Here is a 57,671-nt window from a genome sequence, read left to right as displayed (position 1 = left end):
ACAGCGACAGATTAAAGGCAAAAAAAATCACTACAACAGCATTCAAGCCTTCTCGCAAGTGCGATCGAATACCCGTATGCCGGCGCTTGAACTTGCGCGCAACGCGAAAGCGCCCCGGCAGCATAATTAGTAAGGGATTTAAGATTTTGACTGCTAAAAAGTGACAAACAAAAAACACAGGCAACTGAATCAGCCAAGCCGCCAGCAGTAGAGTCAGAAAGCCGATATCGTCGCTGACAAAAGGAATGCCCCTGCGAAGGACAAAACTAAAACTCTGAGCGAGAGCAAATGCCCTTAACCACGAAATCGGATAGGGGAACCAAGCTGGCCACTTGAGAGTTTTCATGCTGAGAAAACGAAAGTTTAAGGGCGAATAGTAAAACTATTAAGATTTTGCCAGATTTGGCGATCGGAAAACTGGCAATTCCCCTGCGGTTTGTACTGATGGGACTTGCGCGCTGATGCCCAGAAACCGGGTTTTTTAACCAAAAACTTGCCTAAAACCCTCAATCTCGGTAAAAAAACCCGGTTTCTTTGTTCGCTACCTGGGACTAAAGAAACCGGGTTTTTTACCTTTGCTGCTGGCTGCAACGGCTATTTTCGTGAAAAAACCCGGTTTCTGGGCACCCAAGCGATGCTAATTCAATCAAATCACACTGGCAAACAACTCCTCAAAACTCTTTTGCGGAGCCTCCGGCTTAGCCACAATTTCCACAACCTTGTTGCGAGAAGTCGGCTGAAACAGCGCCTCCACGCACACTTGGGCTACCTTGGTGCGGGGAATGCTGCTCTCAAACATTTTGTCCGCACCAGTCATGACGATCGCATCTGAATTATCCTCATTTTTGAGACCGCCCGGACGGACGATCGTATAAGTTAGGCCGCTTTTTTGCAAATACTCCTCGGCTTGCTTCTTCCAAACCAGAATCAGCCAGAACAAATTCAGCGGGTGAAAAAACTGAGAGACGCACAGAGAAGTCACGAGCACAAAATGCTCAATGCCCTTAGCCTTAGCTGCATCCACCAAATTTTGAGTACCTTCAAAATCCACCTTGTAAGGGGCTGTGGGGTCAAAACCAGGGGCCGCCCCTGTCGCGCACAGCAATACCGTACTATCGCCGATGGCATCGCGCAGGGAAGTCGCATTTAATACATCCCCTGTCACTAACTCAGCCTCCGGTGGTAAAATTTGTCTAGCTGTGTCTAGATTTCGGACTAAAGCGCGCACGGGAATACCTCGCTTGACTAATTCTGCGACGATTCGGCGACCAGTCTGACCTGTGGCTCCTGCTACAAATGCTTTCATAAGTCGAGTTATGCTGAACTAGGGTAAGTTTTGTTACTATCAATTTCTCAATTGTAGGGAGGAAACTTCCTTAACACATCCCCAACCAGATTGATTGGCGTGTATAACAGGAGAGCATAATATGAAGCACGATTCCGCTGAATATCAAACTGTTGAAGCTTCTGACGAAAATTACTACCCAGATGCGAGTGTCCAACAGCCCGAAAGTGGAAGCGCGGAGGCACCAGAGGAAGTTGAGCCGATTTGGTTTCACACGCATTTTGAAGACAGCATGGAGATGTACGCCGATGCGGAGACGGTGGGAAACCATTTGAACAACCACAAGAGTTGGTTTTGCCACTGCGCTTCGCCGATGAAGGCCCAGCCGATCGGCGAAAACGGCTATGATTTATTAATCGGGCGTTTTGGGGCTTTCGGCTACCGTGTTGAAGCAAGAATTGGTTTAGAGTTGCTGCCGCCTGACGCTGAAGGGTGCTATTTGATTAAGACAATCCCGGTTCCCGATTATACATCCCCTGGGTATGAAGTGGATTTTCGATCGGCAATGAAGCTAGTGGAGATACCGTCTCAGGAGTTTGCCGCCGATTGGCCGAGCTCGGAACGTGCTAAGCTGCCGCCTGCGATTACCATTACTACTTGGAAGCTGGATTTGGCTGTGGGGGTTTGCTTTCCCAAGTTTATTCGATCGATGTCTCAACCTTTAATAGAAAAAACCGGCGATGCGCTTTTGGAAAAAATCATCAAACAAGTTAACCGGCGCTTGACTTATAAAACTCAGGTTGTTTTTCACGAAAGTTTGGGCATTCCTTTTCCGAAAAATCCTAAGAAACATTAACGAGACTTGCGCCCTAAGCTGTTGTGCATTTAAATTGAGAGGTTGCACCATTCTCAAAAACAGGCTGTCGGGCCTGTTCCACAAAAGATAAATTTTCTTCTTGTGGAACAGGCCGGAAAGCCTGTTGCTGAAAAGGCTAATTGACAAGGGTGCAAGATGTGAGTTTAAATTGTATGTTATATCAAATCCGGTAGCATCGGAATTATTCATCTCTGTATTCTCTCCCTCTGCGTTCTCTGCGCCCTCTGCGGTTAAATCATTCCGATACAACCGGAAACGATATTAAGTGCGGGAGTTCCTGCCCAAACCCCTACTCCCCATAAGAGTAAAGATTTATTTTACTCTGCAATTTAAATGCGGATTAGCTTAACTCACATTTGTAGGGTGTGCACTGCACACCTTACTCAGAAGTGCGATCGTCATAACTCATACCATTTTAGATTTTAGACTTCGGCGTGAGCGCTCAGTCGCACAATTTTAGATTAAATTATTGGGAATAACTGATTGTGTATGGGTTGGGTTCACGAGCATACATTGGCTTTTTTGAAACTGATATCACTGTCTCCGGGTGATCCGTGCGCGCCTTATGCCTATGTTTTTGAATCCAACACTTGCTTGAGCAGTTAATCCAAATAACCAAGTTATTGCTAATAAAATTTAAGGGTAAGGTCATGATTGCATTTGGCATATAGCAGTCCTTGCAGGAGTCGTAAAATTTTTCCCCACCCGAACCCGCTGGGAGTCCGTAGGAAATTCACAAATTATTTAGGATTGCTATATGCTGATTTCTTATCACGGGAATTAGTTTTTATTATGGGTCAATTTAGCACAGGGTTGGACACAATAGTTTCAAGTCAGATGCCATCAACTTCGACAGCATTGTTATTAAAAAATTCTGCTTCTGTCATAATGCTTTCCCTCCTTATTGCCTCATGATTAAGCAATGTAGCCGACGCAGTTCAAAGCGGGTTCCGATCGCCCTCCGAAACTAGCAAGTGTCTCAGATCACAAGGCAGATCGATCGCCCTCACTGCCCAAAAACGTAAAATTATGTAACATTAAGTAAAGAGTTATCAAAGAACTCTTGCCATATCCGTAGAAAGTTATGACAACAAAACTAAGAGCTACACACACAGAGAAAATGGAGAGAGACTTGCACCAGTTGAGGGCAGACCAAGAACTGATTCTCAATCAAGTAGACAATGCGATCGCTCTGTTCGACTCGTCTGACTGCTTAGTTTTGTTTAACAAAAAATTGGCCGGAATCTGGCAACTGTCCCCAGAATGGCTGGAAACAAAGCCGAAGTGCCACTTGCTGTTTGCGGAAATTGTCGATCGGGGTTACTTGTCTGTTCAGCAGTGGCAAGAGTTTCAGCAAGCACTCGAAAAATCTCAGGATGAAAGTTTATCATTTTATTTCGAGCAATCCAATGGGGTTTGTTTGGAGGTGTGCGCCACGATTACCAACAGCGGCGGACGGCTGTTTACCTTTAGAGACGTTACGGTATACCGAAACTCCCAAGCTAGCTTGAACGCAGAAGTAAGGCGTCTGAGCTTTCTTTTAGGTTTAACCGAACGCCTGCAAAAATCTGACAGTTTGCAAGAAATAGGTCAGTTTGCCCTCACCTATTTAGTAGAGGCAATGAATGCAGCTTTCGGAGATGTCAAGGTGATTAACGGCAAGGGAAACGATCGCCAAGCGTCGGGGATTTGCAACCAAGTTTCTAGTCAATTTTTGGCTACTTACGGGGAACCCGTAGTCGCAGGAATGCAAGAATTGCTCGATCAAGGCATTCCCTACGGCATCGGTTTGCTGTGGGAAGTGGTGAAAACTGGTAAACCTGTGTTTGTCGAGGATTATGGCAAACATCCCAATGCCGTGCCGGAATTTCGGCATCCGGGAATCGGACAACTGGGCATTTTTCCGATCGCAGCTACCAACGGCACAATCATTGGAGTGCTGACGCTGGAGTCCCGCAACATCAAAAAACTGCAAGCCGCCGTCCACCAAGAAGTGCTGGAGGCTGCTTGCCGGACTCTGGGGGCGGCGATCGAGCGGGCTCAGACACAAGAGAACCTGCGCCAAGTTAACGAAGAATTAGAGTATTCTTCTCAGTTGAAATCCGAGTTTTTAGCCTCAATGTCCCACGAATTGCGGACGCCTCTCAACAGCATTCTCGGCTTTTCTGACTTGCTGCTGCGGCAAACGGCCGGACAGTTGAGCGATCGACAAATCAACTATGTAGACCTGATCGAAAAAAGCGGCCAGCACTTGTTGCAGCTAATCAACGATATTCTCGATCTTTCTAAAATTGAAGCCGGGAAAGTAGAACTAAACTTACAGCCTGTTCGCGTTCAAGAACTCGCGACAGACTGTCTGAAAATGATGCAGCCGCGGGCAGACAAAAAGCGAATCGGTTTGTCTTTAGAACTCGACAACCGTATTACTAAAGTTTGGCTCGACGAACGGCGAGTGCGACAAATTGTGATTAATTTACTTTCCAATGCCATCAAATTTACCCCCGAACAGGGACAAGTTAAACTCAGCGGGCGTCTGGCCTATGGCAGCGAAATAGACGGCGACTACCGACCGGATTGTTCTCCTATAAATGCCAGCACTCCTTATTTTTGTTTTGAGGTGAAAGACTCCGGCATCGGCATTCCTCAAGACCGCTGGCACTTGCTATTTCGACCTTTTCAACAGGTGGATTCTTCCCTGACTCGGCGCCACGAAGGTACAGGTTTGGGTTTGGCTTTGACTAAGCGATTGGCAGAATTGCACGGGGGAACTGTTTCTTTTCAATCTGTTTGCGATCGGGGAAGTCTTTTCCGCGTTTGGCTGCCTTTGACGGAGATGCGTCAACAGTTGGGAAACTTTGCTTCTTGTGCTTTGGATACCAAGTTAGTTCCTGCTTCTGCGATTGCTTTACCAATTGCCAGGAAGCGGATTTTGGTTGTCGAAGACCAGCCTTTTAACCAAATGTTAATTTCTGAGGTGATGGAATTGGAGGGGTACGGGGTAGAGATACTCGCCGATGGGAAGGCGATGGCCGATCGTATTCTCGCCGCCTCTGGTTCCCCGGAGTTGCTGCCGGATTTGATTTTGATGGACATTCAGTTGCCGGATGTTGACGGCTTTGAGTTGATGCGCCGAGTTAAAGCAGATCCTGTCTGGGATTCGGTACCGATGATTGCGGTGACGGCGATGGCGATGCCCGGTGACAGCGATCGATGTTTGGAAGCTGGCGCTTCTGCTTATTTGAGCAAGCCACTGGATTTGAATTTGGCGATCGCTACTGTCCGTTCTTTTCTCGGCTAACAATAATTATTTGCAGTTCCAGCACTGCAATTTATGATAATTGATCACAACAAAGGTTAAACTCAAGAGTAGATAAATATCTATATGACTTGCCCGCACTTGCCTCCGAAAGCCTGTTCCTACGAAAAAATATCGAGTTTAGTAAGGAGAAATATACCAATCAACCAGTTTTCGAGCTTCCTCACGCGCAACTTCCGAGCTAAATTCGATATATTATATCATATTCCATGTCAAACAAGTCGCCCTGCATCATGTTGGTTGATGACGAGCCAGCTAATCTGACTTTACTGGAAGAGTTATTGCACCTGAAAGGATACGCTACAGTATCAGCGCTATCTGGCCATGAAGCGCTCTCGCTTGCCCGCGCCTCTCGACCCGATTTAATTTTACTAGATATTATGATGCCGGAGATGGACGGTTTTGATGTGTGCGAGATCCTGCGGAAGGATACGGCATTGCAAACTGTACCGGTGATTTTTTTAACTGCCCTCAATGACGATATGTCTCGCATCAAAGGGTTAGAAATGATGGCCGATGATTATTTGACAAAGCCTTTTAACAGTCGTTTGTTGCTGGCAAAAGTTGAAAATATTTTGCAGTTGAGTCAAATGCGATCGCAAGCTGTATCTTCCCAATTCAACCAGCAGGTAAAAGAGCAAAGCAAACGCCAAATCGCCGCAGCTTGGGAAGCCAACGAATATCTTTCAGAAAAATTTCAGCTATTTGTGCCAGAGCAAATTCTGGAGCGAATTGCGCCACAAGGAATAGAATCTATTCAGTTGGGCAATGCCACAGAAGAAGAGCTGACTGTTTTATTTTGTGACATTCGCGGGTTTACTGCGATCGCCGAATCTCAACAAGCTCGCGAGACTTTTGAATGGTTGAACGCTTTTTTTACTAAAATGAACGACTGCATAACGTCTCACGGCGGGTTTATTGACAAATACCTAGGCGATGCAATCATGGCAGTATTTGACCAGCCAAATTCTCACGCGATGAATGCGATCGAAGCCGCAGTAGCAATGCAAGAAACTTTGCAAGAATTTAATGCCAGTCGCCACCAATACAATTTAGAATCTCCCGTCAATATTGGTACGGGAATTAACACAGGTATCGGCATGATCGGCACTTTAGGTTCCGATCGCCGCATGGACTCTACAGTCATCGGCGATGTGGTAAATACAGCTTCTCGGTTAGAAAATTTAACTAAAATATACGGCTGCCAAATTATTGTTAGCGAAAATGCCATTGTTCATGCGAGAGAATTTCTAAATGGCATAAGTCTCAACTCAAACTCAAAAGAAAGTCTATTATTAAAGTGCGACTTAGAAGTGGAAACACAGGAGAGTATTATTTCTACTTCTGGGGCGACTGCTGCTGACAGCCATTTGCCCAGCAACAATTATTACTATCGCTGGATCGATCGAGTAACCCCGCGCGGCAAGCAGGAAGCTATTGAAATCTACGAAATCTGGAGCGCTTCCTGTCCCGACTCTGAGGCAAAGCAGCTTACCCAGGGCTTATTTGACAAAGGAATTCAAGGATGGCAATCCGAAAGATTTGTCGCCGCCTTGGGATATTTTCAGCAACTCATCGAACAAAATCCTGCTGATACAGTCGTCCGTTTTTATATCACCCGCTGCCAGGAAAAACTAGGTTTTATACCTGTAAGTAACCGCTCAGAAATCAACTAAATAGAACCAGTTCGTACTGAGGATTTCAGTCCTCTTTTTTACCGCAAATAAGGACTAAAGTCCTGGCTACCAACCTATACCAATTCTGAAAAGTAGGCTAGCATCTGTAGGGGCACGGCAATGCCGTGTCCGGCGCCGGGAGTAGGACACGACATTGCCGTTTAGTATCAACTTAACGTACAACTAATAGTCCGGCAGGGGTTGAAACAAGAACCTCAAAGCTAAAGTCCTCTTGCATAGGACTAATGAGTTCTTCAGTCCTCTTTGAGAGGACTTTAGCTATAAGCCCCGTGGAATTCATTCCCTGGCGAACTGACGGGCGGACGGAAGGACTGGGCGGACTGACAGCTTAAGTGGACGCCAATGGGCAATGCCGTTTCCCTACTTATCTACGAACCAATCAAAGCACTCTAATTTTAGACCATCAAACAGTCGTCAAAACTTGCTCTCTCAACTTCCCGATCAACTCATTCACCCCCCCCGCATTCAAACGGTAACTCAGAGGATGACCGATTAAATAAGCCGAACTTTCAAACAAAACATCAATTTCCACCAAACCATTTTCCCGCAAAGTTTTGCCAGTCGAAACCAAATCCACAATGGCCTCCGACATACCCGTAATCGGCCCCAATTCCACAGAACCGTAAAGCGGCACAATTTCCACCGGCAAATTCAAATTGTGAAAATATTCTCTTGCACAGTGTACGAACTTAGAAGCAACTCTACCGTGAGGAGGCAAATCCACAGTTCGTCGATAAGAACTAGATTCCTTCACCGCCACCGACAGCCGACACTTGCCAAATTTTAAATCAATTAAATTGGCAACTTTCGGCTTTTTTTCCCGCAAAACATCATAGCCAGCAATCCCCAAATCCGCTTGACCGTATTCCACATAAACCGGCACGTCGTGCGTCCTTACTAGCAAAGCTTTGGCAGTGCCGGTCGGGTCATAAATTTGAAGTTGTCGGTTGGAGGAATCGAGAAAAGCACTGAAGTCTAATCCAACCGATTTAAACAGCCGAATGCTATCTCCTAACAATCCGCCTTTTGGAAGTGCAACAGTAATCATGTCAATTTTTAGAGTGTAAATTTCTAAATTTTAGAAGGGGGCGAGCGCGGCCTAAGCAGGAACAGCTTTTACCAAACTCAGAATAACACATAGAGTTCATAGCGAGAAATAAATTTCGGGTATTGCTAGATCATTTGTTTGGGTATATATTATATTTAGTAAGTTTTTATTTCGTCACGTTTTTCAAGGGCGGTCGGTATGGAAAACAATCAAGAATTTGACGGAAATTTTCACAGTGTAGACCCGGATTCCCTGAAAAAAATTACAGTAGATGAAATCCTCTCATACCAATTTTTTATGAGCCTGCATAGAATCCGATCCCCCCTAGCCAAGAGGGCGGGCACTCTTGGCGCCGCCCCTACTAAGGGGGGGACAAGATTCCGCTCAAAGTCAACCCCTACTCCCCAACAACCTGGGGGATTTAGGGGGATCGAGATATGTGCAACTTCACATTAAATTGGTATCAGGCGGTGGTGTAGAGAGGGAGCTAGTCCCTAGGTAGCGAATAAATAGACAAAATGATACACTTATAGACAAATATGCGGTGTACCATTGTGTTTAAGCTCGCGCGTTTTCGCAAAAAAGCTGGGATTGTCAGTAAAAACACTCCAACGTTGGGACGTTTCAGGGAAGTTGCAAGCCTTGCGCACCCTGTCAGGTCATCGGTTCTACACCGAAGATGATCTCTTGATAGCCAACGGATTGAAGCCCATAGAAGCCAACCGAAAAACGGTCGTTTACCGCCCTTGTTTCATCCAGCGGGCAAAAGCCGGAACTCAAAAATCAGATGCTGGCAATGGAAGCTTTCTGCCCTTGTCGAGGATTAACAGTTGATGATTGGGTGTCAGAAATTGGGGGCGGACTAAATTTTAAAAGGAAAAAGTTTCTAGCAATCATGCTGTCAATGCTCAAAGGTGAAATATCAATAATTGTAATTGCACACAAAGACAGAATGTGTCGCTTTGCTTTTGAATTCATCCAAGAGCTTGCCACGTCGGTTGGATGCGAAATTGTAGTCGCCAATCAATTATCGTTGTCCCCCCAGCATGAATTAGTAGAAGATTTGATGGCGATAATCCACTGCTTCTCTTGCCGTCTATACGGTCTACGAAATTACTCCAAAGAGCTCAAAGAAAACCTAAAAGATGCTATTGACAAGCCCGTACAAGACCTGGCAAAATTGAGCAATCAAGAAATACAGTGTTGAGGTCGAACAATGCTTTTATCCATCAAAACAAAGTTAAAGTTAAACAAGAGCCAAGCAACAGTTATGAGTAAACACGCTGGAATAGCAAGGTTTACTTATAATTGGGGCTTGGCTACTTGGAGTAATCTTTATCAAGATGGACTGAAGCCAAATAAATACCTCCTCAAGAAATTCTTTAACAACCACGTAAAACCTGAGTTTACGTGGATTAAAGAGGCAGGTATTTGCCAAAAAATTACCCAATATGCGTTTGATAACCTTGGGGATTCTTTCTCTAGATTCTTCTCAAAAAAAGGTGGCTATCCCAAATTCAAGAAGAAGGGGCATCACGATTCTTTCACTATTGATGCGAGTGGCAAGCCTATCCCTGTGGGCGGTACATCTATAAAGTTGCCGACAATCGGCTGGGTAAAAACTCACGAGGGATTGCCTCACACAACTTGCAAGTCAATTACCATTTCGCGCACTGCCGATAGTTGGTTTATCGCATTTGCCTACGAACAAGAGCATGAACCTACAATCAAAAGTCATGATGTTGTAGGAGTTGATTTGGGAGTCAAAGAGTTAGCTACACTTTCAACTGGCGTAGTATTTCCTCACCCAAAGCACTACAAAGCACATCTCGCAAAACTCAAGAGGTTGTCAAAAGTTCTTGCCAGAAAAGTCAAAGGCTCTGAGAATAGATATAAAGCCAAAATTCAATTAGCAAAACATCACGCTAAGGTAGCAAATCTTAGAAAAAATACTCTGCATCAAATCACTACTTACTTATGCAAAAACCACGCAAAAATAGTAGTAGAAAATTTGAACGTTTCCGGGATGTTGGCCAATCATAAACTAGCTCAAGTAATAGCTGATTGTGGATTCCATGAATTCAAACGCCAGTTAGAGTACAAGGCTAAAAAGTTTGGTTGTGAAATAATCGTTGCTGACCGATGGTTCCCGTCGAGCAAGACCTGTTCAAACTGTGGACACATCCAAGATATGCCACTCAAAGAAAGGACTTATAACTGCGGAAGTTGTGGTCATTCGATGGACAGAGATTTAAACGCAGCAATTATGTTATCGCGGTTGGCTAAACCGTGAAAGCTTACTGAGGGATAACCGCTCCCATGCTCCCGATGAAGTAAGAAGCAAATGTCTAGACTTGTCTAGTATTTGTGTAGCAGGAAATGGACTATACAGTAGCTGTACCTAGCGCTAACCAGGCTAGGGTTCCCAGGGACAGAGGCTTCTCATCTCATGTGGAATCAAGCGTGTTCGATCGCGCCCCCCGATCGAAGTTTGCAGAAAAACGCGGAACCCTGGGAGGCTGTTAATGTAAAATGCTTGCAGAGGCTGGTGCAGACAACGCGGCGATCCTCTTCGTTGGCGTAGCCCCCGTAGGGGCGGGCTTCGCTAACGCGCGATAGCCATTGTGTGTCACGCTTTTGTGTATTCAATCAACTCTAAAACTTAAACTTTAACGGGCGATCGCCAATAGCTGACAGCTAAACTATGACCGAATTGACACTTGTTATTGGCAACAAAAATTATTCCTCTTGGTCGCTGCGTCCTTGGCTGGCGATGAAACAAGCGGGACTTGAATTTGCCGAGGTGAGAATCCCCTTAGACTGGCCTACAACCCATGAGGAAATTCGGCGCTATTCTCCATCGGGAAAAGTACCAGTTTTAATCGACGGCGACCTGAAAGTGTGGGAATCTTTAGCAATTTGCGAATACGTTGCAGAACGCTTTGCTAATGATTTGTGGCCGGCCGATGTAGCGGAACGGGCGATCGCCCGTTCCATCTGTGCGGAAATGCACGCAGGGTTCCTAAATTTGCGCGCAAATATGCCGATGGACTGCCGCAACCGCTATCCGGGAGAAGGAAGGACTCCCGGTGTAGAAGCAGAGATCGATCGCATCTTTGCCATTTGGCGCGAATGCCGGCCAAAATTCGGCACAGGCGGCGATATGCTGTTCGGGAAATTCACAATTGTTGACGCTATGTTTGCCCCAGTAGTGATGCGTTTTATCACCTACGGAGTCAAATTAGATTCAGTAGCAAAAGCTTATGCGGATGCGATTTTGGCCTTGCCTGCCATCCAGGAATGGGTAGCAGCAGCTTGCAGCGAATCGGAAAGTATTGCCCACTTGAAAAATTAGCAAAAATCAGTTTACTTAACTTAAAATATCAAATTTTAAGTCTCAAATATGAAATCAGGATGCGGATTCTTTTAGTTGATGATGAAGTTGAGTTGACTGACCCTTTGAGTCGAGTTTTAAGCCGCGAAGGTTATACAGTTGATGTGGCATTTGACGGAGCAAGTGGCAGCAATTTAGCCATGCAGGGCAATTACGATTTACTAATTTTGGATTGGATGCTGCCGAGACAAACCGGACTCGCAATTTGCCAGAAGTTGCGATCGCAAGGACGGAATACGCCAGTGCTATTTCTCACCGCCAAAGATACCGTAGACGATCGCGTACAAGGACTCGACGCGGGTGCAGACGACTATTTAGTCAAACCTTTTGAACTGCGAGAACTGCTAGCCAGAGTCCGCGCATTACTGCGGCGGCCTCCTACTTTTGATGCCGAGGTTGCTGTCGGGCGGCTGCAAGTTGCAGATTTACAGCTAGACTACGACAATCAATTAGCTTATCGGGGCGATCGTACAATTGACTTATCAGAAAAAGAATGTCAGTTATTAGAATACTTAATGCGCCATACCGGTCAATTGCTAACACACGAACAAATCCACCAGTATTTGTGGAGTGAAGCAGAAAAACCCAGCAGCAATGTATTAGCCGCTCAAATTCGCCTGCTGCGCCGCAAAATAGAAGCCCCAGGCGAATCGGTGCTAATTCACACAGTTTACGGCAGAGGCTATCGCTTTGGAGAAGCAAATTAAAAATAATATAAATTGTACAACAATCATTTTTACTTCTTCCCTCTTCTTTCTTCCTTCTTCCCTCTTCCTTCTTCCTTCTTCCGACGGACATCCGTTACATCCGTTACATCCGTTACATAATCCGTTGCCGAACTTCCATCTTCCTGACATCCGTTACATCCGTTACATCCGTTACATAATCCGTTGCCGAACTTCCTTTTTCCTTCGGCTATATTATCTATTATCGGGAAAGCGTACACCCTAAACCAGCCTTTACGTCTCTTGACAAACCAAAGTAATTACTGTCACCTCCGGCGGACAAAATAGCCTTCCCGGCGCATAAGTCCCCAAACCGCGATTCACGTACAGCAAATTACTCCCCACCTGATGCAAACCGCTAGCCCATTCCCAGTGAGTAACTACTCGATCCCAAGCCGACAGAAAAGGAATGAACTTTCGGATTCGTTTAGGAATAAAATAGCCAATTTTTCTGACCCAAGCGTACAAAGGGCCGATACCGGGAATAACGATTTGACCGCCGTGAGTGTGTCCAGAGAACTGCAAATCAATTCGCCAATTTTGCAGCTTTTCAGCAGTATCAGGATTGTGAGACAAGACAATGCGAGGAATCGCGGGATTTATGGATGCCATTACAGGTTTAGGCGCAAAATCCCCCGACCAAAAATCAGCCAGCCCAACTAAAGCCAATTCAGACCCCAAAGGATAGATTGCTTCGTTGTACAAAACCCGAATTCCGACGCTATTTAAAGCATTAGCAACCTCTGTTTTTGCCCCCGGTAAATAGTGGTCGTGATTGCCCAAAACCGCGTAAATTCCCACTCGACTTTGCAAGTTTTTCAATCGCTGCACTAAGCCGTAAATAGGTGCGGGATCGTAGCTAATAAAGTCACCAGTTAAAAAAATCATGTCGGGTTCAGCTTCGTTGGCCGCAGCAATCGCCTCTGCTAGCAACCATTCCGACAGCCGCACCCCGTCATAGTGAAAGTCCGTAAGCTGTACAATTTTAGTACCGGATAGATTTGCTGGAAGATTAGCGATCGGTATTGTTAAATACTCTATTCGCAGTTTCCCAGTTAATAACCTGTGCATAAATCTAAAGTTTATTGATGAGAGAGCGCCACCTCTAGCTTAGCAAATAAACAAGCAAGACTGCAAAACTAGATATTCTTCCCTTTTTCTTCTGTCATCTGACTAATGACTACAGTCCCGGACGCAAAAACTGGGATTACTCAAAAAAATTGAAACATAAATGCCCAATCTTTATTTAGGCTTTATTGCAAAATTGTTTGGGTCTTACGCGCCCAACTGCTACAGCATTTTTATAAAATCATGACTTGCGTAACAAGCTGTTTAAAACGCGATCGATCTTCTTCAGAGTGGCATTCCCCGCCTCGCATCTATATTCTTTTAGCAATTGTCTAAGCTAAGATTTGTGTCGCATCCCCATATAATCGGGCTAGCACGGGGGAATTGCCCCTACCAAACACTATCTTATGACTAATGATTTATTACTGAGTAGGTGGAAATAAACATGGCGTGGGGGAGGCAGGGTGTTGCATTAATCATCAACTGTGGCTAGTATATATTATTGCGTTACCCGCCCCTAAGATATTTTATTTTTTTGTCGCATCTGCCTACTTTTTAACTAATAACTTTTGACGACTGCCGCTTCTTCTCAATATATTGCTGGTGGTAATCCTCTGCCATATAAAATTCCCCAGCAGGTTTGATTTCGGTGGCAATATCTTTGTCGTATTTACCGGAAAGTTGTAATTTTTGTTTGGATGCGCGAGCGGCTTTTTCTTGTTCGGAATTGTGATAAAAAATCACCGACCTGTACTGTTCGCCTCTGTCGGGGCCTTGGCGATTGACTTGGGTAGGATCGTGACAGTTCCAGAATACATCTAGCAGTGCTTCGTAACTCACCTGCGATCGATCGTACTCTAGCAGCACGGCTTCAGCGTGACCGGTGACTCTGGCGCAAACGTCGAGGTAGCAGGGATTCGGCCAGTGGCCTCCTGTGTAGCCCGCAGCAGTCGAGACGACACCCGCAACCGCGCGAAACTTGTGTTCAACTCCCCAAAAACAACCGGCGGCAAATGTGGCTTTTTCCATCGTGTTACTCATCGTATTGGGTTCAAACTTGGCAATAAATTATCCTTGACATATTCCCATTAGTGTGCATTCCCAAACTAATCGCGGCTGTACGTAGTTTAGCAAATATTGTCGCGCTTTTTCCAAGGGCTCTAAGGGCGATCGACTAATTCCCCCTGCCAAAAATTGCTGCCAGTAACAGTGCTGTAAATAATCGATTAACCACAACTGAGATTCAGTATCTAAAGTTTTATCAATTTCCTTGGCCAATTCCAAAGCAGACCGCAGATTTTGAGGCAACTGCTTCACCTTTTGCAGCAAATCATCGGGTATTGATTGCAGTTGCTGCCAAATAGAAATCGCCTCCCCAGGACTGCCCTGAGCCATCCCCAGTACCTCGGAATGCTCCAAAATCTGTGCGAATCCAGCTTGCTGCAAAACTTGTGCCATTGCTTCGGGATTCAGCCGTGAAAACTGGACTTTTTGACAACGGGAAATCAAAGTTGGTAGCAAAAGTTCCACTGTCGGAGCAATTAAAACGAGGGCTGCTTTTCCCGGTTCTTCCAAAGTCTTCAACAAGCCGTTAGCGGCTCCCTCACCCATTGTTTCTGCCTGTTCCAAAACTACGACTGAACGCGCAGCTTCTAGCGGCGGTCTGCTGAGAAAATCACCGATTTCTCGAACTTGTTCTAAGCGAATTTGTGGTGGTGCTTTTCGCTTTAAACCGGCTTCCTCTGCTTCCTTTGGCGTAAGCCGTTTGCCTTGGTTCATGTAAGTTGGTTCTACCCAGAGTAAGTCTGGATGATTTCGCTGCCTCACGCGATTTTGCACGGAGGCTATTAGTCGGGTTTCGGGAATATTTGCTGAGAATAAAAGCTCGATGAAACACTGAGCTGCTAAACTTTTGCCGATGCCGTTAGAGCCGACAAATAAATAACCAGGAGCAATTCGGTTTCGCTCGACTGCTTGAGTTAGCAATTCTACTGCTCGCTCTTGTCCGATTAATGATGTAAAATAATTCATGTTTGCTTAGGAAGAAGGAAGTTCGGCAACGGATTCTGTAACGGATGTAACGGATGTAACGGATGTAACGGATATCAGGATGAAGGATGAAGGATGAAAATCTAGGGTGTCAGCAATTAATAACATCTTAAGCGTTGGGGGTGGTTGCTATAATACCAAAAGGTTATTGTGGTTTAATGGACTGCTAAATAATTGTTTTGAGTTAAGAAGGTTAAATTGTAAGTGGCCGGAGCCGGACAGGGCATTGCCGTGTCTCTACACATTATCTAGCGCTATTTTTCAGAATTGGTATTATTTAAATATCCCCAAGCTTCTAAACTGCGAGTTACAAGAGCTTGAATTTCCTGAGCGACTTCATATTCAGGGCGATCGGCATTTATCCGGACAATTCGAGATTTATTTTCCTCGGCTAAGTCCGCAAAACCTTGCTGCACAAGGCGGTGAAACTTCAAATCCGCTTGCTCGATCCGATCGCACCCTCCCCGAGCCCTTACCCTCGCCAAACCCTCCTCCACATTAATATCCAGCCACAAAGTCAGATCGCTTTCCAAGCCGCCGGTGGCAATTTCATTCAACTGCTTAATTAAATTTAAATTAAGACCGCGGCCGTAGCCCTGATAAGCAATCGTAGAGTCAGTAAAGCGATCGCATAAAACAATCGTTCCCTTAGATAACTGGGGTTTAAGAAAAGTTTCGACGTGTTGAGCGCGATCGGCCGCATACATGAGTAATTCTGCTCGGTCGGATACAGATTCGCCCCCATCTTGTTTCAGCAGCAAATGTCGCAGTCCCCTTCCCAGCTCAGTACCCCCCGGTTCGCGAGTAGCCACCAACGGGACTGTGAGAAAGCAACTTGCTTGCAGGAACTGTATCAGGCGCTGCATTTGCGTAGTTTTACCGGCACCTTCAACCCCCTCAAACACGATAAGTTTGCCCTTCATTGCCCTAACTTCCCATTTGAATAAAATAAATCCATATTGTTCTGTACATCGGTTCTAGGTTCGGTATGATAATAAAGTCTAAATGCCTCACGGCTGGAGTTTTCTATGGCTCGCTATACTGGTTTTTTTATCGTTGCCGTTCCGATCGACCGTCTACGTCAATCCCTGATTGAAATTTTAGAGTCATGCAATCTTGATATTATCTACAATACAGGAGATTCCGTCATGGCTCGCGAACTTCCTGGTCAAGTTTCGATCGCCAAACTTGTCACCGCAGAAGTCCTAATTGAGAAAAACACGGCCAGCGACTCAGAGGTTCGCATGAACTTCGTGATTAAAAACGAAGAACTGCCCCTGCAAACCAACAACCACTGCCGTCAAATGTTCGAGCTAGTGAGTCGTTCCGTTATGAACAACAATAATTGGCGACTCTTGGAAAGTATGGCACTGTAGCCATCAGTCAGTCGATTTTACATTTTAGATTTTAGAGTGACTCCACAGATAAATCTGGGGCCTCGAACTAACGTCGAAACTTCTTTGGTTTCGACTCCTGGTGTGGGGGGCTTGTATCCGTCTTGGGATGAGGTCATTAGTCATTAGTTTCTAGCTAATGACCGATGGCCTCCGACTTTTATATGCAATCCCTAAATTTAAGCTCGAAATCCCCGGCGCAAAAACAAAGAATTTGTAACCACGCTAACAGAACTAAAGGCCATAAATGCTCCGGCCGCCGCAGGACTGAGTAGAATTCCGGTTGCAGGCAGCAAGAGACCCGCAGCCACCGGAATTCCCAGAGTATTGTAACCAAAAGCCCAAAATAAATTTTGGCGAATCTTATTAAAAGTAGCGCGCCCCAGCTCGATCGACTCAACAACATCCATCAAAGCATTTCGCATCAGCACAATTTGAGCAGTTTCAACTGCTACATCAGTGCCGCAGTGCAAACCGATACCGACATCAGCTTGAGCCAAAGCCGGCGCATCATTGATACCATCCCCCACCACAGCCACTTTACAGCCTTGGGCTTGCAAAGTCGCGATCGCCCTCGCCTTCCCCTCCGGCCGCACCCCGGCCAAAACATCAGCCGCCCTCAAATCTAGCTGCTGCGCCGTCGCCGCCGCCGCAGACGGCGTATCCCCCGTCAGCATCATCACCCGCAATCCCATGCCCCGCAAACGTTCCACCGCAGCCTTAGCATCCGGCCTCAGAGTATCTTTTAGCCCGATTACCCCCAGCAAAACGCCCTCAGAAGCCACGTAAACCGCCGTTTTGCCTTCCAAAGACCCCGACAATTGCGTCGCCACAGCGACCCCCTGCTCCTTCATCCACTCAGCATTCCCCGCGAACACCCGTCTGCCCTCCACCAAAGCAGAAACCCCCAAGCCCGGTTCCGTGCAGAAATCCTCAGCAGCTAGCAGCGGCAAACCTTGCTGTTGAGCTTCCAGCAAAATCGCTGCGGCGATGGGATGACAAGCGCCCCTTTCCACCGCCGCCGCAATTTGCAGCAGTTTTGAGTCAACCCTGCCAGCAACCCCATCAATTGTGGAACAGGCATCTTGCCTGTTGCCAGAAACTCCATCAATTGTGGAACAGGCATCTTGCCTGTTGCCAGAAACTCCATCAATTGTGGAACAGGCATCTTGCCTGTTTCCAACATTAATATCTGAGTTCAAATCCCACTCCGAATTCTGGAAAATCGGCAAATAATCTGTGAGTGTGAGATTTCCGGTTGTCAGAGTACCAGTCTTGTCAAAAACCACCGTATCTAATTGATGCACCCGTTCTAAAACATCACCACCGCGAATTAAAAGCCCGCGCTCCGCCCCGATGCCAGAACCGACTAAAATTGCAGTTGGGGTAGCCAGTCCCAAAGCGCAAGGACAAGCGATGACTAAAACTGCGATCGCCAATTTCAAACTTAACAGCAAAGGCGATTGATAATGGATAATTGGCAATTCATTTCCCATGCCCAATGCCCGATGCCCGATGCCCGATGCCCCATGCCCGATGCCCATTGCCCCGTGTCCCATATCCATTGCCCCCTGTCCTAAAAGCACAGAAGGCCAAATATGAGTGCCGGCAAAATACCAAAATAGGAAAGTTAAAACCGATATCGCCATTACCCCATACACAAAATATCCCGCGACAGTATCAGCTAAATTTTGAATCGGCGCTTTGCGAGTTTGGGCTGCCTGCACCAAAGCCACCATTTGAGCTACAGTTGTTTCCTTACCGGTGCGAGTTGCGCGCATCACAACTGCCCCGGATTTATTGATAGTTCCCGCCGCAACTGTATCTCCTGGTTGCTTCAAAACCGGCATTGATTCGCCAGTCAGCATCGACTCATCTATCGTTGTTTTGCCTTCGCAGACTTCGCCGTCTACCGGTATTTTTTCCCCTGGCAAAACTTGCAGCCATTCTCCGACTCGGACGCGATCGGCTGGAATTTCAATGTATTGTGGATCGTAGACATCTGATGTCGAGTTTAAAGGCAATTCTTGCGATCGCAAATCTAAACTCGCGAGTTTAAAATCAACTAAGCGGGCTTTCGCCGGTTGCAATGCGATTAAAGCTTGTAAAGCCGATGCAGCGCGCCGTCTGGCTTGCTGTTCGAGAGTTTTGCCCAACAAAATAAAGCCCAGCAGCATCACCGGTTCATCAAAAAAGCACTCCCATCCCATCCGTGGAAACAGCAGCGCCGCGTTGCTAGCGGTGTAAGCTGTAACAGCGCCTAAAGCTACCAAAGTATTCATGTTCGGTGCATTTCGCCACAAACTGCGGCACCCATCAACGATAATTGGGCGGCCCGGTAGCAGCAAAGCTAGGGTGGCGAGTCCCCAGTGAAACCAAATATTGCTGAGAATTGGGGCTTTTGTGCCGAGTACGTGACCTAAACCGGATAAAATAATTAGGATAAGGGCGATCGTCAATTGCTTGATTTGCTGTCGAATTTCTTGCCCCCGCCGTTCAATTGTTGCCGCTTCTGCTTCCCGCTGATTTTCACCAGAACGAGACTGAGAGGGAAATCCATTATCAGTCAACTTTTTCGCTAAAGCCTCTGCATCGACAGCCCCCGGTTGACACTCAACAGTCGCGACTTCTACGGCCAAGTTAACGCAAGCTGAAATTACGCCTGAATACTGCATGAGTTGGCGTTCCACAGCTTTAGCGCAGCCGGCACATTTCATCCCGCCGACATCGAAAGTAACAAGTTCTGGCGGTGATTCTTTAACTGGTATGATTTCTGGTTGAATTTCGGGGATTGTTTTCGGTAGAAATTGCATGGTTTTTTTGGTATTGATTAGAATATTTCGCCACTTATGAAAGGGCTTTATGCACTGTTTAGACAAATGTCTATATTTTGATAATAGATAAATATTGTGGCATCATCCGAAAGTGTTAGTTTTTTTTAATTCTTATTAATTCCATGCGGTTAAATCCGCAGTCCGGCAGGGGTTGAAACCAATGTCGGACTGCGGGTTTAATGCTAAGACACGTCTTGGCCACGGTAGTGCTGTTTCCCTATTTGATATAATGAGCCAATTGCCTAGTTAGTATCCAGCTTTTATTTGACGAATTTAGCTATGACAGAAACACCCAAATTTTATATTATCAAACGTCCTGCCGGTAATTGCGAAATTTTGCCGCTCGCGCAACTCGAAGAACAAAACCCCAGTATTATTGAAAAGTGGGGCCCTTACGATTCGCCCGAAGATGCCATCGCCCGCCGCATCGGATTAATTCGCGCCGGCAAATGCCAGCCGCAATGACGAATTACTATTACTTTCCTCCGCATCGCGAAAGCTAAGGTGATATCGTTTCCGGTAGCATCGGAATTATTAGCCAAAATTAGGACACGGCAGTGCCGTGTCCCTACAATATTATTTTCGGTAGGGACACGGCAATGCCGTGTCCTCTATATCATAAGGAGTGCAACCAGAATTGATATGACCGAAAGCATCCAGGATACAAGCCCCCAAATTTATCCGTGGGGTCAATGCTTCAATCTAAAATCTAAAATCTAAAATCTAAAATCGATTGACTCGCATTGACGGATTGCCAAAAATAGCGAAGCATTCGAGTTGAAAATCTTGGCTTTTAGCCGTAAATCTTCCCCCGAATGCTTTTTTTTTACTGAAACCCTACACAGGTTTTCTATTTAGATTTAGAAGGGGCTGCACTCGGTTTTGCCTGCGCCGCATTCGGTTTAGGTGGCGCAGCATTCGGTTTCGCCTCCGCCTTATTGTTCCCGGTTTTACCAGTAACTTGCTTTGTCAAAACTTCCATAGCTTTGGCGTACTGCGGATCGGCCGTCGTAGCAATTTTATCGCGATCGCGCCTCAATTCCTGTTTTTGAGCGTCGGTGAGTTCTACCTTAAAATCTGGTTCAATCCCGGCCTTGTTAATATCAGTGCCCTTGGGAGTAAAATACTTGGCAATTGTCACCGCCAAACCGGCACCATTTCCCACGCCGCGTACTGACTGAACTAAACCTTTACCAAAGGTCTTTGTTCCCACCAAAACCGCGCGTTTGTTGTCTTGCAAAGCACCGGATAGAATCTCGCTAGCACTTGCTGAACCGCCGTCTACCAGTACAACTAACGGTTTGTCTGTGAGCTCTGCCTTATTTGCAGTTTGTTTATCGGCCTCACCGATTCGATCGACCGTGGAGACGATCGTACCTTCTTTGAGCCACATCCGAGCAATTTCAATACTTCCGTACAGCAACCCGCCGGGATTGGAACGCAAGTCTAAAATATAGCCCGTTACCTTTTTCTGTTCCAAATCCTTAATTGCCGATCGCATTTCCGATGCAGCATTCGCACTGAACTGATTTAAGCGAATATAGCCGACTTCTCCGATCGGGGTTTTCTGCACAGACTTCCGCACTGGATGAATTTCAATTTTAGCGCGTTTCAGCTTAAATTCTAATTCCTTGTTTCCCCGCAAAATCGTCAGCGTCACCTCTGTATTCACCTGGCCGCGAATCAAACTTACCGCTTGATTCGTATCCATGCCTTCTGTGCTCTTGCCGTCAATCTTAATAATGATATCTTTTGCCAGAATACCAGCACTAAAAGCAGGGGTATCTTCGATCGGCGAAATCACTGTCAACTTCTTAGTTTCTTCATCTTGAGTCAACTGAATCCCAACTCCTGTCAGTTCCCCAGAAGTTTCAACCTGCATATTCTTGAACTCTTGAGGGTCCATAAACCGCGTATAAGGATCATCCAGCTTCTTCAGCATTTCCCGAATTGCTTTGTAAGCTTCGTCGTCGCTGGTATAAGTCCGGTTCAAATAATCATTCCGCACCGCTTTCCAGTCAACCTGGTTAAAAGTGCCATCTACATAACTTTTGTCAATAATTTGCCAAACTTCATCAACCAACTCTTTAGGGCTTCCCCGAAAAGAAGCCAGAGATTTAGAACTGCAACCAGTGTTCGCAAGAGTTACAGCAGTGAGTACCACTGCTGCTGCACTTAGAACAAGCCCTCGTTTTGTTATAACCATTTGTCTGACGCGCGGGACGAAAAGAGTTCAGAATAATTACGCTCAATCTAACACAGGCAAGGCCCGGTCGTAGTTGGCGTACATATATTATTCAACTTTGCCGAGTTCTGCGGTGTCAACTTAAGACTGAAACCCTCTATCTCTTTCGTTTGTATCAAAGTCTCGATCCCCCTAAATCCCCCTTAAGAAGGGGAGTAGGGGTTGACTTTGAGCGTTATTGTCCCCCCTTAACCAGGACTTTGAGCGCTCTTGTCCCCCCCTTACTAAGGGGGGTTAGGGGGGATCTCCGGGTTAAAAACACTCCCTAGGGACGATCGACAGCAATTAAGGATCAACCCAGCGATCGTCCGATTTAATCAAATCAATCAATTCTGCCACGCCTCGGTCTTCCGGTACCTTCTTAATTTCTTCCCGGCCCCGATACAGCGAAATATAACCCGGTTGCTTCCCGACGTAGCCGTAATCAGCATCAGCCATTTCTCCCGGGCCATTGACAATACAGCCCATTACTGCAATATCCAAACCGGTGAGATGCTTCGTCGCCTCTCTCACTTGGTGTAACACTTCCTCTAAATTAAACAAAGTGCGACCGCAGGAAGGACAAGCGACATACTCAACCATCGTTTTCCGCAGTCCCAAGGCTTGCAGAATGCTGTAGCAGACGGGAATCTCCTTTTCTGGGGCCTCTGTCAGCGAGACGCGGATAGTGTCGCCAATGCCGTCAGTCAGCAGCGGTGCGAGGCCTGCGGTGGATTTGATGCGGCCGTATTCGCCGTCTCCTGCTTCCGTGACGCCCAAATGCAGCGGGTAATCCATGCCGAGTTCGTCCATCCGGTGAACCATCAAGCGGTAAGCAGCAACCATCACGGGTGCACGGGACGCTTTCAGGGAAAGTACGATATTTCGGAAGTCGAGGGATTCGCAAATTTTGATGAATTCCAGGGCCGATTCTACCATCCCTTCGGGCGTGTCGCCGTAGGTAAAAAGCATCCGTTCGGCGAGGGAACCGTGATTAACGCCGATTCGCAAAGCTTTGCCTTGGTCGCGCAGGGAAATTACCAGAGGTTCCAGGGTTTCGCGGATTTTTTCGCCAATTTCGGCGAATTCGCTGGCGGTGTATTCGCTTCTGTCGGCTTTCGGCTTCTCGAACACGTAAAGTCCGGGATTGATTCTCACTTTGTCTACGTGTTTGGCCACTTCCAGGGCAATTTTCATGCCGTTGTGGTGGACATCGGCGACGAGGGGCACGGGTTGGTAGGTGGCGTGCAGTTTTTGCTTGATTTCGGCTAAAGCTTTGGCGTGGGCCATGCTGGGCACGGTGACGCGGACGATTTCGCAGCCAATCTCGTGCAAGCGCCGAATTCCGGCGACTGAACCGTCGATGTCGAGGGTGTCTTCGTTAATCATCGATTGTACGACGACGGGGTAGCCACCGCCGATGGTGACGCTACCGACTTGGACTGGACGGGTTTTGCGGCGTTTGATGGTGGTGTCGAAGGTTGGTTCGGTGGTGAGGGTTTTAGTGGGGTTCGGCAGAGTTTGCATAACTGGTTGCGAGTGTTCTGTAATTAGAGTTTATAAAATTGTGTCTGCTGTTTTTTAGGTTGCCATAGAAAGGGCCTGTTTGGGCAATGAGGTTTTGGGATTTAGGGTTTTTGATAAAAGTACGATGGCTACGCCCCGGCTTACGCCTACGAACTTGTAAGTCATATTATGTAGTTTTGGGCGATCGGGCGATCGATTTTTTAGTATTAAAATTTAACATTTAGGGCGGGCAAGATACCCATTCCACAGATGAATCCGGGGGCTTGTTTAACAGTTGATAAATTTTAGGTAGAATATAAAGTTATTGTGGGCGATCGCCGACAAGCCCAATTATCTAGATAGTTTGGAGTATTAAACACTTATGCCAGATGAAACAATTTGGATTGTGACAAATGATGTTGCTACAATGAAACTTGATGCTATTAATGCGGAACTTAACAAAAATCTTGAACTGGCAGAACAGTTGTGGATTCGCGTATTAGCTGCATCTCCTGGTGACGATATGGATGCTATTGAGGGAATTCAAAGAATTGCCCTGTCAAAGCAAGAACATCCAAAATCGGCGACTCCTGAACCAGATCCAGCCAATACCCGCAATGACTATGCAACCCCGAAATTGACTTTTGATACAGTCACAGTTGATGCACAAGGTAAAGAAAATTATCGCTATCAGGGACACGCTGAGTTTTTTAGTGAATATTTGGGGAATGGTGTAAATCTAGTGATGGTGGCGATTCCGAAAGGGAGGTTCCGCATGGGTTCCCCCGAAACTGAGAAGATGCGATTTAACTGTGAAGGGCCGCAGCACGAAGTCGCTATTGCTCCCTTTTTTTTGGGGCAGTTCCCGGTTACTCAGGCACAGTGGAAGAGAGTAGCAACTTTGCCTCGGATCGATCGAGATTTAGACTCTGACTTCTCCAATTTTCAGTCTAGCCCATTCTATTCTAAAGGGGAAGATCGACCTCTAGAATGGGTTGATTGGGAAGATGCGGTGGAGTTTTGTCGCCGACTTTCTCAAGCAACGAAACGGAATTATCGGCTGCCGAGTGAGGCAGAGTGGGAATATGCTTGTCGTGCAGGCACAACTGGGCCGTTTCATTTTGGGGAGACGATTAATACTGATTTCGCTAACTATAATGGCCACTACTTGGATGGTTCTGCCGTCAAAGGAACGTTTCGAGAGGAAACAACTCCTGTCGGAAGTTTTGGGGTTGCCAATGCTTTTGGACTCTGCGATATGCACGGGAATGTCTTCGAGTGGTGTCAAGATGTGTGGCACGACAATTATCGGGGTGCGCCCGCTGATGGCACTGCTTGGGAGTCTGGCGGAGATAATTCATACCGTGTGCTGCGTGGCGGTTCCTGGAAACTCAATCCGTTCTATTGCCGTAGTGCCTATCGCGACTCGACCTCGGAGGACGATGGGTGGAGGGACAGGGGTTTTCGCGTTGCGGTATCGTCGGTTTCTCCCTCGTCCTAGTTTTCCTGCGAGGGCTCTTCTCTCCCCTTTTGCACTTTATTACTCGGCGATTGAAATCGATCCTACACAAACTTTCGTCCCAGCAGAGGGGGACTAAGAATAAGGGGAATATTTAAGCCTGATTTAGTCTCTTCTCTCGCGCCGAGACTTGTAAAGTGTAACATCTAAGCGTTTCAGATTTTTATGAGAAATTGTGAACTCGACTTTTTCCACGAAACCACGCCAGTTCTATGTTTGCGATACCGGGAACTGACCGGACTGGGCTAAAATGTTACCAGCGACTTGCGGGTTGTAACAGTTAACAAAGATCGAGTTTAATATTTGATGTGGAATGAACTTTGAAATTATCGGAAATATTAATAATATAGTCGTGGACGCATGGGTGGTCAGAAACCGGGTTTTTTGCGAGAATACTTCGTTACAGCCCGCAGATTCGGTAAAAAACCCGGTTTCTAGGCCTCGGAGTATGTCCTATTTTATAGGAGGATGCATGAATCCGCATAACTTAGAAACACAATTTGTAGTTTGCATTAACAATCAAGACTATCAAGCATCATTGGAAGTGCGAAAAATTTATCGAATCATACCCGATAATCGCGCTGCGGAACATCAATTTATCCGAGTTATTGATGAATCCGGCGAAGATTATTTGTATCCAGTTACATATTTTGTTCCCATCGCATTGCCGAAAGCCGTAGAAGCCGTATTTGCCTAGGATAAATTAACAATGCTATCTGTAGAAAAATGCCCAATTTGCGGCGGTGAAATAGTTATCAAAGAAGTCGATAAACTTTTACGGGGCGGCAAGCATACTGCTATATTAAAAGTATCCGCTGAAGTTTGCCTAAGCTGTGGAGAACGGTTGTACTCTGTGGAAACAGTTAGGAAATTTGCAAAAATTAGACAGCAGCTACAGCGAGAAGAGACTCAAGAATTTCAAGCGATGGGGCAATCTTTTCGAGTTGGATAAGTTATACAATAAAGAGAATGAAAAACCTAACTCAATTAACCCAGCTTGAATTAGTGCTGCTAGAATTAGTAGCTAAAGGTCAAGGAAAGTGGAGTTGGTACGAACTCGCGAAAGCACTTTCCCGTCGAGATGTACCGCGAGAACCTGACATGATGGTTGTCTTAAAAAAACTGGCTGCTGATGGCTTGGTTCAGCGATATATAGAAACAGGTTCGCCTCGCGATAGATGGGAATTGACAACTGAGGGGACGATTTTGTTGACAGAGTTAACTGCTTCTGAACCGACTACTTTATGCAAATATGTTGAAGTTTAACTTAGAAACCAGATTTGTAGTTTGCATTAACAATCAAGACTATCAAGCATCCTTGGAAGTACGAAAAATCTACCAAATAATACCGGATAATCGCGCTGCGGAACATCAATTGATCCGAGTTATTGATGAATCAGGTGAAGATTATTTGTATCCAGTCGCGTATTTCGTGCCGATCACATTGCCGAAAGCCGTAGAAGCAGTATTTGCATAGACAAAGGTTATGTAAGGGCGGGTTCACCAACCTCTATGTTTATAAACAGCAATCTCAATAAACCCGCCCCGCCCAATATTGTGTTACAATAAATAAACCTGAGTGTTAAAATCGCAAATGTATGACAGCAAAAATACACATCAGCAAATTAGGTAATTCCTTGGCTTTGCCAATACCAGACTACATAGTAAAGTTTCTCAACCTTAAAGCCGAAGATTCAGTAATTTGCAGCATAGAAAATGGGAAACTGGTCATAGAGCCTGTAAATAATAAAATATCAAAGTATACCCTAGATGAATTATTGGCCGGCGAAATAGAATCTAGCGAAGAAGTCTCTTGGGGAAAACCAGAAGGAGAGGAAGTTTGGTAAACTATATCCCCGAACGAGGTCATTTTATTCGCCTCAATTTTGACCCTCAATCAGGACACGAACAAATGGGGACTAGACCTGCACTGGTTGTGAGTCAAACTAAATTTAACCGAAAAATGGGGTTTGTGTTCGTCTGTCCCATTAGCAACACACAACGCAAAAATCCGTTTTATGTTCCCATTCCAGAAGGTGAAGCGATAACAGGTGTAATTATGGCGGATCAACTCCGTTATGCAAGATTATCGCGCAAGGCAAGCAAGTTTTCTTAGTGAATGTCGATCAGATATAATTGAGGAAGTTTTGAGGCGAATTCAACCTATTTTGTTTGAGAATATGACTGTTGATGAATAGTTAATCAAATTATAAACTAGATTTGTAGTTGGCATTAAGCATCAAGAGTATCCCGAAATCTCTCTCGCGGATGATGCGATCGCCCCTCCTCCCCAGCAAAACTAAAAAATGTACTGGCAAATCCCTTCACCGACCCAGACTCAGCAGTTAAATAATCTGAGGTTTTCCATTGGACGATCGCACAAACTCACCCGCCACCGCTGTTAACAACCGCCGACCTCTAATTATCGCAGGAATTCTCCTCGGTATCGGTCAATCCGGCTTTTTTGACGGCATTGTGCTGCACCAACTCCTCCAGTGGCACCATATGTTTAGCAGCGTTAAAACCGATGCTACCGTTGCCGGTTTAGAATTAAATACCCTCGGAGATGGATTGTTTCACGCTGCGGATTGGTTGGTAACAGTGGCGGGAATCTTCTGTTTGTGGAGTGCTGTGAAGCGCAAAGATGTTCCTTTGTCAACTCCAACTTTTTTCGGTTCAATATTAATTGGTGCTGGATTGTTTGACTTTGTTGAAGGCATTGTTGACCATCAAATTTTGGGAATCCACCACGTCAAACCCGGTATCAACGAGTTAGCTTGGGATTTAGGATTTCTCGGTCTTGGAGTTAGTTTAGCGCTGTTAGGTTGGATGCTGGTACAGAGGGAAGTTCCCGCAGATACTAAAGTTTAAATGAATGCAGAGATTGAGAATTATACCAAATCCGCGTTAAAAATCCCCGATGAGGCTCGACCGTTTCAACCGTTGAGTCTCTTTTTAGCTCATCAGTTCATCCAGCAGCCGACTCCAACCACGCAATCAAATCCTCTTGACTCCTAAAATCCAACAAAGCTTCTCCCAAATCATCTAACTGTTCGGCAGATAATCCCTGGATGCGAGTTTGAACTTCCGGTGTAACCTCACCCACCCGCCGCACGAGGAGACGCATAATTAGTCCTATTTCCCCTTCAATTTTACCCCTTTCGATTCCTTGTTCGATTCCTTGTTCGATTCCTTGTTGTATTCCCTGTTCAATCCCCTGTTGTATACCAATTTCTATCCCTTTCATCACAGACCCGATTTGGTCTTGGATAAACATTTCTCGCTTGTCTACATCATTCAATTCGTCTAGTGTCAAATTTGCTCGGTTGGCAATTCCCAGCGCGGTATTAATCTCTTCAACAGACCCCAATGTATCTGGTACTGCTTCCAAAGAGGGCGCGTTTTTCATAAAGTAAATCCATTTTTCCGGCAGAGTTTCGAGTTGGTTCAATTCTTTTTTAAATTTCGGCAACTCGACAAACACTAACTTTAACTCGCAGTTGGGATAGACGAATTTTTCTTCGGTTTCTGTGAATTCAAAGTTAGAGATTAGTCTTTCGGTGTTTTCAAATAAGATAAAGTCCGTAATGGTTAAAGCAATGACTGGATTTAACTTTAAATAACCTTCTCCAGCTTTGAGTTGAGTAGAATAGGTTTTGGCTGCATTGTACACTACCCGTTTTTCAAAGGCGGCGACGTTGAGTACCTGCATTTCCACAATCACGGTTTTGTTGCCGGTAATCTTGGCTTTGACATCCAGGTAAGTGTCTTTCAATCCTGTAACGCTTCCTGCTGAATAAGGGTCAATTATTTCTAATTCTTGGATGGTTGGTTCTCCGTTATACAGCATTGCATTTAGGAAGCTGATGAGAATTTCTGGATGTTCGGAAGAAGCGAAGATTTTTTTGAAGGCAAAGTCTGTTTTGGGGCTGATGAAACGCATATTAGAGAAGGAAGAGGGAAGAGGGAAGAAGGAAGAAGGAAAATGCAATATTTTAGGGATTTTTAGGTTGGTAGTTGCGCTTTACCACCCTTAGCGCAACTACGAAGTTTTTCAATTATCAGCCTGTGGCTTGAGTAGTAGCTGCAGCGGACATCACTAGCTTTCCAGTTATATCCATCGTCGCAAGCTTCAGCACTTCATTAAAAGCTAAACCCCGAATTTTGAGTTCCCACCGAATGCCTTTTGCTTTCATGCGCTTGGCTTTCCGCATATCGACATCAGCAGCTTTTTGATGCAATAGCAAATACTTCATTGCTGCTGTAGCTTCTACTTTTGTGGGAAATGCAATATAGGTGATAAATCCGCCGTCCCAGTGATTGGCGTTGCGGACGCTGCTGATAGTCGCAACTCTCGGACTAAAGCGGTTCCAGTAAAAGTCGCTGTAGCCGATCGACTGTGTATTAACTTGGAGTTTGTTTGCCATTTGACTTAACTCCTATAACCTTGTGTGTGGGGTTAGCAGCAGGGCTTTGATTCTGCTATTTATATTATAGCATTGGGAAGTGGGAATTGGGAGCGAATGCTGGCTCTTGTTTTACTTCTCTGACTGCTTCTGTGAAGTCGGGAAAGTAAAATATCCCCAATACCTTTAGTTCTTTTTTGTCTCGAATACAACGGCATCAAAAAGCTCTCCAAGCTTTAAGTCTGAATAAACCGATAAATACAAATACTTTTCCAGTTTCTGCTGATTTCTAGGTAAAAATAATCCTAAGCCTGATAAGTTTTTATACTTATGCCTAATTCTTGAGTCAAGTAATTCACCATGCTGTTGCACTCTCTGAATGAGAAAATTATTTAAAAATAAGAGTAAATCGTTACAAGCTGACGGACTCGCACCTGATAATTGAGTAAGTTTTTGTAAAAAATCTGCGAAATCAACAAAGGTTTCTCCAAAGTTACGATAAACTACTACAGTATTGTTACTGATAAAATTGACTTCCGACCCTAAAATTGAGGATATAAAAACTTTCACAGGCGCAATATCTGCTTGCAAAATAGAATCAATCACAACATTAACTTTTTCAGGCAAGTAGCGGAAATAATGATTGTTAGTTAATGTCAAACTATGGTACATATTAGGCGGTTCATAATCCATAATCTTTTTAGCTAGCTGATAACCATCAATGTCGGGATAATCGCTTAAATAACTTAACGATTGCTCATAATAGTAATTGGGCGCTCCCAGTTGGAGTTGAGATGAAAGCGTATACTTAGCAGTATTTTGGAAGGTATGGTGTACTTCAATATTTCCTTTGTTACAATTTTGGAAAAATAATAATTCTAGATTTCCCTTTACAGATTGGTTGAAATTAAATATAAGTTGATTTATTTTTTGAAGATTCATCCATCTAATTTCTAAAATTGAAGGGGAGGTAGGATGTTCGTCGGGGCTTATTTCCATAAGCGTTCCACTATGACCTAAAAACACAATAGCCCAGCGTCTGGCTTGAAATTGAGATTGTGCCCAAGTCAGATACTCACTCAAGACTTCTGCACTACTACTATCTGCTGTTTCTAAGTATTGCGTATCAACTTTACCTGGGCTAATGATGCTTCTAGAAACTTGTGCTGAGCCACTAAAGTCTGATTGTACTACGACCAAAACCTTGTCATTTTTTACACCTTTACTTAGCATTTGAATAATTGGTTGTCCGAATATTGAGAGATTATTGTCATAGGGCATCCAGTATAGTAATATCCAGTCATAATGATTTTTGACCGTACTTCCAAGCATATATTTGCCTTCCGAGTAATATATTGTCTCTATTAAAGAACTAATACTTACTGTTATCAATTTGATGGCTTTTCTTCTTTTCACGTTCTCTGCTCGTGGTTGAGGATCGTCAGCTTTTTGTAGACTGTATTTTTTGCTAACTAAAACCTCAATTCATATTCAGCAGTGACGCGATTGTCTCCTTGAAAATTACTGGAACTTCTGAGTAAAAGTTTATCGCTCAATCGATAGCGCACAGTAAATTCAGTCGGTTGATTTGCTGACAAAACTCGAATGATTGATGCTGAAATATTGCGCGTGATGTCAAACCCAACTTCTAAACCTAAACCGAGAGAACCCGCACCAGAACTGGAACTAGCTGTTTGTGCTTCGTTACCTCTAATCCGAGTGGGAAATAAGCGAAATTCGCTCAATCCTGTGGCGTTAGTAATTGCAGATTGAAGGTTGTTCAATAAACCCGCACCGGCTAAATTTGCGATCGCCAGCGTACTGTCTCCCTGTCCCAAAGTCTGCACGAAACTGCCGCCCAACAGCGCTACAATCTCTGTTTCCGATCGACTCGGAGAACTCCTCAACTCCAGACTTTCCGCCAACTGAGAAGCCCTTCCCTGCACTAACGCTTGAACTCGGACACTCCGCACGCTGCCGAAAGTTGTCGGTTCGTCTGCTATTTCAGAGGCTACAGATGCGCCGGGAGTGCGGAACCGCGTTACTTCCTGCACCGAAGTTGCTAATCTCACATCCAGCGTTGGATCTAGTCCTTGTGTTGGTATAAAGGTAGCAGTCTGCGCGTATCCTCGATCGAGTCTAAACTGCGTCGTAAACAAATTCACCGACCCGGAAGTCAACCGAATCGTACCCTCCGGGCGCAGGTCATCTAAAGTTCCATTAACCGTCAAGCCCCCAGTCGCCTGAAAACTCAATATCGGCGCACTCGTTACCCGAATTCCCCGGCCCAAATTCAGCCGCAAATCGTTCAATCCCACTTCAAAGGAAGGAGAAGGGGAAGTCGCTGCAGAAGGGGAATCAGAAACCTCAGTCGCAGGGGAAGGGGAAGATGTCGAATCAGAATCAGAAGCAGAAGAGGAAGAAGCTAACTCAGTTCTGCCGCCGCCGGGACTTCGGAGAAATACTTCACCGTTGTACAGTTCAATATTACCGCTCAACTGCGGACGCCTAGCCGTGCCCCTTGCCTGCACTTGACCGACTACGCCGCCGCTGTACAATCCTCTGAGGTTCACTGCCAACTTGTCTAAATTTACAGCCAAAGGATTAGCCACATCGACATCGCCCTCCGCAAAAGGCACAGACAGCGGAATCACGCCCTGGGCTACGACTTGTCCCTGACTCAACTCTCCCCGAATTCCCTCTACCCGAATACGATCGCCCTCAAAGCGCACCGTCCCAGTCAGCCCTGTCAGCGGTTCTGGGAAGGCTTGCGCGCGGACGGTTGCATTTTCAAAATTCGCAATTCCTTGCGCTACAGGGTCTTGCAGCGTCCCTCCCACGCGAATTTGCACCTGTCCCTGACCGCTGACCCACTCAACTTGCGGAGTCAATACATTAATAATTGCTAAACCTTCATTTTGCAAATTCGCCCTCAAATCGATTTGATCGCTGTCGGCCTTCACCGCTGCAAACGGCAACTCAAAAGGCAAACTTCCGGCTACCTCAATCGGTTCTGTTTGAGTTATCAAAGCGCTGCCGCCAAAATTCAGGCGGGCATTGCTATAACTGAAACTGCCGTCGGCTTGTTTAATCGGTTCTCCGTTTAGCGTACCCTCAACCAAACTCAATTCTCCGGTGGCTTGCGGATTTTCCAAACTGCCGGCCAAATTCGCCCGCAAATTCAAATTTCCTGTGACATCCACAAAAGGCAATTCCACCAGTTTTGCTAACTCTTCCACGGGCACATTTTCTACCCGCAACTGCCCGGATTGAGCTTTTTGTCCGAGTTGTCCCGAAAAGCCGATCGCACTTTTGCCCGATCGAATTTCCAAAGGCAAAACAGTTAAAATCCCGTCCTGAAAACTGCCTTCAAGGCTGAACGTTTCAGCAACATATTCTCCCCACTGCCAGTTATCACCTTTCACGTTAAATTGAGCTTGCACACCCGTTTGCAAAGAACCGGCGACAGCAATTTCCGCCCCAAAAGTGCCCTGCAATTGGGATAAGGGAGGCAATGTTTCTGATGCTTCCACTGCCTGCTGCTGCTGCAAAATTGTTTCAATTTCTGCCAAACGGCGCAACTGTTCGATTAGCGCGGCTTCTGGTTCTCCAACTGCTACAGTTTGCACGTCGCCGCTGTCACCGTAAACGGGAGGTTTTACGCCTCTAGCCAAGTCCCCTAAATTGAAATATTGCAAAGCGGTTAAAACCTGCTGCAAATTGCCTTGCTGGACGTTAACTTTCCCAGCAAATTGCGGGTTTGGCCCTGTTTGAACATTGCCGGAAATTAAGTATTGACCGCTGCCTTGGCGGAATATGCCATTTGTGAGAGTGGCGCTGCCGTTAGCGTAGCTGAATTCGCCTTGGAAACTGTCACCTTTAATGTAGCCGATCGTCGGTTGGGCGATCGCAATTTGTCCGCTTGCTTGCAAAGTCGCCGGATTTAACGGCATCTTCCAACCAGGCACATTTACTTGTCCCGAAACCGTACCGGTAATCGGCCCCAAACCTGCCTCTTTCCCCGGTGATAGATTCAAAGCAGCCAGGGGAAAATCGCTTAAATTAACTCGCAAAGTTTCTCCCTCGGTTTGGCCACTAGCCACAGATTCCCCGCGTTGAATTAAGAAAGATGTCGGCAGAAAAGATGGATTTAAAGCGACTTCAATTTTGTCTTGGCGACCGGCCAAACGCAAATCTACACTTTTCCCAGCATCCGCATTCACACTCCCCGCCAGTACCGGGTCAAAAGCGACTTGATTTACTGCTAAATCCCGCACTTCCACGTCGCCCACTAAGCTGAGGGCGGCGAGGGTGCCGGTGAGGCTGCCGGTAAAATCGACATTGCCACGCAGGGGAAGATTATTCTCTGAAGGATTTTTGAGACCAATTGGTCTCAAAAATGCTAATTGTTCAGTCGGTAAGGCTTCCAGGTTAAAGTTGGCGAGTTTGACATCCAAATCTAAGTTGGAAATTGAGGGCCCTCCTTTACCTGCGAGTTCGACGTTAACAAAGCCGTTTGCTGTCAAACCGGGAGTTGTGGCGTTCTCAATTTCCACCCGTTTGCCGTCCCAATTAAATACTGCCTCAAAAGGTTGTTTCAAAAACGGCAATTCCGAGATGCGGAAACTGCCGCCGGCGCGAACATTTTGTAGGGGCGGTGCCCCCGTGCCCGCCCCAATCGGGCCGGATAAATTGATATTGCCGTTAAACAATCCTGCAAGCTGGGGGAGATTTGGGGTACTGGAGACGACACCTCCGGTTTGCAAGCTTTGTCGCTGCGACTCAAAGGCTTGCTGGAAGCGACTTAGAGCAATTTGCTCGCCCTCGATTGACGCGCGCCAATTCCCCGATGCGGCGCTGCCTTTAGCATTGACAATTCCTCCGCCGTTGGCAAGTCGAATTTGTCCGTCGCCGTTGGCGGTGATGCCGTTGGCGGTTAGATTGTCTACTGTTCCCAAAATGCGGACTTGGCCGTCGAGGGTTCCGTTAATTTCTGGCGGTAAATCCGCTGTCAGCCAACCTGTTTGTTTGAGGGTTTGTTCTAAATTACTGACGGCAATTCCGTTGGTTTCCAGCAATGCTTGCAAGTTGCCGTTTTCTAATTTTGCTGTAGTATCGATCGCCCCGAGTCGATCGACCACAATCACTCCTTCTGTGCTACCACTAATTCCCTTCGCTGTCAAGTTATCCAAACTACCCGCTGCTTGGAATTCGCCGTTAACTCTGCCGTCAAATCCTTTAGGCAAAGTCGCCGTCAGGGTCAACAGTTGGGTATTGCGGATTGTTTGTTCTAAGCGACTGAGAATAACTCGATCGGCATCGGCGAAAGCTTGCCAGCGTCTGTCTTCTAATTTACCTCTAAAAGCAAGAGTACCGTCCCCTATATTGAGTTTGCCGCTGCTGCTGACGCCTATGTCAGCGGCGGTTGAATTATCAAGACTGCCGCTGGCTTGAATTTGATTGGATATTTGTCCGTCAAGCGATTGGAGATTTTGGATTTTGGATTTTAGATTGTTGATATTGGCGACTGTTTGGGGATTGTCAGCAGCGAAAGCTAAGCCAACATCTAACAGGGGCAATCCTAAATCTCCTAAGCGCTTGATGGAAGTGCGATCGGTTTCTGCTGTTCCCTGCCAGTTTCCGGCTACCAATTCTCCTTTTAAATTAACATTGCTGCCAGCAAGATTGAGTCTGCCGCTGCCGCTGGCATTGATGCTGCTAGCTGTCAAATTGTCAAGACTTCCCGATGCTGTAAATTGACTCGATAGTAGTCCGTCAATCGATTTTAGATTTTGGATTTTGGATTTTAGATTGTTGAGATTGGCAGATTGCGGATTTTCGGGATTGAATGCTGAAGCCACATCTAAAATCGGCAGTGTCAAATCTACCAAGCGGCTGATGGAAGTGCGATCGGTTTCTGCTGTTGCTTGCCAGTTTCCCCCTACCAATTCTCCGTTTAAATTCACATTGCTGTCGGCAAAATTGAGCCTACCGTTGCCAGTAACATTGATTCCGCCCGCAGTCAAATCGTCAACCTTTCCCGCAACTTGAAATTCACCTGCTAGCTGTCCGCCTAACGATTTTAGATTTTCGATTTTGGATTTTAGATTGTCTAGATTTGCGGTCGTTTCCCGTGTTAAAAACGGCAAGCCAATATCAATCAATTGATTGACAGCTACTTTTTCTGTGTTGCCAAAAACTTGCCAACGACCCGATTCTAGTTCGCCATTAACATCAACAATACTGTCAGCAATATTCAGCGTTCCTTGGCCCGTCGCAGCGATCGCATTTAAACTCAAATCGTCCAGAGTTCCTGCTGCTTCGACGGTTCCGCTGAACAAACCCGCTAGTTCAGGAGGCAAATTAAGGTCTGGCATGGCTTGCTGCAAACTGTTCAGGGCTACGCGATCGCCCTCGATCATAGCTTGCCATTGACGGTCTTTTAGCGCAGCATCCACGTTAACAGAAGCGTCACCTATTTTCACAACCGTATTTTGCAAATCCGCCGAATTTCCTCCGGCTCGAATTTCGCCCGCTGCGGGGAAAGTCCCTTGCGGTGCTTGCCATTGAACTCTAGCTTGAATGTTATCTAACGGGCCGAAAACTTGAGCTTTTGCGGAGACACTGCCAATGTTAACAGTAGCAGGAATTGGAAGAGCGTAAATTTGGGCGACATTATCTGCGGGCAAGTTTTCAGCTTGCAAGTCAAACACCAAACCAGATGGCGAATTCTTACTTTTTAAAGCAATATCAACTTGACCTTTGCCACCAATTTTACCCCCCGCCGCCGGCACTACCAAAATATCGCTCAAAGTCAAAGCTAAAGAGGAAAAAGGGCGAATAGAAGATTGAGAATTGGGAGTTGGGGTTTGAGCCATTCTCCCGCGTTCCAATTTGAAATTAGTGCTAATATTGTTTAATTGCAGTCGATCGACTGTAGCGGGTTTTGTCGAGGCGATCGTACCTGTGAGCACCGGCAGATCAACGGTTCCAGTTAGCTTGGCATCCGCCTTCACCTCCCCTGCAAAAGCAACGGGCAATACTACTTTCTTTCCTAACTCTGTCTCCACCGCACTGACAACACTTGCAAAAGCCACTGGTTGCACGCTAGTTGTCAGATTGAAGCTAGCGTTCTCCAAATTAAAATTAGTTCCAGTTGCAACTGTTCCTGCTATTCTCAGCGGAATTAGACCGTAATTAGCCGCCAGACTATCGACAATAAAATTAGTTCCCTGAAACCGCAACTGACCGCTGCTATTTTGTATGATTTGTTTCAGTGGAGCAATACTCGCTTGCACTCCTCCAAAACTAGCCGTTCCGGTAATTCCCGATACTTTATTCTCTCGCACTTGCACGGTCAAATTGCCATTAGCAAGACCTTTTTGTAAAGAAATGCTGGAAAGTCTTAGCAAGCGAGCGAGGTCGGGCAAAGGCAAATTTTGACCTTGCAACTGCAGGTTAGTTTGAGCTGCAGGTAACATAGAGTCAGCTTTAAGTATAAAATTATCGCTGTTAGTAAACTGACCGTTTACTTCGTAGAGAACGCGCTGATTTTGGTCGCGAAATAGAGCACTGCCATTTTTCAAATTGACAGAAATAGGAGCCGAAGTTTTCTGTCCGACTGCGGGACTAGGCACCAAAACTGCGGCGGCATTTTCAGCTCTAATTGCTTCAACTTCAGTTTTAAATAAACCCGGAGATTTCCGCTCTGCTGTGGGAAGATTAACCCAGCGGCCTTTAGCATCCTGTTCGATATAAGCGTTGGGTTTAACTAAGGTAATATCTAATTTGAGAGTGCGGGTGAACAGCAGTTGCAAAACCGAAAACTGCACTTTAACTGCTTCTGTAGAAACGTAATCGGGATCGGTAGGAGTTGCAGGTAAAGTCGATCGGCCAAATCGCAAACTTGTCAGAGAAAATCCCTCCAAACGTCCGAGTTGCACAGGCCGCTTCAGCAACTGACTGACTTCCGTTTCCACCAAAGGAGCTAACTTTTCCCGCACCCACTGGTATCCTAGCGCCGCCCCAACCAAGGCGATAATGCCCAATCCTGTACCGCTAAGCAGCAGCAGACGCCACCAGCGGCGGTGGGGACGGGGTGCGAGTTGATTTTTGTTATCGTCCGAGTTAGTCATGGGTGTTTCTCAGAAATCAGAGAATTCAGGAATTAAGGGAATCAGCCGATTTTAGACAGGTATAATTTCTGCGATCCGCCAGCGTGGCTTCTGCCTTTGGTAGACTCACAAGTGAGATCGGAAGTGCCGATCGGGCGTAAGCGTTGCCCGCCCCTACGGGGGCTACGCCAACGCAGAGGATCGAATTTCAAGATTCACGTCCCACTCCGGGGCAGAGTCCAATAACCTTTACTAAACTTAATCAAAACACGCAACACCACCTAATACCAAGTCCTCCAACTCCCCTAAATCCTCTCGATCCCGCTATTGCAGGCTCGGTGGTCAATCTAAAATCTAAAATCTAAAATCTAAAATCTAAACACGTCCCCCTCCAGGGTAGACTCCAGAAACCTTTACCGAACTTAATCAAAACACGCAACACCACCTCAAACCGACAGTCAATCTAAAATCTAAAATCTAAAATCTAAAATCGCACGATCGCTCCTAAGATAAAAAAACGGTGGTTAAGAAGGTCTTTAAAACTTATGCGAGTGTTCGTCTTACTCTTCAATGCCCGCACCGAGAATGAGGGAATTCATACCATTCAACTCGGCGATCGCAATAAAGTTCTGATGTTTGAGTCAGAAGACGACGCCACCCGCTTTGGCGTGATGTTGGAAGCTCAGGATTTTCCCGAACCCGCTGTCGAGGCGATCGACGATGAGGAAATTAAGGAGTTCTGCGATAGTGTTGATTATGATTGGGAACTGGTGCCGGCGGGGGCGCTGGCGATCCCGCCAGAAGACAATGTAACACAGACTCAGTGGCAGCCGGAGCAGGAGCCGGAGTCGGAGCCGGATTCTGACGTTTCCCAAAACGAACTGGATTCTATTCGCCGCCGACTCGAAGGACTTTTGTAATAGTCATTAGTCATTAGTCATTAGTCATTAGTCAGCAGTTATTGGTAAGGGGTAATGGGTAATGGGTAATTGCCTCTCTCTCGGAAGTAGATTTAGCCGATCGCCAGAACCGGAAATTTCGAGCCTTTGAGTCACGACTTCACCAAGCTCACCAGCGGGCAGGCAATGCGTACCCTATTTTGTACACCTAATGACTAATGACTAATGACTAATGACTAATGACTAATGACCAATGACTAATGACTAATCAAAAAACATGAAAAATTTAGAAGAAAGAGGGCATCTGCTGACGGAACAGGTGAATGCCAACAGCGAGAATTTAGACCAACTCAGTTCGATCGAATTAGTGGACTTGTTCAACCGGGAAGACGCCCAAACCTTAAGCGCGATCGCCCGCGCCCGCGAACAGTTAGCCCAAGCGATCGACATTGCAGCCGAGTCTCTACGTCAAGGAGGCCGCCTGTTTTACGTCGGTGCGGGTACTTCCGGGCGCTTGGGGGTGCTCGATGCGGCCGAGTGTCCCCCCACCTTCTGCACGCCGCCAGAACTCGTACAGGGAATAATTGCCGGGGGTGCGGGGGCTTTGGTGCGGAGTTCGGAGGATTTGGAGGATCGGGCTGAGGATGGGGCTGAGGCGATCGCCCACCGTCACATTACCAACTTAGATGTGGTTGTCGGCATTACGGCTGGAGGTACGACGCCTTTTGTGGCGGGCGCTTTGCAGGCGGCACGCCAGCGGGGGGCGAAAACTGTGTTTATGGCCTGCGTACCCGTCGAACAAGTGAATTTTGAGGCTGATGTTGATATTCGGTTGTTGGTTGGCCCGGAGGTAGTGGCGGGATCGACGCGCTTGAAAGCCGGTACAGTAACAAAAATGGCTTTAAATATCATTTCGACTGGGGTAATGGTGAAGCTGGGGAAGGTTTACGGCAATCGGATGGTTGATGTGGCAGTAACTAATAAGAAATTGCGCGATCGGGCTGTGCGGATGTTGCAAGATTTGACTGATTTGAACCGGGATGAAGCGGGTTTTTTGCTCGAAAAAAGTGGCAAGTCTGTAAAATTAGCTTTGATGATGCACTGGACTAATTTGGAGAAGGAAGAGTGCGATCGCATTTTGGGGGAGTTTCAAGGGAATTTGCGATCGGCTGTAGCCTCAGTAAAATGTTAGATTTGAGATTTTAGGTGTGAGTCATCTAAATCCTGGTTATCAGAAATTTGGGCGGAGCGTAGCGGAGGGTTGAAACCCCGTCCTTTTAGGACGGCTTTACATTTGCCTGATTTTTGTTTACCATAGTAAGTATAGTTTGGCAAGTGCAATGTTCAAGGCGTTTAAGTATAGAATCTACCCAACAACCGAGCAAAGAGACTTACTGGTTAAGTCTTTGGGTTGTTGCCGTTGGTTCTACAACTACAGCCTTAACTTAACAACCGAAACTTACAAAAAGACTGGGAAGGGATTAAGCAGAAATGAAATAATCAAACTGCTCCCACAACTCAAGAAAGAGCATGAATGGTTAACAGAGCTACCTTCCCAAGTTCTGCAACAAGTAGCCGATAATTTGTCGAGTGCTTTTCTCAATTTCTTTGAAAAGAGGGCGAAGTATCCCAATTTCAAGAAAAAGCATCAAAGGCAGTCAATTAGATTTCCTCAAAAGATGAAATTAAGCGGTGACTATTTAACATTGCCTAAACTGGGAAAAGTTTACTGCAAAGTATCCAGAATTCCCGAAGGTGAATTTAAATCGGTCACGGTTTCAATGACTCAAGGTGGTGAATTCTATGCTAGTTGTTTGTTTGATGAAGGAAAGGATAATCCAGAACTGTCTAAGGAAGGTAAAGCGGTAGGCATTGATTTAGGTATTACTCATTTTGCTATTACCTCAGATGGAACCAAACACGGCAATCCTAAGCACTACGGCAAGCATGAGAAAAAGTTGGCTAAGTACCAAAAGAGATTAGCTAAGAAGCAGAAAGGCTCTAACAGCCGCAATAAGGCTAGAAAAAGAGTAGCCAAACTACACCAGAAAATTACTAGATGTCGAGAAGATTTTCTCCACAAACTAAGTCGTAAATTAGTAGACAAAAATCAAGTCATAGTGGTAGAGAATCTAGCAGTGAAAAACATGGTACGCAATCATAAATTAGCTAAGTCAATAGCTGATTTAGGATGGGGACAATTTTGTACCATGCTGAAATATAAAGCAGAATGGTCAGGAAAAATCTACATAGAAGTAGATAGATTTTTCCCTAGTTCCAAAACTTGTAATCACTGTTTGCATCGAACTAGCGAAATGCCCTTGGATATTCGCCTGTGGCAATGTCCTAAATGCGGAACTTTGCACGACCGAGATATCAATGCCGCTAAAATTATCCGAGATGAAGGTTTACGAATGTTAGAGGTAGGGCATACCTCGGTAGCTTCTGGAGAACGAGTAAGACCAAGCAAAGGCACTGCTTTTGTGAGGCCTTGTTCTGTGAAGGAAGAATAACCGCTCATGAAAGGACGGTGAGTGTCAATAACCCCCTTTACGATCTAGCAAGTTTATTTCTCCCCCTCGGACCCTCTCTGTCATTTCTATCGCTATCTGGAGGACTTGAATATGCTCAGTCAATCTGAAAGCCTGATTAAAAACACCAAAAAAGCTATCAAAAATCTGTTATTTGGATTGGTATGACCAAAATCCGCAAGGTAGATATTCGAGGCTTCAAATCCATATACTCAACAACGATCGAACTAGGTAGAGTCAATTGCTTCATCGGAGCCAATGGAGTAGGCAAAAGCAACCTGCTGGAAGCCCTTGGTGTCTTGGGGGCAGCAGCTAATGGGGTCGTGGATGATGAAAGCTTATTGCGTCGTGGCGTGCGAGCTGGATTGCCACGCCTGTACAAAAGCTCCTTTGCTACCGAACGCACCCCCGCTCACATCGCCATTGAGGTGGCAGGTGAAAGCAACGAAATCTATCGTGTTTCCTTGCTCAATCCCCTCGATTCCCCCGAACCCGCTTGGTCTTACAAAACCGAAGTCCTCAGTGACGGAGAAAGGGAGATCGTTTCGGGTGGTGTTCGTAGCAAGAAAAACCTCAACGAGAAGGCTGGACTGGCTGCATTGCAACTGGTAGAGCTACAACCAACCAATCCCGCTGCCCAGTTAATGCAGCGCCTCCAAGAGTTTGCGATTTATTGTCCCAACACGCCCACCCTACGCGGCATCGTACCCGATCAACAATCCCGTGCGCCCGTCGGTTTGAGTGGCGGACAAATCGCTGAGGGTTTTGCAGCTTTACGCAAGCACTTAGACAATGGGGAAGAAGAGAGTACCGACATCCTAGAGCAGGTGCTAGAACTGATCGACTGGGTAGCAGATATCCAGGCCACCAGCCACGGGGCTACCCTATTGTCGCCCAAAGTGCCACGCACTAAGCTACTCCTGAAATTTACCGATCGCTTCATGAACCAAAACCGTAACGAGCTAACAGCTTACGATGCCAGTGAAGGAGCACTTTATGTGATTTTTACCGCCCTGCTCTGTCTGCTACCCCAAGCTCCCCATCTGCTGGCGCTCGATAACCTAGACCAAGCTCTCAATCCCCGCTTACTGGTGCGACTCATCTCCCGCCTATCCGGTTGGCTACACTTCAACGATCGCGATCGGCAACTGCTATTTACAGCGCACAACCCCGCCGCCCTAGATGGGCTAGACTTATCAGATCCTGAAATTCGCCTATTCGTCGTGGAACGCAATAGCAATGGACAAACTTGCGTGCGTCGCCTAGAAGTAACCGCCGAACTGACAAGCCTCAATCAACAATACCCCCTATCTCGTCTGTGGCTGATGGGACATCTGGGAGGCGTGCCCAATGTCTGATTTACGTATTGCCCTAGTAGCCGAGGGGCCGACGGACTATGTGGTAATTGAAGCAGCCCTCAAATCCGTGCTAGCCAAGCCCTTTACGATGGTTCTACTGCAACCAGAAGCTACTCAAGGCATTATGGGGACAGGTTGGTGCGGTGTACTCAAATGGTGCCAAGCGGCGCCTCAGCGACATCATGGTTCAATAGATAGCGATCCCACTCTGGTGGGCTTTGATTTAATCATCATCCATTTGGATGTTGATGTGGCGAGCAAGCAATATGGTGACTGCGGCGGAGCGTTAGCAGCCATCGCCCAAGATAGTAACTGGGGAAGTCTCCCCTGCATGCAGCCCTGCCCGCCAGTATCTGATACAGTAAACTTCCTAGGTGTAGTGATTAAAAGCTGGTTGGGACAGGTAACACCCGGCGATCGAACATTATTTTGTCTACCTGCCCAGTCTTCAGGTACTTGGTTAGCTGCTGCTGTTCTGGATTCATCTCACCGAAGAACGGGCGGGAAGCCCCTGGCTTCAGACATGGGGAGGAACGCTGCTGCGGTTTTAACCGCCTTGAACTATCTTTGTCATATGTGATAGAATTGGCGGCATGAAACAAGTATTGACAGTAGCTTGCAAGATTGAAGTCTCTCCTGAAGTGGCCCCTAAATTGGAGGAAACGCTTCAGGCGTTTTCTGATGCTTGCACCTATATCAATCAAACTGTCGATCCTAAACTGACAAATAAACCTCGCATTCAAGGCTTGGTTTATGAGCAGGTGAGGGAGCAATTTGAGCTGTCTGCTAACGCAGTGCGATTCGGGCAATTGCCCGTGTCTGTAGCAACCGTAAAACCGCCAAACAAAACGGCAAGCCTGTCCGAGCATTCAAACCAACTAGCGTTGACTATGATGCTCGGATCTTTGCATTTAGAGAGAAGGATTGGACAGTTAGCCTGACGTTGGTAGGTGGACGGGAGCGATTCAAACTCGCTATTGGCAACTATCAGCTTGGACTGCTTAAGGGAACTTCTCCTAGCAGTGCGACCCTGTGTAAGCGCCAAGATGGAAGCTACTACGTCAACATCCAGATTAAGTCTGAAGCCCCAGATCCCATGCCATCCAAACGAGTGATTGGCGTAGATATGGGTCGCAGAGATATTGCAGTTACCTCCATTGGGGATAAGTGGGATGGACAGCAGATAACGGATATCAGAGACAAATTTGTCAGAGTCAGAGCATCGCTCCAACAAAAAGCCTCGAAAGGCACAAGATCTACTCGCAGACGAGCGAGACAGATTTTGCAACGGCTGTCGGGCACAGAGCGACGTTATCAGACTTGGCTGAACCATAACATCAGCAAATTGATTGTGCTGTCGGCACTTCAACACAATGCCATCATTGCGATTGAAGATTTGACAGGTATCAGAGAACGCACCAATCAGCAACCGAGAAACAAGACTGAACGCAGGCGCTCTAACAGTTGGGCATTTTTCCAACTGCGATTGTTCTTAAGCTATAAGAGCGTCAAGTTAGGGGTTGAATTGGTTGCCGTCAATCCGGCATACACTTCTCAAACTTGCCACAAGTGCTTGCACATTCATCCGGCCAAAGGCAAGTCTTATCGGAGTGGCAAAGCGTTTAAGTGTGGGCATTGTGACAATCATTGCGATGCTGATGAAAATGGTTCAAAGGTAATTGAACTCGTTGGGGGTTCCGTAAACAACCCCAGAGGTTCGGTATTGTCTTGCAATCTTGCAGACCATATCAGGGCTACAGAAAGCCCCCGGCTTCTAGCCGTGGGGTAGTTTACCCATTGCTGGCTAACGGCGAGTGCGATCGATCGCTAGAGTCGAGACTAGAGCAACTCCCCAAGGCTCTACGCATCAAGAAAACAAAAAGGGAGTACAGTTTTCATGCTCCACATATTACGCAAAAATGGTTACAAGTCAAGCAAATCTGTACTCAAGCAGAAGATTTTGAGCATCTTGTTTTAGCAACAATCAAGTCTATGCTGTAGAAAAGTTGATAACCATACTTGAGGTCTGTTGTGAGTTACTTCGCTACCGGAAGCCTGCTCAAATCAACCTCTGATATCAATTCCGGCCCGGAGGCCGGAATTGATATCAAATCCGCGCTTCATCCTCGGGCGTAAAGTCGAATCCTGCGGCCAACAAATAATTCGCGCAATTTTCATTTTTTTGACCCCTCCTTCTACAGTCAACAGTCATCAGTCAACAGTCATTAGTCATTTGCAATATAGATGCAAAAAATTGTGAAATCTCTTCAGTGGATCTGATGTGATAAACACTTTTGGTATTTTGGGCGCGATCGACATACTCGCGATATCTGGGAGTCAAATACTTGTGACACAACCAAAGAACGCGGTAACTATTAATTGAACTCTTCAAGATGGGGCTCTTTTCCGGCCAGCCTTCTGGTAGCCTAAAGCTACCTGTGATTAGCCGTTTAGTCACCCACCAGAAATGCACGTATAGTGGCAGATCGACAAAAACCAGACTATCCGCCTCGTTGAGTCGAATCCAGACGGTTTCCATACAACCAAACCCGTCTATAATCCATCGGTCAGTAGCCAAAATTTTCTCATGGATACGCTTATATTCTTCATTTGGAACCTCAGCGCCCCCAGATTGATATTGAATCTTATCCAAGGGGTAAAGTGGCAAACCAGTGATTTCTGATAATCTCTTGCTGAGAGTTGATTTACCGCCTCCAGCGTTGCCAAACACGGCTACTTTTTTCATAGTTATCCCTCTTAGTAATCATGCAGTTTGTAGCAAGATTTTGGAGAATTGCTATAACAACTGAAGTAGTAGGGTGCGTCAGCTTCGAGAATCTGGGCTACCCATCCCATCCCTACCAACGGACGCACCTTACAAGCTGCATAAGTGAAATTTTACACTACCGCTTCCCCGTTACCCATTCACAAAAACGATCGCCGTAAGCTGACTTTGATTTACACCCTGCACGATTCCCAAATAATTACTGCCAGACTTAATCGCCGTAGAAGCGACACTTGCACCTCCATCCAACTGCAAACTCACAGCTTCAAAAGTCAAGTTTGCAAATCCGATACCGTCAGTCAAACCAATTTTATCCCCAGCCCCAAAATCGACGATCACATCCGCCCCAATTAAAGTAGCCGAAGCAGACAAACCTCCGGCTAAAATAAACGTATCATTTCCGCCGCCGCCCGTCAGCATATCTTGCCCGCGATCGCCCGCCAACAACTCGTCGCCGTTACCGCCAATCAAGACATCATCTTCTTTGCCGCCGCGAATAGTATTGTTACCGTCAGATCCGATTAGTCGATCGTTATCGTTGTTGCCGCTGATAAAATCATTGCCAACACCGCCATCAATTAAATCGGATTCTTTGCCGCCGGATAAGCTGTCATTGCCTCCTGCGCCATTAATTGTATCCGCACCTTGCATTCCATTAATGCTATCAGCACCTTCTCCCCCGGTGATATTGTCTTTGCCGGAAAGGGCAAAAATTGGCAATCCCGCAGCATTTGTCGGTATTTGAGTATCGGCACTATCTGATAGGAAATAATTGCCGCCACTGGCTGTATTTTTGGGTGCTTGTGTCGGGCTGCCGTCCCCTGTAGCATTGGGTATTGGCGAAGTAATAGATATAGTGTTGGGTGTGGGAGTAGGTGTGGGAGTAGGTGTGGGAGTAGGTGCGGGATTGACACTACCGTCAAGAGAAGTCGCAAAAACTTGCGTCCAATAGTGATTCCAATTTTCTGTGCCAGTATCATCGGCTAAGAAATAGTAACCAATTCCAATTTCTTTGAGATTAGGGTTAAGAATGTTAGTCCGGTGGCCGCTGCTGTTCATCCACGATGATACAACTTGTTCAGGTGTAGAAGAGCCCGCAGCAATGTTTTCTGCCGCCGCTGAGAATTTATAGCCCGTTGCAGAAATCCGACTTCCTAATGACGAACCATCTTTTCCGGTATGGGAAAAGAAGTCTTGCAGTGCCATGTTTTGGCTGTGATTTCCCGCCGCATTTAGTAACTGAGTATTTAAGGTTAGCGGGGACAAACCTAATTTGCTGCGTTCGATGTTGGTAAGTTCTAAAACTCTGTTAATAAAGTTTTGATTGGTGGTTGAAGTTGGTGCAACTTGAGAGACCGATCGCTCTCCTATTACAATGTCAGAGGACTGATAACCGGAATTTTGTAGTTGTTCAAGCATGGGGACGTTCAAGAGTTTTAAGAGTTTTTTTGCTGGTAGATGACTTACCCTCTTAACGATAGTTTCCCCGATCGCTAGCTGGCCCGGCACAATTCAATAATTGTGTTAATCCCTGCCGCTGCTGTATTTATTTTGATTATAGCTGTTCTCAAAGTGGGGATGTCAAGAGGCTGGCTCTGATTGGAAAATGGAAGAGTACGCTCGAATTTAAGGAGAGTTTCAAAGGAATTTGCGATCGCCCGTGGCATCAATACAATTTTAGATTTTATACCAATTTAATGTGAAGTTGCACATATCTCGATCCCCCTCGCATACCCCCTACTCCCCCTGATTGTTGGGGAGTAGGGGTTGACTTTGAGAAGAATCTTGTTCCCCCCTCCGGCGGGGGGCTAGGGGGGATCGGATTCTATGCAACCTCATAAAAAATTGGTATTAGATTTGAGATTTGAGATTTTTCCTGATTAGTATGGTTTACGCGGCGCACCCAGCCCGCTGGCTTGCTGGCTAGAAACCCGGTTTCTACGATTTTTGCAGAGAGGAACGACAAATATAGGAAGAAACCGGGTTTCTGAATTCTGTGTGCGATCGCCAACTAAGTTTTTAGTAGAATCCTCACAAAAAAATCTAAATTAATTCAAAATTCACAACCGCGCAGGGTTGTTCTGGATCACAAAAGCAATCTCAAGATTTCAAACTATTTTCTTGTCCGACTTTAGCCTCCTGAGCAACTTGATCAACCTCATCTTTGGCGAGAATTTCCAAAGCTGTCTGTGCTTCTGCACCGCCCAACCGCCCCAAAGCTTGGGCGACTCTGTAACGGATCTGCCAATCTGCATTGGAAGCGTAGGGAAGCAGCAGCGGCAGCGCCCGTTTATCTCCCAATTCACCTAATGCACTAATGGCAATGGTTTGGATTAATTCGTTTTCAGAAGTCAGGGCATTTTCTAACATCGGAAAGGCTTTCGGATCTCCCATTTCTCCCAAAGCCGCGACGATGCTTAGTTGCACCAGCCATTCAGAGGTACTGCTATAAACTTGCTGCAAATCTTCTAAAGCATCGGTTAATTTCAATGCGCCCAAAGCATCGGCTGCTGCTGCTTGCACGTCGGGTTCGGGGTCGTTGTTCAGGCTGTTTCGCAGTACCTCTAAAGCGTTCGGCAGATTCTGCGTACCGAGGGTTGATAATTGGCTGACTGCTGCGTAGCGAACCCGGACGTTTTTGTCGCCGATCGCAATTTGAATTAGTTTATAGGCGAGCGCGGGTTCTAGTTGCCGCAGTTGGTTGACTGCTCGCAGTCTTTCGCCAAAATCCTCGGAATTCAGCAATTGTTCGACAGACTCAGGGGTAATGCTCATTCGATTTTAAATTTGATAATTGGGAAGAAGGAAGAAGGAAAAAGGAAGAAGGAAGAAGGAAGAAGGAAGAGGGGAGATGGGAGATGGAAGAGGGGAGATGGGAGATGGAAGAGGGAAGATGGAAGAGGGAAGAAGAAGCAAGAAAGAAGAAGCAAGAAAGAAGAAGCAAGAAAGAAAAAATTGCTTTGCGTCTATTCCTGACTTCCGTGTCGTCAATCTCGGTAATTGGTAATTGCAAAAAGTCAGCGAGATTGAAAGAGCGATTCCCTACGGGATAGCTTCGCACGCGCGTACTCATTTTCTGATACAGTCCTGGAACTGCAACAGTTAATTTAAGATTCGGCAGCCATCGAGCGAATAATATCTCCCCTAGTGAGGATGCCGATTACTTTGCCCGCAGGATCAAGCACCGGCAATCGATGGATGCTGCGATCGTGCATCAGTTTGGCAGCTTCTTGGACAGATTTGTCGGGCCCGATGGTAACTGGGTCTGTACTCATCGCTTCTCCTACTGTTTGTCCTAAAGCCTTGTGGAGTTCTCGCTCGTAACGAGAGGGATTTTCCAAATAAATTACGCTGTCGAGCACCATTATGTAAGCGGGGGGAGTTACGCCGGTTTCCCGCCACATCAAGTCGGTTTCGGAGATGACTCCTACCAACAAGTCATTCTCATCTACGACGGGAAGACCGCTAATGCGTCGATCGGCTAAAATTTTAATCGCTTCGTTCAAGGGCATTTCGGGTCGCGCCAAAATCGGGTCGCGGCTCATTACATCGGCTACTGTTTTTGGCATGATTAGGGGTTGATTGAGTTGTTGCTCTAAATCGATCATATAGGGAAAGGGCGGCACAGACTGAAGAAAGGCAGCTCTGCTGAAGGGATTCGTTAGAAAGTAGAAGGAAGGAAAAAGCTTGAATGCCAGAATTTTGCTGTTTTTTTCGATCGCACTATAAAATTCTGCCCTTTGCCGGACTCCGGCGAGCGATCGGTCTGACCAAAATTAATGGGATTCAAGCCCCGTCCTTCTAGGACGGCTTTTTCTTGGTTTTCAAATTCCTAATTAACTCTCTAAGAACATCAGACTTAGTTCTGCCAACCGCCACACAATATTTTTCAAGTATCTCTAATTCAAAGTCTTCGAGCCTAAAATCTAATCGTTTTTTCATGAGTTTGTACGGATATATGGTGTACAATACTAGCATGAAATCACGCTACCAGTACCGAATTTATCCATCCGAGCAACAACGCAAAGATCTGGCAAGGCTCTTTGGTTGTGTGAGAGTCGTATGGAACGACGCTCTGGCACTGTGTAAGAAATCGGAGAAACTACCTAGCAATGGAGATTTGCAAAAAATATGCATTACTCAAGCCAAAAAGACCCAAGAGCGTGAGTGGTTGAGCGAGGTTTCTAATATCCCATTACAGCAATCTATTGCTGATTTAGGTGTAGCTTGGAACAACTTTTTCGCATCTATTAAGGGAAAAAGAAAAGGCAAAAAGGTTAATCCCCCTAAATTTAAGCAGCGGACAAACAGACAGTCAGCCCGTTTCCGAAAAGGGGGATTTAGCATCAAAGCTGCCAAGGTTTTCTTAGCCAAAATTGGGTGTATTAAGACTAAATGGTCGCGACCTCTGCCGTCTGAACCAAGTTCAGTCACCGTTATTAAAGACACCGCAGGGCGCTACTTCCTTAGTTTTGTTGTTGAGGTGCAGCCCGAAACCAAGCTAGCTTCTAACCCAGCAGTGGGTATTGATTTGGGCATAAAAATTTTTGCGGCGCTCAGCACGGGAGAGCGAGTGGCAAGCCCCAGCTACTCAAAGTTAGACCGTAAAATTCGACGCTCTCAACGCAAGTTATCACGACGCTCTAAAACATCAAAGCGGCGTGAACGGATGCGATTGAAGGTGGCGAAACTCAAAGCAAAACTGCGAGATATCCGCAAGGACTTTCTGCATAAACTATCGACTAAGGTGATAAACGAGAACCAAGTTATCGCCCTAGAAGATTTAAACGTCTCCGGACTCCTGAAGAACCGCAAATTATCCAGAGCAATCAGCTCCGCTGGATGGCGGGAATTCAGAACAATGTGTGAGTCTAAGTCGGAGAAAGTTGGACGTGAGGCAAGTTGTCATCAGCAGATGGGAACCAACCAGCCAAGTTTGTTCGGATTGTGGTTACCGCTGGGGCAAGTTAGACCTTTCGGTGAGAGAAATTGTCTGTATGAATTGCGGCACTCTTCACGACAGAGACGACAACGCCTCAAAAAATATAGAACAAGTCGGGGTAGGGCATATCCACGACTCAAAATGGGCAGGGAGGGAGTGTAAGACCTCAATTGAGGCAGTTCCCGATGAACTGTCAACCCGTCTAAAGTACGAACAGTTAACTCTGTTCGACTGGTAGGGAATCACCGCGCCTTCAGGCCGGTGAGGATGTCAAAAGATTGTTAAGATATATTAAAGATCGGATAAATCCTTACCAATGCCAGAATCTCCAGCCACAGAACCAGACTCCCAACCAGAAGCGCGCTGTGTATTGGTTTGCCAGTATCAATCTTGCCTGAAAAATGGTTCAGCAGCAGTGCTAGCTGCTTTTGAAGCTCAACAAGTTGCAGGGGTGAAAGTGGAAGCCTGTAGTTGTCAGGGACAGTGCACCACTGGCCCGACTGTGCGAGTTACCCCAGACGAAATTTGGTATTGTCGAGTTAAACCGAGTGATGTACCGTTGATTGTGGAAGAGCACCTCAAAGGGGGAAAACCTGTAGAGGCGCTGTTCAATCCGAGAATTCATGCGCGTTATTATTATTAATATTGACTTGATTCGGTGACACTTCCAAGCTCTGGCGCATCTAAATTTTAATAGTTATTGTTAAGGAACTGGCACTTTGAAAATCCAAGGAATTGCGCTTAGTTTGTTAGTCCTAATTATGGGGCGTCCGTCGGCGGTTGCTGCTCAAACGTCGGCGGTTGCTGGCGATATTTGCCCTAGGGAATTGGGGGCACAAGTAGATGCGATCGCCAACCGTCCCGAATTTAGCCGATCGCGCTGGGGCATTTTGATTCAACCTCTATCTTCTACTGCTACTCTCTACAGCCGCGATGCCCAAAAATATTTTATTCCAGCATCAAATGCCAAGCTGCTAACCACAGCCGCTGCTTTACAGAAACTCGGTGGAGACTTTCGGATTAAGACATCGGTTTACAGCGGCGAAAATGGGAGTTTGTACGTTGCCGGCAGGGGAGATCCGAGCATTGCAGAGGCTCAGTTGAAATCCTTGGCGCAGCAGTTGAAGCAGCGGGGAATCAGTCAAGTTAACCAGTTGATTGGGGATGACAGCTATTTTCAAGGCAGTGCAGTCAATCCGAATTGGGAATGGGAAGACGCGCAAGCTGGCTACGGAGCGCCGATTAACAGTTTAATTTTCAATCAAAACGCGATCGACCTTCTTTTGTCCCCACAGGCGATCGGGCAACCTCTGAAAGTTACTTTTGCCGAACCAAAGCTGGCAAATCAGTGGCAACTTCAGAACAATACTGTTACCGTCGCTCAAAACGAATCTGAGTTTATTGAAGTTGGCCGGGAGTTCGATCGACCTATAATTCGAGTGGGCGGACAGTTGAAAGTTGGTGCAGAACCTGAATCAGCTTATGTCGCAGTTGTCAACCCCGCTAATAATTTTTTGCAGCAGTTTCAGCAAGTTCTGGCGGCTGAGGGAATTCCTGTTAAACAGGCTTTAGTTGCATCTGCCTCTCGCAATTTAAATCAAGAATTAGCGACCGTTGAATCGCCGCCGCTGGCGGAATTGGTGAGAGAAACTAATCGAGTAAGCAACAATCTTTATGCAGAAGTTTTATTGAGATTGTTGGGGAAAGTTACAGACAAGATGCCTGTGCCACAAACACTCACAGGCAAGATGCCTGTGCCACAAGAGGATACAGGTGAAAGCGGTTTGAAAGAGTTAAAAACAGTTTTAACTCAATTAGGAGTAAATCCAAACAGCTACAGATTAGCCGACGGTTCCGGCTTGTCTCGCCACAATTTAATTACTCCAGAAGCCTTAGTGGAAACTTTGAGATTTATGGCCAATTCACCTGCTGCATCTATTTACCGCCAGTCACTGCCGATCGCTGGCGAGAGCGGCACTTTGAAAAATCGCTTTAATGTTACACCAAATCGCGTAATTATGCAAGCAAAAACAGGAACAATGAGCGGAGTTTCGGCGCTGTCGGGATATATCGAAGTTCCGAATTACGAGCCGCTGGTGTTTAGCATTATCGTCAATCAATCTGACCTATCGACTGCAAAAATGCGATCGGCAACGGACGAAATTGTGCTATTATTGAATCGCCTGCGCCGCTGTTAAAACAATACATTTAAGGTGAGCAACTTGAGTTCAGTAGTTACACCTAAAAAACAGGACGCCCCAAAACCCTACAAGTTTTAAGTTTAATTAGATTGCAGCGGCGGGGCTCGAAAAGCAGCTACAATAAAAGTAGAAAAATTAACACCATTGGGACGTTTTAGCCTGCTACCAGTCGGCGGGTTCTGTACTTCCCGAAAATAAGTCTAACTTTCCCACTATGAATTCTTTAGATTCCGAACAGCAACACATCTTTGTCGAAACCAACAACATCCGCCTGCACTGCGTTTCTCAAGGAGAAGGCGAGCTCGTTCTCCTCCTGCATGGGTTTCCAGAGTTTTGGTACTCTTGGCGTCATCAAATCCCTGCTTTAGCGCGTCATTTCAAGGTGGTAGTGCCGGATTTGCGGGGCTACAACGATTCCGACAAGCCGGAAAGCGGCTATGATTTGGATACGCTAAGCGCCGATATTCGCGGTTTGATTGCGAGCCTCGGTTATACAAAAGCTCACGTTGTAGGTCATGATTGGGGAGGGGCGATCGCGTGGCACTTAGCTCAAAAATTCCCCGAACAACTCAACCGCTTGGCAATTTTAAACGCTCCGCACCCGCAGCGATTCATGCAGGAAATGGCGAGCAATTTAGATCAAATTCGCCGCAGTTGGTACGTTTTGGCATTTCAGGTTCCCGGCATTCCCGAATTGTTGATCCGGCAAAACTTGAAAGATTTTGTTCACAATGTTTTCCAAGGACAAGCTGTTCGCAAAGGATCTTTTAGCGCTGAGGAAACTAAGATTTATCAGACTGCTTTAGAAAAGCCGGGAGTATTAGCCGCCGCTATCAATTATTACCGGCAGATGTTTCATCCGCAGAGGCTTTGGAATTTGGGGCAGAAATTAGAACCTGTGACAGTTCCTACTTTGGTGCTTTGGGGAGAAGATGATGCGTTTTTGAGCCACAAACTTGTAGAAGGTTTAGACAGATTAATTACGGCTCCGTTTAAGTTGAAATTAGTTCCTCACTGTGGTCACTGGATTCAGCAGGAAGCGCCGCAAACGGTGAATCGAGAATTGCTGAGTTTTCTGAGAAATTCTTCTGCTTCTGTGGCTTTGGCATAGAAAAAAATTAACGCTTGCACATAAGAACGGGCTCTCCGGCCCGTTCCACAAAAATTCAATGTTCTTGTGGAACGGGCCGGAGAGCCCGTTCCTAATATCTGACGCACCCTACTTATTTATTAGTCCCAGAGCAAATTTTCTTGGATTAGCAGTGCAATCATCGCACTTCTGGAACAAACACCGAGTTTGATAAAAATCCGCCTCACGTAAGTAGCAACCGTCCAGTGACTGATATTTAAATTTTTGGCAATACATTTGTTGGGCAGGCCTTGGGCTATTAATTGCGCGATCGCTCTTTCGCGTGGACTCAGGCTAATTTCCGCTTTGTAACTTATGCTTTGCATACTTTTCCAATGAGGTAAGGAGTTAATATCTAATCAATTAAGGGTAGAATTCCGAGTTTTTCTCGAACTTCAGATAAAGGAGTTTCCCAATCAGATGCAACGTCCCAATTAATTAGCCGAGTGGCTAATTTTCCGTGTTTTAAGCCTTTGATAATTTGTCCGATCGCGCATTTGCCGCTGATCAGTCCAACTAACACTAAAATCGCACAGGAAGGGCGAAATACTTGAGCGCGAGTAAACGCTTGAAGTACAAATTCATCTTCTGTTGAAGCCGAAAGACCTGTCAGAACGTGCCAAACGTCGTGGTTTCGCTGAATCCAGTCTCCCGATGCGATCGGCTCAAAGCCTTGTTCGTCTAGAAATCGCGCCACTTCGCACCCTAATGTTCCTGCTGGCAGTTGGCGCAATTTTTCCAAGTCTATTTCAAAATGTCGATCGCTCTCAATTTGAGGATTAATTGTTTGAGCCATTTTTAATATAACTCCTAGTTGACCGTCAGCCATGATTGATTCTCCCTTCAACAATGATTTAAGTTTCGGGCAAATTAATTGGTGTTTGTCAAGTTCATTTTTGCGCTGAATCAAGACGACTTTTTTTACCTACTCAGCTTAGAAACCGTACTTTCTGTCAAAGCAATGGGGTTTCAGGAGCTTTTACATTTCTTTACAAGCATTCTTAGATTTGAAATCTGCTACCTGTAAAAATCGCCCTAGTTTTTCTAATCACAACTTGACCCACCGGGAAGTACCCGTAAAATCCACAGTATTCAGCGGTGATTGGAACTCCCTTACTTACGTATATAAATTTATTCTGCTGCTAATTATTGGAACCTGCAACGAGTCAGAAGTTGAAGCTTGCAGGCCTCGTGATGCAGGTGCATACAAGTGAAGAGAGTTGAAGGGAGGTGAAGTAAGGTGAAGTTATCCAGAGTTGATGTTTAGGAATTACGCAGTAAGCTGTTGTGCATTTAAATAGAAGGTCAAAAAACAATCTAATTCTTGTGGGGTGGGCGTCTCGCCCGCCCTGAATATGCAATTTAAATGCGTGACAGCTTAGTGCCAATCCCCCGTGGTTGCCGAATTTGTCGTGGCAATCATGGGGGGTTGCCCGTATGTCGTTAGAATGTCGCTCAAATGAGTGACACTCATTTGAGCGACTGGTCAAATATCTTCACCAACAGCTACAAATAAAGTAGAGATTCATACAAGGTGTTGCTGTGAAAAAACTTTCCATTTTGTTATCCACAGGAGTTGTGTCATTGATTTGGTGCGCTGCTGCTAGCGCTACCACTTATGTTAATCCTAACGGTAAAACTACTTTAAACTTGTCAGAAAAAGGAAACAATCGCAGCGGTTTTTACTTAACCAAAGTAGGCAATCGGGAATTTTTTGGCAATATTCAAATTACCCGTTCCGAAGGAGCAGCAGGCTCTTACTATTACAATGGGACTTTCAAAGACAGTGCGACCGGCCCTGGCAGAAAAATTGTTTGTTCTGGAGATATTGCCATTGTCAGGCGTCAAGTGGGAAGAAGCAGCCAATTGGGAGCCGAAGTTACTTGGAAGGTGAAAGCAGGAGAAAATTGTCCTTCTATTGGCCAGACATTTAAAGTAAATTTAGTCGAAGCTTTACCGCGTCCTAATGCAAGTGGCGACTATACTTCTAGCAATGCTAATACTTGGTCGAGTCCAACAAATGGTTTTGTAACTTGGCCTGCTTGGCGAGTCACCTCGCGAGATGGACAACTCAACTGCCGCAAGACCGCAAACGGAGCAATTCAACAAGTTTACCGCGCGGATAAAGATACAGTTGCTGCTGAACTCAGGGGAGCAAATGCGATTACGATGGCGAACGGTCAACCCTGGTTGCTGACAAGACAAGGCTGTTATGTGCGCGCTAATTCTCAATACGTTCAGCCAGTTTCTATGCCTGAATAAGTGTTAGTAAATATGGAGCATCTCAATGAAAGCAGCCAAGCTAGAAATTGGAGTTTTGAGGCAATAGGCAGAAGGAAGGAGCCAGAAGAAGTATTTTTACAAATATGAGATGCTCCCAGTTCCGCTGTCAGAGCCACGCGGCTTACCAAAAGACATGAATCCAGTTTACAAGGAGTATTTTGAAAACAATTCTGTTGGGATAGAGCATCACTTTACTTGGTTTATGGTTCAGGAAGTTATTGAATATGATGGGGAGGGAATGTTTTTACCATGCACGGGTTATGTAGACCGTCGATATGCTTATCCGTTTCATAATTCAGGTTGTTTTTCACAGGATTTGCTCAAGAATAAACCTGTTTATAAGTCAATACGATTCAGTTAAGGAAAATTGTAGCGAAAATGTTGGGTGGAGTGAAACGGAGGGTTCGTTCCACGGGCCCAACCTACGCACGATCGGTTTTTTTAGCACTAACTGAACCGTATTGCGTCAATCGATTTTAGATTTTAGATTTTAGATTTTAGATTGACCCCACGGATAAATGCGGGGGCTTGAGGATCTTCGATTTTCGATTTGGGATTGATTCCACGGATAAATCACGTGGCGGGTAGCATCAAGAAATTCCTGGTCATAAAATTAAAATTAAAGTGCTCAAAGAATCGCCGAGTTTCCTGTTAAACAAAAACGTCGCACCATAGCTACAGCCTGCCAAGGAGGATGTCAATCAGAATAGTGGTATCGACAAGAGATAATCGTTAGATACTCGTCATCCACAGCATAAACTAATCGATTCGTATCATCAATTCGCCTCGACCAAAAACCAGCCAGATTCTCCCTCAGTGGTTCTGGCTTTCCGATCCCCTCAAACGGCAATCGGATTGTTGCCTCAATTAGCTTGTTAATTCGTTTTAACGTTTTCTTGTCTTGCCCTTGCCAATATAAATAATCGCCCCAAGCCTCATCCGTCCATGCTAACTTTCTAGTCATCCAACAAATGTCGATCCACCACTTTCCCCTGCTTAAACTGAGCGATAGAACGCTCCAAATGGGCAGCATTGGCGGGAGATTTGAGTAAATGAACTGTTTCCAGCAAACTATTAAATAACTCTAGCGACATCACCACGGCATCCTCCGCATCCCGTCTCGTGATGATGGTATAGTCCGTATCTTCCACTACTCTGTCTAAAACAGCCTTGAGGTTATTTCTCGCTTCGCTAAAAGAAACAATATTCATCAGAAAGAGGGGTTTGAAACCCCGTCCTTTTAGGACGGCTTTACATTGAGTTAAAAGATGCAGCGGGGTGGAGGGGTATGGTTGCCCCAAGGCGTGAGGTATGGTTGCCTCAATCTCCTTTCGGAGTAAAGTTAGCACGCGCCTTTGTTTAGTGAGCTTGTTAGGCCCAAAGCACTGTAAAGCGTGACCTTAGAACTGTTTAACTCTCAACGATAGAGCAAGGGACTAGCTACGCATCAAGCGGGTATCGTGACTCAAAAAACGTAGTCAATTAAGACGCTTGGCTGGTCAGAACGGCTTGTTAGATCTCTCCTTCAAGCCTCATGCCTTTAGGCTGAGGTTCCTGACCTACTTGACATTTGTACTACTTACTGTACAAGTATAGCAATCCGCAATATATTTGGCAATCCGGATCTCATATCATGTCCGGTCAATTTACTGGTTCTATGGCTGGAGCCTGGGAACCGATACCTAGAGTCCGAGCCGAAGCCGAGCGAAAATTAAATTCGAGGCTCGCTTGTCGCTGTGGAGCGTTTCTTTCGCAAAGAACGAAAGTAACGAGTAAAACGAGTAAACCAGTAAATTCGATCGCGCCGAAGCATAATTTACTGGTTTTACTTCCAGGCTGTGTTACTGGTTTACTGACTGTGCCTCTTAACCCATGTAAGCGACAAGCGAGCCGAAGCCGAGCGAAAATTAAATTCGAGGCTCGCTTGTCGCTGTTGAGCGTTACTTTCGTTCTTTGTGAAAGTAACGAGTAACACGAGTAAACAACCAGTAAACGAGTAATAATTGAGGAGTGACATCTCCCACACTAATCCGAAGCGGATATAGTGTGGGCTTCCAAGACAATCCGGCTATCGCTTAGGAGGCTCT

At 46.0% G+C, this 57,671-nt stretch carries 52 protein-coding genes and 2 pseudogenes (1 of these 54 running past the window's edge); 30 read left to right on the top strand and 24 right to left on the bottom strand.

Annotation, left to right across the window (positions count from 1 at the left end):
* Positions 1 to 346, bottom strand: the beginning of a protein-coding gene (locus QUB04_RS22385) for a glycoside hydrolase family protein (protein WP_333287723.1). It extends 941 nt beyond the left edge of the window; the window shows 346 of its 1,287 coding nt (coding positions 1–346); it begins with the start codon at positions 344 to 346; the stop codon falls past the left edge of the window.
* Positions 347 to 646: 300 nt separating this feature from the next.
* Positions 647 to 1,306 (bottom strand): NAD(P)H-binding protein, encoded by a 660-nt coding sequence (locus QUB04_RS22380; RefSeq protein ID WP_333287721.1) that lies wholly within the window; start codon positions 1,304 to 1,306, stop codon positions 647 to 649.
* A gap of 121 nt (positions 1,307 to 1,427) precedes the next feature.
* On the opposite strand from QUB04_RS22380, the gene QUB04_RS22375 reads away from it, so the two are divergent.
* The 3 genes from QUB04_RS22375 (at position 1,428) to QUB04_RS22365 (ending at position 7,154) form a co-directional block, all read left to right on the top strand.
* Positions 1,428 to 2,141, top strand: coding sequence for a DUF1997 domain-containing protein (locus tag QUB04_RS22375; protein WP_333287719.1), 714 nt, complete (start codon positions 1,428 to 1,430; stop codon positions 2,139 to 2,141).
* A 1,105-nt stretch (positions 2,142 to 3,246) separates the two neighbouring features.
* Positions 3,247 to 5,460: an ATP-binding protein gene (locus tag QUB04_RS22370; RefSeq protein WP_333287718.1), complete on the top strand. Its 2,214-nt coding sequence runs from the start codon at positions 3,247 to 3,249 to the stop codon at positions 5,458 to 5,460.
* A 227-nt stretch (positions 5,461 to 5,687) separates the two neighbouring features.
* Complete coding sequence (locus QUB04_RS22365) at positions 5,688 to 7,154, top strand: response regulator (RefSeq protein WP_333287716.1); 1,467 nt, start codon at positions 5,688 to 5,690, stop codon at positions 7,152 to 7,154.
* 424 nt (positions 7,155 to 7,578) lie between these two features.
* On the opposite strand, the gene hisG is transcribed toward QUB04_RS22365, so the two are convergent.
* Complete coding sequence (hisG, locus tag QUB04_RS22360) at positions 7,579 to 8,223, bottom strand: ATP phosphoribosyltransferase (RefSeq protein WP_333076539.1); 645 nt, start codon at positions 8,221 to 8,223, stop codon at positions 7,579 to 7,581.
* Between the two features lie 552 nt (positions 8,224 to 8,775).
* On the opposite strand from hisG, the pseudogene QUB04_RS22355 reads away from it, so the two are divergent.
* Positions 8,776 to 9,430, top strand: a pseudogene (locus tag QUB04_RS22355) (IS607 family transposase).
* 9 nt (positions 9,431 to 9,439) lie between these two features.
* Positions 9,440 to 10,516, top strand: a complete 1,077-nt coding sequence (locus QUB04_RS22350) for an RNA-guided endonuclease TnpB family protein (RefSeq protein ID WP_333287714.1) — start codon at positions 9,440 to 9,442, stop codon at positions 10,514 to 10,516.
* Positions 10,517 to 10,680: 164 nt separating this feature from the next.
* Here the strand turns inward: QUB04_RS22350 and QUB04_RS22345 are convergent, their stop codons facing one another.
* The gene (locus tag QUB04_RS22345; RefSeq protein ID WP_333287712.1) at positions 10,681 to 10,872 is read right to left on the bottom strand and encodes a hypothetical protein; all 192 of its coding nucleotides are present in this window, start codon (positions 10,870 to 10,872) and stop codon (positions 10,681 to 10,683) included.
* 55 nt (positions 10,873 to 10,927) lie between these two features.
* Between QUB04_RS22345 and QUB04_RS22340 the strand changes: the two genes are divergently transcribed.
* Both QUB04_RS22340 and rppA read left to right on the top strand, forming a co-directional pair.
* A complete protein-coding gene (locus tag QUB04_RS22340) occupies positions 10,928 to 11,578 on the top strand; it encodes a glutathione S-transferase family protein (RefSeq protein WP_333287710.1) in 651 nt (216 codons plus the stop codon).
* Positions 11,579 to 11,637: 59 nt separating this feature from the next.
* On the top strand, positions 11,638 to 12,324 hold the full coding sequence (rppA, locus tag QUB04_RS22335) for a two-component system response regulator RppA (RefSeq protein ID WP_333287708.1): 687 nt from the start codon (positions 11,638 to 11,640) through the stop codon (positions 12,322 to 12,324).
* Positions 12,325 to 12,353: 29 nt separating this feature from the next.
* Here rppA and QUB04_RS22330 read toward each other — a convergent pair whose 3' ends face one another.
* From QUB04_RS22330 to tmk, 5 genes are all read right to left on the bottom strand, one after another.
* Positions 12,354 to 12,563, bottom strand: a complete 210-nt coding sequence (locus tag QUB04_RS22330) for a hypothetical protein (RefSeq protein WP_333287706.1) — start codon at positions 12,561 to 12,563, stop codon at positions 12,354 to 12,356.
* A 13-nt stretch (positions 12,564 to 12,576) separates the two neighbouring features.
* Entirely contained in the window at positions 12,577 to 13,413 is an 837-nt protein-coding gene (locus QUB04_RS22325) for a metallophosphoesterase (RefSeq protein WP_333287704.1), read from the bottom strand.
* 552 nt (positions 13,414 to 13,965) lie between these two features.
* A complete protein-coding gene (gene msrA, locus QUB04_RS22320) occupies positions 13,966 to 14,439 on the bottom strand; it encodes a peptide-methionine (S)-S-oxide reductase MsrA (protein ID WP_333287702.1) in 474 nt (157 codons plus the stop codon).
* A gap of 39 nt (positions 14,440 to 14,478) precedes the next feature.
* Entirely contained in the window at positions 14,479 to 15,441 is a 963-nt protein-coding gene (locus QUB04_RS22315) for a DNA polymerase III subunit delta' (protein WP_333287700.1), read from the bottom strand.
* Between the two features lie 272 nt (positions 15,442 to 15,713).
* A complete protein-coding gene (gene tmk, locus QUB04_RS22310) occupies positions 15,714 to 16,382 on the bottom strand; it encodes a dTMP kinase (protein ID WP_333287698.1) in 669 nt (222 codons plus the stop codon).
* A 105-nt stretch (positions 16,383 to 16,487) separates the two neighbouring features.
* Here tmk and QUB04_RS22305 point away from each other — a divergent pair, with 105 nt between their 5' ends.
* Positions 16,488 to 16,835, top strand: coding sequence for a hypothetical protein (locus tag QUB04_RS22305; RefSeq protein ID WP_333146829.1), 348 nt, complete (start codon positions 16,488 to 16,490; stop codon positions 16,833 to 16,835).
* Positions 16,836 to 17,032: 197 nt separating this feature from the next.
* Here the strand turns inward: QUB04_RS22305 and QUB04_RS22300 are convergent, their stop codons facing one another.
* Entirely contained in the window at positions 17,033 to 19,666 is a 2,634-nt protein-coding gene (locus QUB04_RS22300; protein ID WP_333287696.1) for a heavy metal translocating P-type ATPase, read from the bottom strand.
* A gap of 300 nt (positions 19,667 to 19,966) precedes the next feature.
* On the opposite strand from QUB04_RS22300, the gene QUB04_RS22295 reads away from it, so the two are divergent.
* A complete protein-coding gene (locus QUB04_RS22295) occupies positions 19,967 to 20,152 on the top strand; it encodes a DDE transposase family protein (RefSeq protein WP_333287694.1) in 186 nt (61 codons plus the stop codon).
* Positions 20,153 to 20,537: 385 nt separating this feature from the next.
* Here QUB04_RS22295 and ctpC read toward each other — a convergent pair whose 3' ends face one another.
* Together ctpC and ispG are read right to left on the bottom strand one after the other, a co-directional pair.
* A complete protein-coding gene (gene ctpC / locus QUB04_RS22290; protein WP_333287692.1) occupies positions 20,538 to 21,893 on the bottom strand; it encodes a carboxyl-terminal processing protease CtpC in 1,356 nt (451 codons plus the stop codon).
* Positions 21,894 to 22,217: 324 nt separating this feature from the next.
* Positions 22,218 to 23,438, bottom strand: coding sequence for a (E)-4-hydroxy-3-methylbut-2-enyl-diphosphate synthase (gene ispG / locus QUB04_RS22285; protein ID WP_333287690.1), 1,221 nt, complete (start codon positions 23,436 to 23,438; stop codon positions 22,218 to 22,220).
* Positions 23,439 to 23,799: 361 nt separating this feature from the next.
* Here ispG and QUB04_RS22280 point away from each other — a divergent pair, with 361 nt between their 5' ends.
* The 8 genes from QUB04_RS22280 to QUB04_RS22245 all read left to right on the top strand — a co-directional run bounded on the left by QUB04_RS22280 (position 23,800) and on the right by QUB04_RS22245 (position 27,807).
* Complete coding sequence (locus QUB04_RS22280) at positions 23,800 to 24,918, top strand: formylglycine-generating enzyme family protein (protein ID WP_333287688.1); 1,119 nt, start codon at positions 23,800 to 23,802, stop codon at positions 24,916 to 24,918.
* 490 nt (positions 24,919 to 25,408) lie between these two features.
* The gene (locus tag QUB04_RS22275) at positions 25,409 to 25,633 is read left to right on the top strand and encodes a hypothetical protein (RefSeq protein ID WP_333287686.1); all 225 of its coding nucleotides are present in this window, start codon (positions 25,409 to 25,411) and stop codon (positions 25,631 to 25,633) included.
* Positions 25,634 to 25,645: 12 nt separating this feature from the next.
* Positions 25,646 to 25,888, top strand: a complete 243-nt coding sequence (locus QUB04_RS22270; protein ID WP_333107999.1) for a YgiT-type zinc finger protein — start codon at positions 25,646 to 25,648, stop codon at positions 25,886 to 25,888.
* Positions 25,889 to 25,905: 17 nt separating this feature from the next.
* Positions 25,906 to 26,202, top strand: coding sequence for a hypothetical protein (locus tag QUB04_RS22265; RefSeq protein ID WP_333287684.1), 297 nt, complete (start codon positions 25,906 to 25,908; stop codon positions 26,200 to 26,202).
* Complete coding sequence (locus tag QUB04_RS22260; RefSeq protein WP_333287682.1) at positions 26,189 to 26,413, top strand: hypothetical protein; 225 nt, start codon at positions 26,189 to 26,191, stop codon at positions 26,411 to 26,413. Before QUB04_RS22265 ends, QUB04_RS22260 begins: the two co-directional genes overlap by 14 nt.
* Before the next feature lie 121 nt (positions 26,414 to 26,534).
* Complete coding sequence (locus QUB04_RS22255; protein WP_015174616.1) at positions 26,535 to 26,783, top strand: AbrB/MazE/SpoVT family DNA-binding domain-containing protein; 249 nt, start codon at positions 26,535 to 26,537, stop codon at positions 26,781 to 26,783.
* On the top strand, positions 26,777 to 27,052 hold the full coding sequence (locus QUB04_RS22250; protein ID WP_333287680.1) for a type II toxin-antitoxin system PemK/MazF family toxin: 276 nt from the start codon (positions 26,777 to 26,779) through the stop codon (positions 27,050 to 27,052). Before QUB04_RS22255 ends, QUB04_RS22250 begins: the two co-directional genes overlap by 7 nt.
* 251 nt (positions 27,053 to 27,303) lie before the next feature.
* Positions 27,304 to 27,807, top strand: a complete 504-nt coding sequence (locus tag QUB04_RS22245; RefSeq protein ID WP_333287678.1) for a DUF2243 domain-containing protein — start codon at positions 27,304 to 27,306, stop codon at positions 27,805 to 27,807.
* Positions 27,808 to 27,904: 97 nt separating this feature from the next.
* On the opposite strand, the gene QUB04_RS22240 is transcribed toward QUB04_RS22245, so the two are convergent.
* From QUB04_RS22240 to QUB04_RS22225, 4 genes are all read right to left on the bottom strand, one after another.
* The gene (locus tag QUB04_RS22240) at positions 27,905 to 28,879 is read right to left on the bottom strand and encodes an Rpn family recombination-promoting nuclease/putative transposase (RefSeq protein ID WP_333287676.1); all 975 of its coding nucleotides are present in this window, start codon (positions 28,877 to 28,879) and stop codon (positions 27,905 to 27,907) included.
* A gap of 118 nt (positions 28,880 to 28,997) precedes the next feature.
* Complete coding sequence (locus QUB04_RS22235; protein ID WP_333287674.1) at positions 28,998 to 29,363, bottom strand: hypothetical protein; 366 nt, start codon at positions 29,361 to 29,363, stop codon at positions 28,998 to 29,000.
* Between the two features lie 165 nt (positions 29,364 to 29,528).
* The gene (locus QUB04_RS22230) at positions 29,529 to 30,758 is read right to left on the bottom strand and encodes a clostripain-related cysteine peptidase (protein WP_333287671.1); all 1,230 of its coding nucleotides are present in this window, start codon (positions 30,756 to 30,758) and stop codon (positions 29,529 to 29,531) included.
* A gap of 56 nt (positions 30,759 to 30,814) precedes the next feature.
* On the bottom strand, positions 30,815 to 37,477 hold the full coding sequence (locus QUB04_RS22225; protein ID WP_333287669.1) for a translocation/assembly module TamB domain-containing protein: 6,663 nt from the start codon (positions 37,475 to 37,477) through the stop codon (positions 30,815 to 30,817).
* 524 nt (positions 37,478 to 38,001) lie between these two features.
* On the opposite strand from QUB04_RS22225, the gene QUB04_RS22220 reads away from it, so the two are divergent.
* The 6 genes from QUB04_RS22220 to QUB04_RS22195 all read left to right on the top strand — a co-directional run bounded on the left by QUB04_RS22220 (position 38,002) and on the right by QUB04_RS22195 (position 44,033).
* Positions 38,002 to 38,376: a DUF3110 domain-containing protein gene (locus tag QUB04_RS22220; RefSeq protein WP_333143602.1), complete on the top strand. Its 375-nt coding sequence runs from the start codon at positions 38,002 to 38,004 to the stop codon at positions 38,374 to 38,376.
* A 256-nt stretch (positions 38,377 to 38,632) separates the two neighbouring features.
* Positions 38,633 to 39,547, top strand: a complete 915-nt coding sequence (murQ, locus tag QUB04_RS22215) for an N-acetylmuramic acid 6-phosphate etherase (RefSeq protein ID WP_333287667.1) — start codon at positions 38,633 to 38,635, stop codon at positions 39,545 to 39,547.
* Between the two features lie 148 nt (positions 39,548 to 39,695).
* Entirely contained in the window at positions 39,696 to 40,868 is a 1,173-nt protein-coding gene (locus tag QUB04_RS22210; RefSeq protein WP_333287665.1) for an RNA-guided endonuclease TnpB family protein, read from the top strand.
* Between the two features lie 182 nt (positions 40,869 to 41,050).
* Entirely contained in the window at positions 41,051 to 42,244 is a 1,194-nt protein-coding gene (locus tag QUB04_RS22205; protein ID WP_333287663.1) for an AAA family ATPase, read from the top strand.
* Complete coding sequence (locus QUB04_RS22200) at positions 42,237 to 42,824, top strand: hypothetical protein (RefSeq protein WP_333287661.1); 588 nt, start codon at positions 42,237 to 42,239, stop codon at positions 42,822 to 42,824. Before QUB04_RS22205 ends, QUB04_RS22200 begins: the two co-directional genes overlap by 8 nt.
* A gap of 219 nt (positions 42,825 to 43,043) precedes the next feature.
* On the top strand, positions 43,044 to 44,033 hold the full coding sequence (locus tag QUB04_RS22195) for a transposase (RefSeq protein ID WP_333287739.1): 990 nt from the start codon (positions 43,044 to 43,046) through the stop codon (positions 44,031 to 44,033).
* A gap of 426 nt (positions 44,034 to 44,459) precedes the next feature.
* Here QUB04_RS22195 and QUB04_RS22190 read toward each other — a convergent pair whose 3' ends face one another.
* The 3 genes from QUB04_RS22190 to nblB all read right to left on the bottom strand — a co-directional run bounded on the left by QUB04_RS22190 (position 44,460) and on the right by nblB (position 47,804).
* Positions 44,460 to 44,990 (bottom strand): adenylate kinase, encoded by a 531-nt coding sequence (locus QUB04_RS22190; protein ID WP_333287659.1) that lies wholly within the window; start codon positions 44,988 to 44,990, stop codon positions 44,460 to 44,462.
* Positions 44,991 to 45,161: 171 nt separating this feature from the next.
* The gene (locus QUB04_RS22185) at positions 45,162 to 46,448 is read right to left on the bottom strand and encodes a CAP domain-containing protein (RefSeq protein WP_333287657.1); all 1,287 of its coding nucleotides are present in this window, start codon (positions 46,446 to 46,448) and stop codon (positions 45,162 to 45,164) included.
* A 681-nt stretch (positions 46,449 to 47,129) separates the two neighbouring features.
* Entirely contained in the window at positions 47,130 to 47,804 is a 675-nt protein-coding gene (nblB, locus tag QUB04_RS22180) for a phycobilisome degradation protein NblB (protein WP_333287655.1), read from the bottom strand.
* 19 nt (positions 47,805 to 47,823) lie between these two features.
* Here nblB and QUB04_RS22175 point away from each other — a divergent pair, with 19 nt between their 5' ends.
* On the top strand, positions 47,824 to 48,036 hold the full coding sequence (locus QUB04_RS22175; RefSeq protein ID WP_333287653.1) for a hypothetical protein: 213 nt from the start codon (positions 47,824 to 47,826) through the stop codon (positions 48,034 to 48,036).
* Positions 48,037 to 48,136: 100 nt separating this feature from the next.
* Here the strand turns inward: QUB04_RS22175 and QUB04_RS22170 are convergent, their stop codons facing one another.
* Entirely contained in the window at positions 48,137 to 48,637 is a 501-nt protein-coding gene (locus QUB04_RS22170) for a CBS domain-containing protein (protein WP_333287651.1), read from the bottom strand.
* A gap of 332 nt (positions 48,638 to 48,969) precedes the next feature.
* Between QUB04_RS22170 and QUB04_RS22165 the strand changes: the two are divergent.
* From QUB04_RS22165 to QUB04_RS22145, 5 genes and pseudogenes are all read left to right on the top strand, one after another.
* Positions 48,970 to 49,866 (top strand): annotated as a pseudogene (locus QUB04_RS22165) (RNA-guided endonuclease InsQ/TnpB family protein); the annotation flags it as partial.
* Between the two features lie 28 nt (positions 49,867 to 49,894).
* Entirely contained in the window at positions 49,895 to 50,209 is a 315-nt protein-coding gene (locus tag QUB04_RS22160; RefSeq protein WP_333143595.1) for a zinc ribbon domain-containing protein, read from the top strand.
* A gap of 78 nt (positions 50,210 to 50,287) precedes the next feature.
* Positions 50,288 to 50,614 (top strand): (2Fe-2S) ferredoxin domain-containing protein, encoded by a 327-nt coding sequence (locus QUB04_RS22155; RefSeq protein ID WP_333143594.1) that lies wholly within the window; start codon positions 50,288 to 50,290, stop codon positions 50,612 to 50,614.
* A 118-nt stretch (positions 50,615 to 50,732) separates the two neighbouring features.
* Complete coding sequence (gene dacB, locus QUB04_RS22150) at positions 50,733 to 52,169, top strand: D-alanyl-D-alanine carboxypeptidase/D-alanyl-D-alanine endopeptidase (RefSeq protein WP_445301084.1); 1,437 nt, start codon at positions 50,733 to 50,735, stop codon at positions 52,167 to 52,169.
* 217 nt (positions 52,170 to 52,386) lie between these two features.
* On the top strand, positions 52,387 to 53,283 hold the full coding sequence (locus QUB04_RS22145) for an alpha/beta hydrolase (protein WP_333287647.1): 897 nt from the start codon (positions 52,387 to 52,389) through the stop codon (positions 53,281 to 53,283).
* A gap of 119 nt (positions 53,284 to 53,402) precedes the next feature.
* Here QUB04_RS22145 and QUB04_RS22140 read toward each other — a convergent pair whose 3' ends face one another.
* Both QUB04_RS22140 and QUB04_RS22135 read right to left on the bottom strand, forming a co-directional pair.
* Positions 53,403 to 53,627 (bottom strand): helix-turn-helix transcriptional regulator, encoded by a 225-nt coding sequence (locus QUB04_RS22140; protein WP_333287645.1) that lies wholly within the window; start codon positions 53,625 to 53,627, stop codon positions 53,403 to 53,405.
* A 29-nt stretch (positions 53,628 to 53,656) separates the two neighbouring features.
* Complete coding sequence (locus QUB04_RS22135) at positions 53,657 to 54,130, bottom strand: Coq4 family protein (protein WP_333287643.1); 474 nt, start codon at positions 54,128 to 54,130, stop codon at positions 53,657 to 53,659.
* A 713-nt stretch (positions 54,131 to 54,843) separates the two neighbouring features.
* Here QUB04_RS22135 and QUB04_RS22130 point away from each other — a divergent pair.
* The gene (locus tag QUB04_RS22130; RefSeq protein ID WP_333287641.1) at positions 54,844 to 55,563 is read left to right on the top strand and encodes a hypothetical protein; all 720 of its coding nucleotides are present in this window, start codon (positions 54,844 to 54,846) and stop codon (positions 55,561 to 55,563) included.
* Positions 55,564 to 56,281: 718 nt separating this feature from the next.
* Here the strand turns inward: QUB04_RS22130 and QUB04_RS22125 are convergent.
* Together QUB04_RS22125 and QUB04_RS22120 are read right to left on the bottom strand one after the other, a co-directional pair.
* Positions 56,282 to 56,548: a Txe/YoeB family addiction module toxin gene (locus QUB04_RS22125; RefSeq protein WP_333242316.1), complete on the bottom strand. Its 267-nt coding sequence runs from the start codon at positions 56,546 to 56,548 to the stop codon at positions 56,282 to 56,284.
* Complete coding sequence (locus QUB04_RS22120) at positions 56,541 to 56,795, bottom strand: type II toxin-antitoxin system prevent-host-death family antitoxin (RefSeq protein WP_333287640.1); 255 nt, start codon at positions 56,793 to 56,795, stop codon at positions 56,541 to 56,543. Before QUB04_RS22120 ends, QUB04_RS22125 begins: the two co-directional genes overlap by 8 nt.
* Positions 56,796 to 57,671 lie beyond the last annotated feature (876 nt).

The sequence above is a fragment of the Microcoleus sp. D2_18a_B4 genome (assembly GCF_036702475.1).
In the GTDB taxonomy this organism is placed as follows: domain Bacteria; phylum Cyanobacteriota; class Cyanobacteriia; order Cyanobacteriales; family Microcoleaceae; genus Microcoleus.
This window is presented reverse-complemented; position numbering and strand designations above follow the sequence as displayed.

Excerpts from the sequence above, each read along its gene's own strand:
- QUB04_RS22380 (WP_333287721.1), bottom strand. The coding sequence starts at position 1,306 with ATGAAAGCATTTGTAGCAGGAGCCACAGGTCAGACTGGTCGCCGAATC.
- QUB04_RS22375 (WP_333287719.1), top strand. The coding sequence starts at position 1,428 with ATGAAGCACGATTCCGCTGAATATCAAACTGTTGAAGCTTCTGACGAA.
- QUB04_RS22370 (WP_333287718.1), top strand. The coding sequence starts at position 3,247 with ATGACAACAAAACTAAGAGCTACACACACAGAGAAAATGGAGAGAGAC.
- QUB04_RS22365 (WP_333287716.1), top strand. The coding sequence starts at position 5,688 with ATGTCAAACAAGTCGCCCTGCATCATGTTGGTTGATGACGAGCCAGCT.
- hisG (WP_333076539.1), bottom strand. The coding sequence starts at position 8,223 with ATGATTACTGTTGCACTTCCAAAAGGCGGATTGTTAGGAGATAGCATT.
- QUB04_RS22350 (WP_333287714.1), top strand. The coding sequence starts at position 9,440 with ATGCTTTTATCCATCAAAACAAAGTTAAAGTTAAACAAGAGCCAAGCA.
- QUB04_RS22340 (WP_333287710.1), top strand. The coding sequence starts at position 10,928 with ATGACCGAATTGACACTTGTTATTGGCAACAAAAATTATTCCTCTTGG.
- rppA (WP_333287708.1), top strand. The coding sequence starts at position 11,638 with ATGCGGATTCTTTTAGTTGATGATGAAGTTGAGTTGACTGACCCTTTG.
- QUB04_RS22325 (WP_333287704.1), bottom strand. The coding sequence starts at position 13,413 with ATGCACAGGTTATTAACTGGGAAACTGCGAATAGAGTATTTAACAATA.
- msrA (WP_333287702.1), bottom strand. The coding sequence starts at position 14,439 with ATGGAAAAAGCCACATTTGCCGCCGGTTGTTTTTGGGGAGTTGAACAC.
- QUB04_RS22315 (WP_333287700.1), bottom strand. The coding sequence starts at position 15,441 with ATGAATTATTTTACATCATTAATCGGACAAGAGCGAGCAGTAGAATTG.
- tmk (WP_333287698.1), bottom strand. The coding sequence starts at position 16,382 with ATGAAGGGCAAACTTATCGTGTTTGAGGGGGTTGAAGGTGCCGGTAAA.
- QUB04_RS22305 (WP_333146829.1), top strand. The coding sequence starts at position 16,488 with ATGGCTCGCTATACTGGTTTTTTTATCGTTGCCGTTCCGATCGACCGT.
- QUB04_RS22300 (WP_333287696.1), bottom strand. The coding sequence starts at position 19,666 with ATGCAATTTCTACCGAAAACAATCCCCGAAATTCAACCAGAAATCATA.
- QUB04_RS22295 (WP_333287694.1), top strand. The coding sequence starts at position 19,967 with ATGACAGAAACACCCAAATTTTATATTATCAAACGTCCTGCCGGTAAT.
- ctpC (WP_333287692.1), bottom strand. The coding sequence starts at position 21,893 with ATGGTTATAACAAAACGAGGGCTTGTTCTAAGTGCAGCAGCAGTGGTA.
- ispG (WP_333287690.1), bottom strand. The coding sequence starts at position 23,438 with ATGCAAACTCTGCCGAACCCCACTAAAACCCTCACCACCGAACCAACC.
- QUB04_RS22280 (WP_333287688.1), top strand. The coding sequence starts at position 23,800 with ATGCCAGATGAAACAATTTGGATTGTGACAAATGATGTTGCTACAATG.
- QUB04_RS22275 (WP_333287686.1), top strand. The coding sequence starts at position 25,409 with ATGAATCCGCATAACTTAGAAACACAATTTGTAGTTTGCATTAACAAT.
- QUB04_RS22270 (WP_333107999.1), top strand. The coding sequence starts at position 25,646 with ATGCTATCTGTAGAAAAATGCCCAATTTGCGGCGGTGAAATAGTTATC.
- QUB04_RS22265 (WP_333287684.1), top strand. The coding sequence starts at position 25,906 with ATGAAAAACCTAACTCAATTAACCCAGCTTGAATTAGTGCTGCTAGAA.
- QUB04_RS22260 (WP_333287682.1), top strand. The coding sequence starts at position 26,189 with ATGTTGAAGTTTAACTTAGAAACCAGATTTGTAGTTTGCATTAACAAT.
- QUB04_RS22255 (WP_015174616.1), top strand. The coding sequence starts at position 26,535 with ATGACAGCAAAAATACACATCAGCAAATTAGGTAATTCCTTGGCTTTG.
- QUB04_RS22240 (WP_333287676.1), bottom strand. The coding sequence starts at position 28,879 with ATGCGTTTCATCAGCCCCAAAACAGACTTTGCCTTCAAAAAAATCTTC.
- QUB04_RS22235 (WP_333287674.1), bottom strand. The coding sequence starts at position 29,363 with ATGGCAAACAAACTCCAAGTTAATACACAGTCGATCGGCTACAGCGAC.
- QUB04_RS22225 (WP_333287669.1), bottom strand. The coding sequence starts at position 37,477 with ATGACTAACTCGGACGATAACAAAAATCAACTCGCACCCCGTCCCCAC.
- QUB04_RS22220 (WP_333143602.1), top strand. The coding sequence starts at position 38,002 with ATGCGAGTGTTCGTCTTACTCTTCAATGCCCGCACCGAGAATGAGGGA.
- murQ (WP_333287667.1), top strand. The coding sequence starts at position 38,633 with ATGAAAAATTTAGAAGAAAGAGGGCATCTGCTGACGGAACAGGTGAAT.
- QUB04_RS22210 (WP_333287665.1), top strand. The coding sequence starts at position 39,696 with ATGTTCAAGGCGTTTAAGTATAGAATCTACCCAACAACCGAGCAAAGA.
- QUB04_RS22205 (WP_333287663.1), top strand. The coding sequence starts at position 41,051 with ATGACCAAAATCCGCAAGGTAGATATTCGAGGCTTCAAATCCATATAC.
- QUB04_RS22200 (WP_333287661.1), top strand. The coding sequence starts at position 42,237 with ATGTCTGATTTACGTATTGCCCTAGTAGCCGAGGGGCCGACGGACTAT.
- QUB04_RS22190 (WP_333287659.1), bottom strand. The coding sequence starts at position 44,990 with ATGAAAAAAGTAGCCGTGTTTGGCAACGCTGGAGGCGGTAAATCAACT.
- QUB04_RS22185 (WP_333287657.1), bottom strand. The coding sequence starts at position 46,448 with ATGCTTGAACAACTACAAAATTCCGGTTATCAGTCCTCTGACATTGTA.
- nblB (WP_333287655.1), bottom strand. The coding sequence starts at position 47,804 with ATGAGCATTACCCCTGAGTCTGTCGAACAATTGCTGAATTCCGAGGAT.
- QUB04_RS22170 (WP_333287651.1), bottom strand. The coding sequence starts at position 48,637 with ATGATCGATTTAGAGCAACAACTCAATCAACCCCTAATCATGCCAAAA.
- QUB04_RS22155 (WP_333143594.1), top strand. The coding sequence starts at position 50,288 with ATGCCAGAATCTCCAGCCACAGAACCAGACTCCCAACCAGAAGCGCGC.
- dacB (WP_445301084.1), top strand. The coding sequence starts at position 50,733 with ATGGGGCGTCCGTCGGCGGTTGCTGCTCAAACGTCGGCGGTTGCTGGC.
- QUB04_RS22145 (WP_333287647.1), top strand. The coding sequence starts at position 52,387 with ATGAATTCTTTAGATTCCGAACAGCAACACATCTTTGTCGAAACCAAC.
- QUB04_RS22140 (WP_333287645.1), bottom strand. The coding sequence starts at position 53,627 with ATGCAAAGCATAAGTTACAAAGCGGAAATTAGCCTGAGTCCACGCGAA.
- QUB04_RS22135 (WP_333287643.1), bottom strand. The coding sequence starts at position 54,130 with ATGGCTGACGGTCAACTAGGAGTTATATTAAAAATGGCTCAAACAATT.
- QUB04_RS22125 (WP_333242316.1), bottom strand. The coding sequence starts at position 56,548 with ATGACTAGAAAGTTAGCATGGACGGATGAGGCTTGGGGCGATTATTTA.
- QUB04_RS22120 (WP_333287640.1), bottom strand. The coding sequence starts at position 56,795 with ATGAATATTGTTTCTTTTAGCGAAGCGAGAAATAACCTCAAGGCTGTT.